We start from the raw sequence: 57,671 nt of genomic DNA, 5'->3' as shown, positions 1-57,671 counted from the left end.
AGTCTTGTTGATTTACCGACAGAACAAGTATTATTCGGTGTATTCGACCAAATGCCACTTGGCTTTATTTTATCGATTGTCGCGATGCTGCTCATCATGAACTTCTTTATTACTTCGGCCGATTCAGCGACATTTGTACTTGGTATGCAAACTACATTCGGATCTATGAATCCATCTTTTAGAATAAAACTGATTTGGGGAATTTTACAGGCTGCGATTGCGGCAAGTTTATTGTTCTCAGGTGGTCTGACCGCACTGCAGAATGCCGCCATTATTGTCGCCTTCCCGTTTTCGTTGATCATTTTGCTGATGATTCTTTCACTCTACAAATCGTTAATGGCTGAGCGTAAGAAATTAGGTCTCTACATCCGCCCCAAAAAACAGCCTCCAGCGAATGGCCAGAAAAAAGATGGTTGACCGATTCCATATGAAAAAGCGTCGCAAATTTACGACGCTTTTTTTATTAGAAAATAATTTTCCTCTTATTAAAATTAATAACTACTTTATTTTCCATTCACTGCAACCTGTTCATCCCTATTGAACTCCACTGTAACATATTTGCGTGGCTTTGCTGATTTGTACCATTGCCAGCAGAAAATAATGATTAGAGCCACTTCAATCCAATCCCCGGCATAGTACATGACCATACTTCCCATTTCCGCTTCTTGCTGTGAAACTCCAGCAGGCGGATTTGCATACATATACTTCGACAAAATATCATGACCGGCAATCGCAATAATTAAAACTGCTGCGCGGAATCGGTAGGAATATTGGTGGTAGACCGGATCGAAATAAATAATGGAAATCGTAAATACATAACCTGCAATAAAAAAATGCAAATGAATAAATAAAGCGAAAAGTGCATTTTCGTGCATAAAAGTATACAAATCCGTTGTATACAGCATCCAAAGTCCGCCTACATTTAAAACTGCGGCAGTGACCGGATGCGAAACAAATTGGAGCAAACCGCTTTTTAAAATAGTCGTCAGCTTACGCGCCACCGACGTGTTTGCTGTTCTGAGCAACAATGTCATCGGTTTGGCAATCGCCATAAATATCGGTGCGACCATGCTTAACAATAAATGGCTCACCATATGTGCCGTAAAATTAGAATGCGCACTGTTTGCCAAAGGACCGACAACTGCAGCAAGTGCAATAATCATACCAATTGTCCAGCAAATTGTACGGAAAATAGGCCATTTTTTATAGCGCCGATTCGTTATGATGACAGCGGTTATATATGCTGCCAATAAAAATATGAAAATGAACCCGAGAATTAATTGAAGGTTTATTGCAGGTACCGAATGACTTACATGTCCATGACTGTGCAGCAAGTATAGACTATTCATTTGCAGTCTTCTCTTTTAAAGTACTGTTTTTTGATGTGCGGAATAATAGATAAATACCGATTAGTAAAATAATCAGAGCACTGACATTCCACACAATATCGTACACAATGACATTGTCCACGTATCGGATTTGGTGGATACGCATCCATTTATGTTGAATGATACCGTCATACAATTGGAATACACCAACCCCTAATAATACGCCGCCAAGCCACCGTTGAAAAATCAGACCATTTCTCCGACGCAGATCTGCAAATAAAAATAAGCCCGCTATCGTAGCAAACCAGCTGAAGGCATGAAAAATACCATCGGAAATTAACCCGATATCCGTTGTCGATTTGTCGTAAAAATGATGCCATCTTAACAGCTGGTGAAAAACAGTTTCATCAATAAAGGCAATCAAACCGATGCCAAACAAGATTCCTGACCACATGTTCCGGCGCGAAACTTCTAAGTCGTTGTTATTTCTCATGTCAATTCAGAGCCCCTTTACGTGTAAATACTTACATCTAATCTCTCCAAATACATCACAACATATTCGATAATAGAAGTTCCCCTCTTACCTTATTGACTAAACCTAATTTCCTGCATATAATCCTTGTTCTTCGAAAGTTTTAATCAATTCGTTTATATAATCGTTCATCTCTTGCTCAGTCGGAACAGTTTCAAGCAGCTCAGGAACCGTATACAGTTTCCCGTCTTTTACTATCCGATCGATTTTCATTGTATTTTCTATATCGCTAAGAGGGTTTTCATTCAATACTAACAGATCCGCTGTATAACCTTCTTTTATATCGCCTAAATCAGCTGTTTTCAAAGCTTTCGCCGCATTTATTGTAGCTTGCTGAAGGGCCTCAAAAGGTGTAAATCCGGCATCAACAAACAGCTGAAGCTCCCGATGTAATGCAAAGCCCGGATATGTAAAGATTCCAGCAGGAGTATCTGTACCTGTCACGACAGTGCCGCCCATCTTATAATAAGTATAGGCAATTTTTTGAATCGTTTTCGTCTGAATACCTATCGTAGCCTGTCCTTGTTTTGCCTGTGCAGCTGATGGCCAATGCTTAAATAAATAGTCACTGTTCTCCATATGATCAATAACTTCATGTTTTGTTGTCCAATATTGGTCTGCTAATCGCATCTGATCATATAATACAATTGTCGGACAAAGCTTTATATCCTTTTCCACTAATTTTTTACATACGCTTTCTATCAACTTTTCATCAGGCTGATCCCACGGAATTGTATCCCAGACCTCTTTTGGCGCATCCATTGTCCAATGTGGATACATTGCCTGAATAATACCAGAGCAATGTTCAAGCCAATCAATCCCTATATGTGCCGCATGAAGTGCATCCACTTTTTTTGAATAAATTAAATCACTGCTTACTTCCAGATTGTATTTACGTGCTTCTTCAACAACTGTTTCCATATATTCAGGAGCAAGCCAGCCGTAAACTTTAATAAAATGTGCCCCAAGCTCTACTTGCCGCGCTACTTCCGTTTTTGCAAGATCTGCATTGTCGACATTGATGTTATAGGCCGTATCATCTCCCCACAAGCCTGGGGGTCCATCAATCATACGATCTGCAGAAATAACGCTCGGCTCCAATTCACTTCCATTCGCATCGATAAATGGTTTGAGTTCAATCATGCTCCCCGCAGTATTTCGAACCGTTGTAATACCTGCTGCTGTGAAGTAATTGGCAAAATGTTTTTTTACATGGACATGCATATCAATCAATCCCGGAATTAACCATTTATCCGTAAAATCCAATACTTCAACGTTATCCATTTGAAGATTAGGAGCCACTTTTACTATTTTATTATTTTCAATATAAACATCCTGTCTAGTAAACTCCCCTGTTTCCATATTGACGACAAACCCGTTTTTTAATAGTTTCATTTTCAGACCCCTTTAAATTTTATCCCTATATTAATTTTAGTTTAATTTAAATATTCTGGAAATTATATAATTTTATTACAATAAGAATGAGGTGAATCGGATGAACACAATCGGCGAAAAAAGTTTAATCAGAAAAGCGAACGAAAGTGATACGTCACAAATACTTGCTGTGATGAAAGATGCGGAACAATCAGGATTTATGCTCTTTGCACCGGATGAAAGAAACATGGCACCAGCTTCTTTAAGCAAGTTAATCAACTCCTTAAATCAGAGACCAACATCCGGTTTCTTTATCGCAGAGCATGAGGATGGAATATTAGGCTACCTCCTATTAAAAGCGGAAACGTTATCCCGTACTTCTCACAGGGCACAAATTGCTGTCGGTGTACATAGTAAAAGTCGCGGTAAAGGAATTGGTACCGCGTTGTTCGACTATATGATTCAGTGGGCAAAACAGGCGCAGCTCCACCGTCTGGAGTTAACGGTCATTGAGCATAATGAACAAGCTATCCATCTTTATAAGAAAATGGGGTTTGAAGTGGAAGGCGTGAAAAGAAATTCTTTACTGGTTGACGGACAATATGTAAATGAACTGTATATGTCGAAATTGCTTTAATCATAAAAGGGGCTACTCAAGTAAAACTGAGTAGCCCCTCACACTCTGTCCAATTTTTGTGTAGATAAATCCAGCACATGCCATAACATGTGCCAGACCGATATCGTCATTTAACGAATTGTTTTTAACGCTTTTGACCATGGAATTACTTGGTCCAGCATTTGGTTTACTGAATCAGCCTGCACATCTTTCGGCTTGAAAGTTGTACCGTTTTCGAAATCAGTAAATAATGATAAGGCTGGGTGTACACGCACATCCGCAACAAGTAATTCACCTAAAATACCTCGTAAATGTTCAGCAGCACGTGCTCCGCCTACAGAACCGTAAGATACGATACCCGCTGCTTTGTTGTTCCACTCATCACGTAAGTAATCTAATGCATTTTTAAGTGCACCTGTGATCGAATGATTGTATTCTTGAACAATGAATACGAATCCGTCTTGTTTTGCGATTGCTTCAGACCAGCCTGCAGCACCTGATGCATCCCCACCCGGTTCTCCTAGTAATGGCAATTTGAAATCCGCAATATCAATGATTGTATAATTTGCATCGCCGCGTTTATCTGCGATTTCTTTTACCCATGTACCGACTTGAGGGCTTACACGGCCTTCACGAGTTGATCCTAAAATAATACCGATGTTTAATTTTTCCACTTTAATTTCCTCCACTTTCTTATTTCCGAATAGTTTACTGATGAATCCCATTTCTTACACTCCTTCAATTATCTTGAATTCGAGATATCTATTGTACTTTTATGCATTCTTATCAGTAACGTAAATCATTATTGCCGTTTTACTGACAATTTATCCTTGCAAGTTCATTCAATATTATTAAGCTGCAGGGTTTAATTCTAACTCTACTTTAATTTTGATATCTTTCCCTACCAATACACCGCCTGTTTCTAAAGCAGCATTCCATGTTAAACCGAAATCTTCACGGTTGATTTTTGTTTCTGCTTCAAAACCATATACTTCTACACCCCATGGGTTCGTACCTTTACCACCGTATTCAACATCAAATGTTACCGGTTTTGTTACATCTTTAATTGTTAAGTCACCAGTCACTTTGTAGTCATCGCCATCTTTTTTAATGTTTGTTGCTGTAAACTTCATTTTTCCAAACTCATCTGTGCTGAAAAAGTCCGCTGATTTCAAGTGGTTATCGCGGTCTTCATTGTTTGTATTAATGCTTGCTACATCCAGTTCAAAGCTAATTGATGCAGTAGTTAAATCCGTTAAGTCTGCCGCTTCGACGTTTGCCGTATAGTTATTGAATTGACCTTTTACTTTTGATACCATCATGTGTTTTACTTCAAAACCGATTGTTGAGTGTGTTTGATCGACTGTAAATGTTGTCATTTTAAATTCTCCTCCAATTTATCTCGATTTCAAGATATATACTCAAAATAAAATTTCGAAATTAAGTATCTCGAACTTGAGATAAATATAACAAAGGTTTTACTTAACGTCAAGAGTATTTTTTTAATTTTTTTGTTTTAATTAATTTGTGTTTTAATGATTGCTATCGCTTATCTCGGCTAGAATACTTTTTTATAAAAAAAAATTCACTCTTTTTAAACTTTCCAACCACATACTGTCGTCTTATAATTGTCGACAGAGTAAAAAAGGAGCTTCAAGGAATGATGGAAGAATTAGAAGATACATTTATTACATTTATCCGTACCCAGCAAAATTCGCTATATAGACTCGCGTATAGCTATACAAAAAACGAGCAGGATGCGCTCGATGTGATGCAGGACAGCATTCAAAAAGGTTGGCTTGCACTTGATAGACTGACAAATCGGGATCAATTGAAAAGCTGGTTTTATACGATTTTAGTGCGAACGGCAATTGATTTATTGCGCAAACAAAAGCAGATCGAGCTCTTTGGAGACGATTCTTTACTGCAATTATCAGAACAAGATACATACTGCAATCTTGATTTACAGCAGGCTTTACATCATTTACCTCTGCAGTTGCGTGAGGTAATCGTGCTGCGCTATTTTGAGGATTTGAAAATCGAAGACGTTGCGCATATTTTGGCGATTCCTCTAAGCACCGCGAAATCCAGGCTTTATAAAGCATTAAAGCTATTAAAAATTGAGCTAGAGACGGAGGAGAATCCGAGTAATGAATGACAAATTAAAAAATTTAAAAGAACAATATAACAATATACCAATTCCTAAGGAACTAGAGTCGTTAATCGAAAAAAATCTGCAGTATTCTCCTAAGAAGAGCAAACGTAAACTGCCCATTTTTTTAACATCAGTTGCTGCGGCGGCAGTACTATTTACAGTAGGCCTAAATACAAATCCAGCAATGGCAAAAAGTTTGGCGGATGTACCAGTTATCGGTCAAGTCGTACAAGTACTTACATTTACTAAATATGAAATGGAAAAAGATGCTTATACTGCAGAAATTCAAGTACCACAAATTTCGGGCTCCTCTGCTGACATCGAGGCATTGAATGAAAAATATGCTGAGGAAGGTAAAACACTTTATGAGCAATTTAAGGCGGATATAGAGGAAATGGAAGCTGGGAATATGTCACTAAGTAGCGGCTATGTTATTGAAACGGATACAGATGAAATACTGTCATTTGGACGCTATGTAGAAGTCATTGTCGCATCATCTTCTACTGTTATGAAATATACGACGATTGATAAAAATGCTGAAACAGTTATTACATTACCCAGTCTTTTTAAAGATGATCGCTACATCGAAATTATTAGTCGCTATATAGAGGAAGAACTGCGCAATAGAATGATTGAAACAGAAGGGTCTGACATGTACTGGATTGGTGGAACAGAGTATCATGATGAATCATTCGGTGTGTTTGAAGGCATTACGCCTGACCAAAACTTCTATATTACCGAAGATGGTAAACTTGTGCTGTCGTTTGATGAATATGAAATAGCTCCAGGATATATGGGACTTGTCACTGTTGAAATTCCAACAAAGCTGCTTCAAGACATGCTTGTAAGCAATATATATATTAAGTAATGAAATAAAGCAGGTGTATCCTTTTAAATGGCTACACCTGCTTTATTTTCTTCTATGGTACGCCAGAATATTGGTGATCCTCGAAATAGATCTTTTTAAAATGTTATAAAATTACATCACACTAATATGATCCATTCTATTAGCTAGACATATATTTCCGATTAGATTTCGTATTCAATAACAACTTCTTTACTATTGCTAATATTCGGTGATGGCTGCGAATTATAAACACGTGAATACGGCGGAACCGAATATGTCAGCCAAATATTACTGCCAAGCACTGTGTCATGGCCAATTGTCGTTTTCCCGCCTAAAATTGTAGCACCGGCGTAGATGACAACATTATCCTCAATATTCGGATGACGTTTTACACCTTTAATCGGGTTTCCGTTCTCATCGAGCGGGAAGCTTAATGCACCTAACGTCACACCTTGATAGATTTTAACATTGTTGCCGATTGTGCACGTCTCTCCAACTACGACACCTGTACCGTGGTCAATGAAAAACGAATGGCCGATCTTCGCTCCTGGATGAATATCGATTCCTGTTAATTGGTGTGCATATTCAGACATGATACGTGGAACGATTGTTACATCCATTTTGTATAATTCGTGTGCGATACGATGGATAAATACTGCACGGATCGACGGGTAGCTTAACATGATTTCTTCTGTTGATGTAGCAGCCGGATCTCCATTATAAGCAGCTTGGATATCTGTTTGAATCGTTTCACGGATTTCCGGGAAACGGTCCATTAACTTCATCACAACATGATCCGCTTTTTCTCGGCATTGGCCATCACAATTATCAAAGTTTTGGTAGACTAACACTTTTTCGATAATATCACGCAAATCCAATGCTGATTGACGAAGGTTATTATTCAATTTCATCAATGTACGTGTTTCATCTACAACACCTTGATTATAAATCGTTGGGAAAAAAATCTCATAAAAACTATCTAATATATGATGAATCTGATCACGGCCTGTGAATCCAATCGATTTTTCAACTTCAATATGTTTTTTGTTATAGTCGATTAACTTATTTGCGATAGTTGATGTTTCTTTATTTAACCAGTCCTCGATTTTCATGTTAAAACTCCTTTTCTATTTAAAATACATAGTAATGAAGATTATACTACACAAATCGCGCAGTTTGGTCCTTCTTTTCAAAATTGTAAAGCAGCCCAGGAGCAATAGCCAGTAAAGAGCTTATACTCTATTTATCACGCAAGACGAATTGCGGAATAAGGCGAATATATATAAGTTCCCCTATAATCTCAACAATTGTCTGGGTTACAATAACCGCCACAACGAGCGAACGGATTTCCTCAGGCATTGCAAGCGCAAACGGTAATACAACAAGTGAATTACGTGTCGATCCGCTAAAGATCAGTGCACGACCTGTCCGGATATCGAGCTTCAGCCATTTCCCGATTCTCTTTGAGATAAATGGCATAATGATCATAAATGCTATGTAAACGGGTATCACTTTCAAAATCCATTCAAATGAACCCGCTAATTTGCCAATTTGTGAAGCAACTATTACAAAAAGAGTTAAAGCCATAAATGGTACCGGAAACCAGGAAGACAACTCATAAACACGACTGCCCTCTTTTTTTGATAGAAGCTGTACGATCAGCGCAAAAACTAATGGTATGACAATAAATGTGACAAACGCTTCAATAAATGGAGCGACCTCTACTGCATTTGCCGCCTGTTCGCCTATAAACAGCCATAAATAAAACGGCAGTAACAACATTTGTGCAACAAACAAAAACGGTGTTGCACTGAGCATCGCTTTTTCATTCCCCTTGCCAAGCGCTGTAAATACAATAACGTAATCAATGCATGGGGTGAGTAAAACAAGATAAACACCCAATAATAGTGGCGGATAATCTGGAATAAAGAACGTCAGCACCCAAACGACAATCGGTACTGCAATAAAATTCACTATACAAAGTGCGTAAAAGAAGCACCGGTTTGAAAAAGATTCTTTCAAAGCAGCAAAAGGAATTAGAACAAACATGCTGTACATTAAGATCCCAAGGAAAATCGGGATTAAATTTTCCAGCTGACTATGGAGCTGTGAAAAATTCAATCCTGTAAATCCTGCCAATAATAAAGTTATGATATATATTGATACTTGGTTCTTTTCCAGTTGATCTCTTGAAATCATGACAAAAACTCCTTTATCCGATCACTTTTAATAGAGAACATGTTATCCTTTTATTTCTTCATTTACAAATTGTCCAATACGTGCTCCAATGGCATCACGAACCTGCTGGAAAACAAGCCATTTTTCATCCGCCGATCCAACTGCTTTTGCAGGATCTTCAAATCCCCAATGCTCACGTCGTACATGTGGTGGAGTGACCGGACATTTATCTGCCGCATCCCCGCAAAGTGTTACAACTAACGTAGCATTGTTTAAGATTTCTTCGTCAATTATATCCGATGTATGATGAGAAATATCGATCCCGATCTCATTCATTGCTTTAATAGCATTTGGATTAACACCATGTGTTTCAATCCCCGCAGAATAGACTTCCCAATCTTCCGGTAAAAGCATCTTCGCCCACCCATCAGCCATTTGTGAACGACATGAGTTTCCCGTACATAAGAAATATAGAATTTTCTTCGTCATCTCGATAACCCCTTTTAATAAAGTAATAATGTTATGTAAAGTCCGATTAATGTGAAGAACAAAATTGGGACCGTCAACACAATACCTGTTTTAAAGTACGTACCCCAAGGAATTTTCACACCTTTTTGTGACAATACATATAACCAAACTAATGTTGCAAGTGATCCAATCGGTGTGATCTTTGGTCCCAAATCAGAACCAATGACATTGGCATAAATAAGCGCTTCCCGTATTGTTCCGCTTGTCGATGTTTCTGCAATCGCCAGTGCGTTCACCATTACTGTCGGCATATTGTTCATAATAGAAGATAAAAACGCCGCAATAAAGCCCATTCCGACTGTTGCAACAAATAGCCCTTGATCTGCTGTCCACTCAATGAAGCTGGCTAATGCCGGAGTTAGTCCAGCATTACCTAAACCATATACGACTACATACATGCCTATAGAGAAAAAGACAATGTTCCACGGTGCACTTTTAATGACTGCTTTCGTATTGACTACTGAACTTTGTTTCGCCATGAACAAGAAAAAAATAGCAATAATACCCGCAACGAGCGACACCGGTATACCGATAAACTCACTTGAGAAATAGCCTCCTACTAAAACTGCCAGTACAACCCAAGACAACTTGAACATCTTCAAATCTTTAATCGCCTTTTTCGGTTCCTTTAGCATCGATTCATCGTACGAACGTGGAATCAATTTATTGAAGTAAACGAGCAGAACAGTAATCGTAGCCACTAAAGAGAAAATGTTCGGGATAACCATCCGTGCTGCATACTCCACAAACCCTATTTGGAAGAAGTCTGCGGATACAATATTAACTAAGTTACTGACAACAAACGGTAAACTTGTCGTATCTGCAATAAAACCGCTCGCCATAATAAACGGGAAAATCATTTTCTCGCTAAACTGTAAATTACGTACCATTGCAAGGACAATAGGCGTTAAAATTAATGCCGCGCCGTCATTCGCAAAAAGTGCTGCAACAACCGCGCCTAGGAGACTGACATAGATAAACATCTTTACTCCACTGCCTTTTGCTGCGCGTGCCATATGAAGTGCTGCCCATTCAAACAGTCCGATTTCATCTAGAACAAGCGAGATCAATATTATTGCCACAAAGGACAATGTGGCATTCCACGTAATATCGACCACTGTACTAACATCGCTAAAATCTACGACACCTGATACTAAAGCAATCACTGCCCCTGCCATTGCCGACCAGCCAATATTCAATCCTTTAGGCTGCCAAATCACTAATATAAGCGTCACGATAAAAATAAGTGCCGCTATAACAAATAAACTCAAAATTTATTCCTCCATACATGTCCCGCCAATTTTACAATTACAAGTCGGCTGCTCTTCAACTGTGGCAAGAATATTATTCATCAATTCTGTTTGTTGTTCATGAATGCGATAATGCTTCCACGTACCGACTTTCCGCTCGGCAATAATGCCCGCCTCTTTTAACTTACGTAAATGTTGGCTGACAGCGGGCTGGGAAATATTCAAAACTTCTGTGAAATCACAAACGCAAACTTCGCCCCTTTTCAAGCACGCCAGGATTTTTAATCGATTTAAATCAGCAACTGCTTTTAACTGTTTTTCCATCAACTCGATTTCCACTTTCCTCTGCCTCCATCACTATATAAGAATATACTTATATTATAGGCAGGATGCTATATAAGCAAGCACTTATTTATAGAATCAATTATATTGCACATATTTTTCAAAAAATAGAATGAATCGGTAGCAAACTATAATATAATTAATTCATTAGTCAAAATAATCTGAAGGTAAAGGGAGAATTATTTATGTCTCAAGCGAAAAGTATTAACTATTATAAGGAATTAACTGATTTGAAAGATGTCGAAGGAATTGAAGCCCAGGTTCAACGTTTACTTGATGTTTCCATTGAATCCATAACTGATCTGGAGAATTGGATTGAGGATGAAAAGAAGTTACGCTTTGAAATTGAAGAAGCGTTGACAGGGCACCTGGTCGACTTTTACCGAAATACAGAAGATCCTGATATTAAATCAACTTACCTTCACGATCAGCAAGTCATTCAGCCTCTGCTAATGAAATACGAGGCAAAGCTAAATGAAAAATGCTGTGAATCACCTTATTTCAAAGAATTAGATGAAAAGCGTTACGGCTTAATGCGACGTTTTAGAGAATCAAAAGTAAAATTGTTTAGAGAAGAAAATATCCCGCTGTTTGTACAGGAACAAGAACTAAGCACAAAGTACAGTGAAATTATGGGCGGACTGACAGTTGAATGGGACGGAGAGGAAAAACCTTTCCCGTTTATCGAATCCAAGCTAGATAATTTGGACAGAAGCGTTCGGGAAAAAGCATATCATTTAATTAGATCCGCCTACCGTCAAATTAAACCTGAAACGGATGCACTCATGGATGAGCTCGTTCAGCTACGCCACCAAATCGCAATCAATGCGGGCTTTGATAATTACCGTGATTATATGTTTGTTGCAAAAAACCGTGAGTACAGTATCGAGGATTGTTATGACTTTCATGAAAATGTTGAAAAGCATATTATTCCTGCTTGGAACAGGCTTGCAGATGTTTTTAAGTCAAAACTTGGTGTCGATACATATCGCCCATGGGATAACACCGCAAAACTGCTGAAAAATCCGCCTTATGATGAAACATCCGCACTTTTGGATGGTGTTGCTGAAATGTTAGGAAAGACTGACCCGTACTTTTCAGACCGTTTGGAGTACATGAGAGCAAATGGATTACTTGATCTTGGAGACCGTAAAGGTAAAAGTCCGGGTGGTTTCTGTGTCCCTTTACCTGTTTCCGGGGATACATTCGTTTTTGCAAACTTTAGTCCTTCCTTTTTCTCGCTCATTGCATTAATTCATGAAATGGGCCATGCAGTGAATGGTTACCTCCAAGCTTCAGAACAAGGTCCTATTGAAGAATTCCAGTGGCGGGCGGAAGTAGCTGAATTGTATTCACACGGAATGGAATTGTTATTATTGGATAAATTTGATCTGTTTTATCCGGAAGAAGAGGAATTTAAAAGCGCGCAACGTGAAGAGTTGAGACGGGCATTTACGATGTTATTCGGGCCATTATCAGGGGACCTTTTCCAGCACTGGATGTATACAAATCCTCAGCATACTGCGCAGGAACGCGATGAAAAGTTCTATGAAATTTCAAAACGTTACGGCTTGAACCCAGTCGATACTACTGGTTTTGAAGAGGAAATTGGCATGAGCTGGATCGGTACGCTGCACTTCATTCAATATCCTTTCTATGATATTGAATACTCGATGTCAATGCTCGGTGCTCTTCAATTACTTGAGAAATATCAAAAGGATCCGCAGCAAGCTGTCGAATTTTATAAAAAAGGTGCTAGTGCGGATTACAATCAATCCATTGCAGCGATTTATAAAGAAACCGGCGTTGATTTTGACTTTTCAGAGTCAACTGTAAAACGAATGGGTGAATTTTTGGAGAAAGTTATTCAGGATATTAATTCATAACCGGTATGAACAACAATCGAGTAGGAGGGAGTGATTAACTCCCGACCTCTCACACCACCGTACGTACGGTTCCGTATACGGCGGTTCAACTAAGATGAATAACGTAAAGTTTCATAACGAACTTGCAGACTTTTCAGCCCTTGGCTCTCCCAATAGGAATTGCCGAGGGTTCTGTGTAATATGGGGCTATTTGAAATGCGCCAGTACCCTTTTCGGGTATTTCCCCATTCATATGCTTTCCCATAAGGTACTTTTAGGCGAATGAGATTTCTGACTCTTGTTCGAGGTTTCTTCCAATTCTTCCACAGACACATACGTAGTCTTCGTTTTATCCAACTATCTAATGTTTTAAAGATAGAGTGTGTATCCGCTAAAGCAAAATATCCACACCATCCTATTAAATATTGGTTTAACTTTTCGATTCGGTATTCCATGGAATATGGCATCTTACGTGAGGTAATTTCTCGTATTTTCTTCTTCATTCGGACGAGACTTGATTTCGCAATGCGAACCTTAGGTTCTTTATGAAATGTGAAACTAAACCCTAAGAATTTGCGTTTCCATGGGCGGTCTACGGCTGATTTCTTTTCATTAACTTTTAAACGAAGTTTTCCTTCGATAAATCGTTGTACGTTCTTCATTACTCGTAATCCTGCACGTTCTGTTCTCACATAAATATTGCAATCATCTGCGTATCGAACAAATTTAAGTCCACGTTTCTCTAATTCTTTATCTAATTCATCTAACACAATGTTTGAAAGTAATGGACTTAAAGGGCCACCTTGTGGTGTTCCTTCTTCTGTACTTGAAACTACTCCATTTATCATGACACCGGCTTGGAGATATTTGCGAATAAGTTTTAATAATGGTTTATCTGAAATTCGTTTCGCTAATGTTGCCATTAAACGGTCATGGTTGACCTTGTCAAAGAATTTCTCTAAGTCCATATCAACGACCCATCGGTGTCCCTCTTTTAGATAGCTTTTCGCTTTTCGGATAGCGTCATGAGCGCTTCGATTTGGGCGAAACCCATAGCTATGATCCGAGAATGTTTGGTCATATTCCTTTGATAAAATCTGCGAGATGGCTTGTTGAATCAAACGGTCTGTTACGGTTGGAATCCCTAATAAACGCACGCCACCGTCTGGTTTCGGGATTTCGGCTCGACGTACTGGTTGCGGTTCATAGGTTCCATCCAAAATCTTCGATTTAATGGTATCCCAATTTTCGAGGATGTGCTGTCGTAAGGTTTGTACGGGCATCATATCTACTCCATGGCTCCCTTTATTCGCTTCAACTCGCTTTAATGCTTGTATCATGTTTTGCCGTTCCAAAATTTGATTCAACATCACCATTTCGTTCCTTTCCGTGAATAGCTGTTCTTCTTTTGCCCAACTGGACTACACCCTCCGCAAATACCCTCGTGGGATTCACCACTACTTTCTAAGCGTGAGGTTTCCTCTGTTTTCTGTGTTCATACATCCAGTTGGAAAGCCAAGGGCTATTCTCTCTTAATCGTTCGGTCCTTCCAAGTAATTCTAGACTTACTTGTACTATGACCTCTGCTGACTTCTGACAGTTCAGCTACTTGTCACCAAGTAGGTTATGAAGGGTACTTCGCATTTCTGTCAGACCTCCCCGGGTAAGCGCATGCACTTTCACACCGTCTATCCGCCTCATTTACTCGATATGACCTTCGACAGAAGGAGCTTTGTTTTGTTCAGCAAACTCGCTCAGCCATACCTAGCCTTATATGAGATTCGTGTTCCTCGGACCGGTGTTTTGCCGCCAGCTTCCTTCAGATTCCGCGTCACCACGGACACCCTTGCTCTTGGCTAACCTCTACTTCTGTCTTCGGGGCTCGGGACTTGCACCCTATAGTTCATGCGCATGCCGGGCACACTGAAAAGAACGAATTCCCTTTACATGGAAATTCGTTCTTCTTTTATTTATAAGCATTTTGTTACCTAATTACTGCCTTTAACTATGTTCTTCACACCGACATATGTTGCATAGAAATACCCGCCATAAATGATGACAAGGATCACTGAACTGATTAGTATGCTTTCATAGTTGAAATGGAACATTCCACTGACCGCCTTGAGTCCGACAATGGAATGAATAACAGCCAGACCTAAAGGGAGTATAAAATAGATGAAACATTGTTTTAATATAGCCCCGTTTATCATTTTATCCGTGACACCGATTTTCTTCAGTGATTTATAGCGTTCCAAGCTGTCACTTGCATCAGATAACTGCTGCAATGCCATAACAGCCGCGCTCGATATAATGAAGATGAGCCCTAAAAACAGGCCAAGGAATATAAATAATGCTGCTTGACCACTTTCCTCCTCTTTAATCTGATCTTCTGTACTTCCGATGACTAATCCCGGATTTATGGTTCTATATTTATCTTCATCAAGGTCATTAAACAGGTTTGAAAATTTCTCTTCTGATTTTTCAATGTAGCGATCTTCATATATTACGTTAAAACTTGTGTATTCTAATTGAAGGTTTCCTGTAAAATTATCAGGAATGATAAGATAAAAGAAGTTACTGCCCTTGTTAATTCTTATATTTTCTTCAATAGGCACATCATTTTTTATTTGTCTGGAACATCGGTGTTTGTATCAGTTATTCTTGGAGGTTTGATTGTATACGCCAATAACTTTTTGATCAAAAAACGGAAAAGAGAACTTGGCTTATACATGACATTTATTTATGCAAAACCTAAAAGTGGCTATTATGTAGTGGATGATCATCAAACATCGGTCCATCAGGAAATTGAGATTGATTTCTTATCTGCTGGTCCGGATAAAAGGATTATGCCGTATGAAGATTTCCAACATTGCATTAACCAGGCAATCGATCATTATAAAGAACAATTATTTACTTATAGTGATCAACAGGGTCTTTTTTCTTTACGTAAGGAGCTTGCGAAGTATTTGCAACATTTACAAGTATTTACGAAACCCGATCGACTGGTCATTACATCCGGTTCACAGCAGGCTCTCCATATTCTTTCAGCCATTCCGTTTCCAAACGGGAAAAAGAATGTATTAATTGAGCAGCCTACATATTTTGGGATGATTGATGCTTTACAGGTAAACGGGATTACAACTTTCGGAATAGAAGTGACGATGGAAGGTATCGATTTTGAAAAACTGGAGAAGTTATTTCACACCGCTAACATTAAATTCTTTTACATCATTCCAAGATGCCACAATCCATTAGGACATCACTACACTAATGCGGAAAAGAAAAAAATCGTTGCTCTAGCAGAAAAATACGATGTATATATCGTAGAAGATGATTTCTTGGCAGAACTTGATACAGATTTAAAGTCCGATCCTTTGTTTGCATATGAACCTAATGAAAGAGTCATTTATGTTAAGAGCTTTTCCAAAGTATTTTTGCCGGGACTGCGAATCGCAACAGTGGTTCTTCCTAAAAAAATGATTTCTTCTTTTGTGCTCAATAAATTCAGTGCAGATTTTAATACATCGCCGCTTTCGCAGGGGGCTTTGGAAATTTATTTAAAAAACGGGATGTTTCAATACCATTTAGAAAAGGTGAAAAAATTATATTCTACTAAAATGAATCTACTATTAGAGGCTTGTTCATTGTATTTACCTAAATATGTACAATTTACAAAGCCCGAAAGCGGTTTTTATCTCACCATCTTCCTGCCTTCCGGTATTGATGTCGATAAATTGATATACATGCTGCATGAAAAACATATTTATGTAGATAATGCTTCGAGAATGTTCTTAAGCGAAAACAGACAGAAAGCAATTCGCCTAAGTATTTCACAAGTAGATGAAAACAAAATCCATCTCGGTATTCAGCAATTAGCCTCTCTGATAATCGACCTGTATGAAAGACGGAATTATAATCCGCTCTCGTTTAAAGCGTATCTTTAAATTCAATAACACTGTTCAAAATAAAAATGCCCGGTTCAATTTAGAACCGAGCATTTCCTAAATGAATTTATTTTACTTCTTCCACTTGATCAGCACTTGCTTTCACGCGGTCAAAGCCTACTTTAATCGCATTCACATATTCTTTAATCACTTTCCGAGCAAGCTCTGACTGAGGATTCAATGATTCAAAACCATGGTATGCACCAGGATATAAGTGGAATTCCACATCAACACCTGCCTGTGCCAGTTTAGATACATACGTAATTGTTTCGTCACGGAAAGGATCCAATTGACCAACACATGTATACGTATATGGAAGATTACGATAATCCTCTGCTCTTGCCGGTGCAGCATAAATCGGTACTTCATCATGTCCGTGCAACTCGCCTAAATAGCATTTCCAGCCAAAATCATTCGTTTTTTGGTTCCAAATCATGCCTTCCGTGATTTCGTTCGCAGAAGGTGTATCGTTGCTGTCATTAATCATCGGATAAAGCGGCATTTGGAAACAAATTGAAGGATACTCACGGTCACGCGCCAGCAATGTTAAACCAGCTGTCAAACCACCGCCGGCACTTTGTCCAGCTACGCCAATCCGGTTCTTGTCGATTTGCAGTTCTGCTGCATTGTCCGCAATCCATGTAAGCGCACTGTAGCAATCTTCAAGCGGTGCAGGATACGGATATTCCGGTGCTAAACGGTAATCAACGGAAACGACTACACAGTTAGCAGTTTCTACAACTTGTACACAAAGATGATCATTATCGTCAATGCTGCCTAATACATACCCCCCGCCATGAATCCACAGTAAAACCGGTAATTCTTGATCTTGATGGGCTGGTTTATAAATACGTACGCGAATTTCATTATCATCAATGCCAGTAATTGTTTTATTAATAATATCCACTGTTTCAGTGCTCGTTAAAGGCTGTACTGCTTGTGCCATACCTTCACGCATTGCTTCCAAGTGTTCTACTTTAAAATCAAAGTCAGTAAATGATTCTAACCCGGCTAAAAATTCTGGATTTACTCGTTTGATCATCTTCATTCCTCCATGTCACAAAAATTAAACTCACCCTACTAATCTATTCATTCACTTGAATGTTTAGAACATAATCAAAAATACTTCCGGAAATGTAATATGTACTTAATAACTCATAATGGTTTTTTTGATTACTCTTCGAAACCCTACTTTCAGTTACCTGTCAGATGGTAAGCGATATAGGAATAGTCATATACTGTATTTTAAAATACAGAAAGAAAAACGAGGTGATTTTATTTTAGAAAAACTCAGGAAAATTAATATGAGAACTGCTTTATTTATGGGTATTATTTTTTACTCTTTGACTATCTTAATCCAATTTCTTATTATAAACAAAATTATTCCATTCACATGGGTTAATGGGGGAAGGTCTGAAACATTAGCTGAACAGCTACCAATATCTTTTATAAATATCGGTATTTCTATTATTGGAGTAGTTTTTATGTTGATTGCTAGTAGATTTAAACTAGATAAATACAAAAGAGGAATAACCGTTATATATTGGTTTTTTGTTGTACTTTGGTCTTTTGGATTTATACAACAATTGTTTGGAACACCTTTTGAAAAAATGGTTTGTTCGGTAGTATTGCTTATCGGAGTTATCTCGAACTTGCGTATGGCGATTGAAAAAAACAAAAAGGGCCGTTAGTTCAATCAGGCTAATAGGACCTTACGCTAAAAAGCGCTCAAATTCTTGAGCGCCACATTGAATAACCTGTTATGCAAAACAGATATATTTTTTTGACAAATTAGAATTCTTTGCCCGATTGTTGAAGGTTGATTATTAAACCGCACTTATTTATGATAAGGTACTCCATAATGAAACTAAGCGCGGTTTTATTATCATTCAAATCTTACATCATTTGAATATTGTTTCATCTTTTCCCAATTTAAAATTTGAAGCGTATCACCATTTCGAATAATGGCTTCTTCTTCACTCCATTTTTTCAATATACGATTTAAATGTCTTTTTGTTGTGCCAATCAATGAAGCCACTTCATCTATACTGATACTTATAAAAAATAGCCAATCAACTTGGTGCTGGATATTTCTATATTTTTCTGTGTCCTTGTATAACTACATTATTTCCTCATATGCATCGATAATGAACTGGATTTCTCTTGTAACTTTCAAATCTTTCACACCATCCATTGCATATAAAATATCGCGTTTGGCGTTTTCTTTGTCCCCTAGTTTGAAATAACATAATGCCCTTACAGCAAACGCCATATACATCATGGACAAATCAAGCGGGTGCTGATTGTATTCTATTATTTCGATACCTTTTAAAGTTTGCAATGCTTCTTCATAACGCTCAAGCATGTAGTAGGCATAGCCATATTGGCCACTAAAGAAAATATCTGCGTTGTATGAATAGCCTTCTAAAACAAAATTATTTTCAAATCGGGTCGAAACCGTTTTCTCGTAATCTTTTTCGATTTGATTTGTATAAAGAAGCGTTACAAGCTGCTCCATGAGCGTTTCATTCGGGTCTTCCATAATTTCTGCAAATGCCCGGATTTTCTTTAAATAATATGCAGCCTTTTCCCCTTCTTCTTTTGAACAGTGAATGAAAAACAAAAAGCGGTAAAAATCATTTAACCGATAAACGATTTTCTTTTCTTTTGCTAATTTTAATGCTCTTTCCAAGTAATTCTCCATTTGCAGATCATCATTCAGCGCTGCATACGAAACCGTAATATTATAGTATAAATCGAGTTTTTCAAGGTCGTCTATCAAATCACCGTATTTCTCGATGTACTTTTCCCCTTCATGTAAATAACGTAGACCTTCCACATAATTATTTTCCAGAAACTTAATGTTCCCCATACGGGCATAAATCTTCAATATTTTTGAGTAGCCATGTACTTGCTCATACATTTTGATTAACTTGGCAAAAGGTTTTTCAGATAAATCCATTTTCGCAAAGTAGCGCATTGTTAAATACACTTCATAAATGCGTACTTCCTCAAAAGTTGCCCCTTTAAGACTGCCGTTTTTATAAAATGGATGGATGAGATTATACAGTTCGAGAACTTTTTCGTTTATTTTTTTATCATCATGCTCCTTATTAAGAGCTAAACGTTTTATTTCAACATCCCGGTATAATTCTTTCATTTGCTGATGATTTTCAGTTTGCATGAGCTCTGATACATCTATATCGAGCTGTTTTGCAATATGCTGAAGGCTTTCCATAGATGGCTGTGCCTTCCCGTTTTCAATCAGACTGAGCATCCCTTTTGTAATTCGGTCCCCCGCTACTTGGGCAAGCGTCATTTTACGCTCTTTTCTTAGTTCTTTTATTTTGGCACCAATATTTAACACGTCGTCACCTCATTAAATACAGTTTACCAAAAATCATATAAAAGGCGAATATTTTAACCTGATTAAATAATTTAATAAAATACCGCATTAATTCCCTTAATTAATTTTAATTAAATTAAACTTTTGTATTGCATTTTAAAACACCCCGCCATATAATAAGTTTAATTAAATTAAACAAAGGGGTTTTGTTTATGAATGAACAGCAGAAATTAAAAAAAGCAACGTATCATTTATACACGTTTCTAATAAGCAAAATGATTGGTGCGCTTGGATCACATGTTTACAGCTTTGGAATCAGTATGTATATTTTATCGATGACAGGCTCTTCGCTTAGCTTTGCGACAAATATTATTTTAAGCTACTTGCCGCGAACAATTATGTCACCGATAGCAGGTCTCTTAGGGGATCGTTTACCAAGAAAGTGGCTTGTTCTCAGCGGGCAGGCAGGAGTTATCCTGACAGTAGGCAGCTTATTGCTTTACACGCATGAATTTGGATTATCTTTAATCGCCATATATATCGCAACAGTGTTCAATAGTATTTTCAGTACATTTTCAGGTGTGGCATTTTCCGCTTCGATTGCCAATCTTGTCGATGAAGCTCGACTTCAAAAGGCAATGAGCTTTAATCAATTGTCCTATTCTATTTCAGGAATTGGCGGACCGATTTTCGGCGGGATGTTATTTGGTTTTGTATCGATGGAAATGTTCCTTATAATCTTCATCTGCGCTGCTGTAATAACACTTATGTTGGAATCTACGATGAATTTTGTTCTTTATAAGAAAGAAACAGTTAATGAGAATGCTGAAAAAGAATCGATGTTTGAAAGTTTCAAAGCCGGCTTTCGTTATGTCAATTCAAAACCGATTATAAAAGCAATTTTATGGACTGCACTTTGGATAAACTTATTTTTCACAGCAATCAATGTTGGCGGTGATTATATATTATTGACGATTTTGGAGTTAGATCCAAAATACATCGGATTTACAGAGGCTGGTGGTGCAATCGGGGTTTTAATTACATCTGTTTATTTTGCATCAAGAGCAAACGTCAAATTTCCTTTACTTACAGTTAAACGATCCGTGTTTGGCTCTTCTGTTGTTGTCATTTTATCGGCACTGCCGCTCATGATAACATTTTCTGCAATGATGAATTTCGTCTATTATTTAATCATTATGTTTTTATTCGGAGTATTGGGTGTTATTACAAATACCCCTCTTGGCGTATTGATGCAAACTTCCATTGAAGAAGAATACAGGGGTCGTGTTTTTGGGATAATCGAAATGATGGCAATGAGTGCTATGCCTGTCGGGACACTAGTTTTTGGGATTTTATATGAATTCATTCCGGCACAATATATTTTAATCGTAAGCGGGCTGATTTTAATTGGTATTGTACTATTATTACTTCGCCCTTCAATATTAGAAATGGCTCATCCTGAACTTAAAAACGTTAAGCTAGAAGCAGAACCAGTAACTGAATAATTTGTTATCTCTCGAATTAGAGCTAATATTCTATGTTAGCTCTTTTTTTATTTCATTAAAGCCTATATAAGTTTGATATACTGGCAAAGTTTCTGTACAATTTATATTGTAATAATTTTCATATTAGAGAGGCTGATATTTTATTGAATTTCCACAACTATTATTTTGTTCCAGAAGGTAAATATCTAGAATTTCAGCAGCTTCTGTCAAATAACCCGTCACTTAACGTCCAATTAGAAGATTATAATCAAGGTTATAATTTTTATTATCAATTTGTTTATAATCTGTATACATATTTAACTACGGATGATTTCGAATTAATAATGGATGATAACATTCGTTTTTACTATCCTTTTCAGTCGTATCTTCATGAAATAATCATTAAGCAATATGAGCTACAGAGATTTAAAATGAGAAAAAGCAATGATCCTTTAATTTGTTTACTATTTTCTATTCTTCTAAAAAATAAATTAAAGCAGACAATACAAAAATTTGTTGAGGAAACCGGTTTCGAATCGGAATTGCCGTTAGAGTTGATAAACTTTTACGACAACAATCTCATTACATCCCCATCCAGTCAGACCATCAATCATATTCATATTCAGTTTCTTCAACGATTAAAAGAACAAGTTTTTGTCGGCACTTACTTCAGTCAGTTGATAACAGATACTATTGATCGTACAAATCGGTATTATTTAATACATCAAAAGGAGTTTTAATATGCATACTCGTTCCGATACATCATTACAACATAGTTTGAACAATGATTTGCGATTGATCGAACGCTCGTTAACACTGAGCTTAAAGCAATTTAAAAGTTTTTATGCCAACAAACAGTTTGATGAAGCATTTGAGCAGCTTCAATTTATATTGGCAGTCATTGAAAGATCTAACAACCCGAAACATGTGACAGAAGCGCTGGTTTGCTGTGTTAATTTTGCTTCCATCGTTTCTTCCATTCCACAAAACGATATGCTGATCAACTCAATCATTCACACAATTGATACAGATTCTTTTCCTCAAAATTTATCTATGTGCCACTATTTATTAAGCATCCATGCACTTGAAAACAATAAAAATCTGGAAGCGGTTCAATATGCAAAAAGTGCATACTTTTATGCTTTGGAAATGAAAGAGGATCGATTATTTTATGAATGTAATGCCCAGTTACAGCTCGTTACCGCTCTATTGGAAACCGGGAGTTTTGAAGAAGCTAAGAAATATATTGACCAGTTCAACTGGTATATTGAACATTGTAAAAACGATGCGGAAGTTGTTTTTGTCCATTCTATTCAGGCAAGTACAAACTTCTTAAAGCAAAATTACGAAATGGCCGTTTTTGCAATGTCTTCGTTATTAAAAAGATTTAATGAATCGAACGAAATTATGTATACTTCTTTTTTAGCACGGCATTTTTATCGTATTATCAAGAAACATCCTGAGGCGAACTTACTATATAGCGATTTACTGACATTTTGCGAGCAAATAATCGAACGCCATAAGTCATATATTCCCGCTGAACTGAATATGACTCAAAATGTTTTGATTTATAACTCTAGGCAGTTTTATCAGCTTGCCAACACTTTTTTTAAAGAGCATCTTAAAGAAAATAACCTTATTTCAATGTATAAATTAGAGCTTAAAAGTCATATGAATTTCAGGAAATTATTTAATTTGATTGACAGTGAATCTGCCAACAATCAGCTCATTATAAACCCTTACAGTGAACAGAAGTTTTTACTGATCACAACAGAAAAATATAAAAATGTACTGACGAATAATAGGCACTTTAAAAATAGTGTAATTTATATCGGTTCTGCAGAAAATACCGAACAAAGAAGTTTTTACGAACTATATAGTGAACTGAATTTATCAATCGTCGATCATAAATAAAGCCGCTTCAATTAAAACGCTGTCTAGCAATAAACTAGACAGCGTTTTGACGTTACATACAAATCGATTATTCGATTAGCGTGATTCTTTCGGTGGCTGGCACACTTCGCATTTTTGCTGCTTGTTTTCTTTGAACTTTTTCCAAGGTTTTTGGAATGTGTTCCCACAAGCACATTGAAAGTCTAATTTTTGTGAAAAACCTTTAAATTCTGTTGATAATAATTTTGTATCTGTATTCTTTTCTACATATTCGCCAATCGAATGGATTGTCCATTTTTTTGACATTAACTACACCTCCACAAGCTATTTATTATAGCACGAAAGTTTATTATTTCCTTAATTAAATAACCAATCTACCACAAAATCGAAACCTTGAAACGCAAAATAAAGTAAAAGGACACCAACAACGATAAATCCTAAGCAGCCAAATAATCCGGAAAACATAAATAGTTTAATATTCGGTCCTTTCCGATTGCCCCACTCCTCTTTTTTATCGCTCGTGACAGAGTTGACAGTATGGCAATTCGGGCACTCCTTAATATATGTTCTTTTCTGTTGTTTTTTCCCGTTCAATATTTGTATTTGCGATGAAAAACTATCTGTAGAAAAATCTATTGTCATTCGTTCATGACAATTTCTACATTCAATTTCTACCTTTTTGCCATCCATGACTAACCAACTCCTTTTATTTCGTTACTAAACGCAGTGAAACCTGTAATGAAAATTTTTCAAGCGTATATACATAATGTAAGGGATCTGCCTAAGAATAGGAGGAATGCAATTGAAAAATGATATGGATGCTACATCGTCTTTGGAAGTAATCTCCGCCAGGCTTGCATATGCAGGCGCTGCAGTTACGACGATTGGCGATGTACTGTCTATGATTTCTGCCGGTATTGCGCTAAAGCTGATTGAGGAACAAAACGGCCAGCAAACATCCAATGGTAACGGTAATGAATCTAATTTTAAGCAAATGTAAAATGAAATTGATAAATTAATTCGCGAACTTCGGCAAATAAGAAAAATGATGGGTACACCCTAATCACGATTAAACAAATACTTTCTTGAATCTGCTTCAATCCGTCGTTCACAATCATCACAACTTATGCTCGCTTGTCGATTCACCTTAAATTGCTGATATTTTTTAGTGCCTTCCATTAATTTGAATGGCTTCCGGCAATATCGGCAAGTTGTCTCATAAAAAAACATTTTTGATTCATTCCTTCCGCAAAATCTTTTTTTATTATAACTTAAAATGAAAAAAACCTATTGCGAGAAGTAAAAGATTCTTCGCAATAGGCTTGTTTATGATTTTAAAATTTTAACAGTGACTGTTTTTCTTCCCCAATTTTTAGCTGTTGATTTTTTACTCATAAAGAGATCGATTTTCTTTCCTTTAATGGCACTGCCAATATCACCTGCAACTGCAATTCCATAGCCTTCCACCCAAACTTTAGAGCCAAGTGGAATGATTTTCGGGTCAACTGCAATGACCTTCAAACTAGGGTTTTTACGTAAGTTTAAACCTGTTTTCGTAATTCCTGAACAGCCTTTGCAACTAGCAGTGTAGGCTGTTGCTGACATTTTAATTGTCTTTTTTACATTAGATGGATGTGTAGCAGATTTTTTTGTTGTTGTTTTCTTTACAGCAGGTTTATTTTTAATATGGCTTGGTAATTTAAGGACTTGTTTAATTTTTACTTTTGTTGTCTTTAAATCATTCAATGCCATGAGTTCTTTTACTGATGTATCATATTTCTTCGCAAGCATTGTTAAATTCTCGCCTTTTTTAATTGTATGTGAAGCTGCTTCTGACGTTCCTACAAAAATAAATGTGCTTGCGACCATAACCGCAATAAATGCTACTACTTTCTTGATCATACTTGAATATTTCCCTCCAGAAAAAGTGTCGTGAAAAATCTTTTTGATTCAACATGAACTAGCATAACCTTTCAATATTTCAGTAAGATGACAACTTCATTCCGGCTATATTACAATTCGATAACAAAAAGTCGAATTATGTCGAGAACATATTACAAATATCTGAATTAAATTAATAGTCCAACTAAATATGCCCTATTTTTTTACAATTCACTCATGACTTTTTATCCTTTTTAAACCTATGAGTAAAAAACTATCCTACAGTAACAATTTATGCTAATATATTTTTTGTTTTGATTTAAACAATAGAAAGAGTGAACTGATTGGAAAAAAGCACGAAGGAATTAAGTTTATTTAAGTTAACTTGGCCATTATTTTTAGAATTGTTCCTATTTATGCTGATGGGGTTAGCGGATACATTTATGTTAAGTGCTGTATCGGATGATGCAGTAGCAGGCGTAGGAACGGCCAATCAATATATACAAATAGCAATTTTAATTTTGGGGGTAATCGGTACAGGTGCTTCCATTGTTGTTTCGCAATATTTAGGATCTCGCCTAATTGCAGAAGCATCACAAATCGCAGCATTATCGGTAACACTCAATCTACTCGTCGGGTTAGCTATCAGCGGGTTATTTATTTTGTTTTCCGATTTTTTAATGAAGATGATGAATTTGCAAGGTGCTGTATTGGAAGCAGCGCAAAGCTATTTAGTCATAGTCGGAGGATTTATATTCGTTCAGGCTTTAATTACTTCCATGTCTTCAATTATTCGTGTGCAAGGCTGGACGAAACAAACGATGTATGTGTCGCTTGCAATGAATATTGTGCACGTTGTTTTAAACTATATTTTAATCTTTGGTAAATTCGGAATGCCGGAACTTGGTGTGGAAGGTGCAGCGATATCTTCTGTTATTAGTCGTGTGCTCGCTGCCGCTGTATTTTTCTGGCTTTTATACCAGGCGTTAGAAGTTCGTATCGAATGGGCAGATTATTATAGATTGTCCAAAAACTATATTTCCAAAATATTGAAAATCGGGATTCCATCTGCGCTTGAGCAGGTGCTCTACCAGACAAATCAAATCGTCCTTCTCTATTATGTAACATTTATAGGAGCTGAGGCATTGTCAGCCCGTCAGTATGCTGTGAATATCTCGATGTTTACTTATCTTTTCGCAATGGCTATCGGGATGGCAACAGCTATTTTGGTCGGCCGGTATGTCGGGGCAGGCGAGAAAGAACTTGCCTATAATAAAGTATGGTTTGGTGTGAAATCGGCGTTAATTTTTACATTGTCAATGGTCGTCATCATCATCCTCTTCAGAGAACCGTTCATGGGCCTCTTTACTGATAACGAAGAAATTATTAAAATCGGGGCAAGTGTACTGTTATTAAGTATTTTCCTGGAGACAGGACGTACGATTAACATTACAATCATTAACTCATTGCGTGCTTCTGGGGATGCCGCTTACCCAGTCCGTATTGGATTTGTTTCCATGATTGTCATCGGTTTATCGCTAGGTTATTTATTCGTCTTCGTTCTGGACTTAGGACTTGTCGGTGTATGGCTGGCTATTGCATGTGATGAATGGATCCGTGCAGTGCTCGTTATTTTCCGCTGGCGCAGTCGAAAATGGGAACGCTATGCGATTGTTAGTTCAGATAAATAGGCATGAAAAAAACATCCAGTTCTTCCGAATAAGGAGCTGGATGTTTTTTTGTTGTCGGTAACTATTAGCTTGCACTGCATAATCGAAAAAACGCCTTCCGCAATATTTTGCGAAGGCGTTTCCCATTATTATTTAGATGATTCTTCAGTTGAAGCTTCTTCTGCTACAGCTTCATCAAGCTCTGCATTTTCTTCTGCAAGCAATGCTTCTTCAGCTGCACGACGTTTTGCTTCTTCAGCTGCTTTTTTTGCCGCTTCTTCAAGTGGTTTGTTGACAACACCTAAGCACCAAATAAATTCTTCCCATGCCATGTTCCAACCTTTGAAAACTTCTTCAGAGTCGTCCCATTTCACCGAATAAGCGATCCCATCTTCAGTTTTTACAATAGAAAGTGATAAGTCCGCTCCAGCACGGTCACTTAACAATTTAATTTTTCCCTCTTCATCAAAGCGTTCTTCGATATTATCCTTTTCTGTGAATGAACGGCTTTGCGCAATTTCAAAAAGAACATTACTATGAATTCGGTATTTATTTTTTTGCATTCTTTTCCCAACTTCCATTATTGATTCGTTACTTGTACTATCTTACAACGTTTCAAAAAAATTTTCGCGATTTTTTTCAGTTTAGCACTTTAAATTATTTTATCACAAGTCGGTACAGTTAAACCACTAACTATTGCATAAAACAGAACATATATTCCTTATTTTTTGAAAAAAATATAAAAAACCCGTGAAGTCTTTAAAACTTCACGAGTTTAAAAATTATAAAAGGGCTTAGTAGTAATACGAACCACTATTTCGCTTTTCTGCAATTTCGTAAGCAAGTTCAATAATAGATTTAGCCAGCTGTGCATATGTTACTTCCTTTTTTGGTAAGAACATCGATTGTTCCGCACCTTGTAGTCCTAACACATGGGAAATCGCCACATATCCGATTTTTTCCGGATCGACATCAGCCGCATCTTTAATCGTTAACTGATAAATATCCCGATGCTTTGCTGCTTGTTCAAGTCCAAGTGCACGGATGTACCAAACGGCTAATTGCTCATTTGTCACTTTTTGGTCGATGTTCAATTCATCTTCGAGAGGATTTAAAATACCTAAACGTGTGGCTGTTTCCACTACATTATAGTATGGGTGATCTGGATTGATTTCTTCGAACGATACTGGCGGCTGCTCCTGGCGATATGCATAATAATCCTCATAGAAATAAGTGATCGATTTAATAATAGTTTGCAGCGCCTGACCTTGCGAAATGGCCGTATCCGCATTGAAAGTTTTCGGATCCTTTACTTCAATTGCGCCTGCCTGGATTAAATAGTTCAGTTCCTTTTCAGCAGTCGGATGAGTAACTTTCGCTTTTTCAGTTCGTGCATATGGGCTGACAATCTCGCCACTGTTGGCATCAATCTGGTAGTACTCTTGCCCATTAACTGTTGGCACATAAACAAGCTCATATTTCCCATCTTCATTTTGCAGTCTATGGTAAACAAGCTTAACATCCAGTGCATCAGCAAACAGTTTCTTCGCCTCTTCGCTTGAAACTGATGCAGAAGCATCCGGCCATTCCTCAATATCTAATGGATAGCGGTAGAATGATTTTAATTTCCCTTCATCATCAATTGTCACCGATAGACTGTCACCATTTACAATCAGTCCATTTTTAATTCGAGGGAAATTCACATAGTGCACTTTCGATTCTTTATCATAAACCGGATCTGTATTTGCCTTTGCATATTCATGTACGGATGTAGGAGCAAGTTCCTTCACATACTTTTCCGCTGCTGCTAGGACTTTATCTTTATCCAGTCTCGGTACTGTGTTTTCCGTTTCATCATCTTCAAACGGCATTGGACTATAGAAGTCAGAGTAAGAGATAAGTTCCCCTGTATTTTTATTGAATTCGATCGAAGAACCGAATGAGCCGTTTCGGTAACGGTACGAATAAGAAACACTGATTACGGCTTGGTCGTTCATTTCATGTTCATAAGCATGGTCGATCGTGAATTTAGTTGTGTTTCCCTGGCTTTCTACTAACTGTTTTGCAATATCCTTTGCATCGTCAATTGTAATTGGTGATGGGGCTTTTAATTGCTTAGGAGCAAGCGGTTGTAGAGCTAACTTGTTATTTAAAGAATCCATTTTACCCGTTGTTGTAGCCCATTTATTCGATGTTGCATGCAATCCAACTACATTTGGCGCTGGCAAGTATACAAGTTTTACAGAAGGTTTAGAAGATGTTGACAAATAATCAATCGAATATTGCAATGTTAAATTTAATTGATCCTTCATCTTTTCTAAAGCGTCTTCTTTTGAAACAACATTTGTCGCCTCTTCAAATGACATCCGTTTTTGATCTGGACTTATCTGTGTGAAATACTGGATTTTCCCATCGCCAAGTACACTCACTACAATCGACTGATCCTGGATCGGAATATTTTTTTCAGTTGAGCTGAAGCTGTATGTGTACGTAATCGGTTCCGTAATTAAGCCGCTAAAGTAACTAGGTGTTTCATTAGATAATACGTAATTGGATGATGAAGCAACCTTTTTAACGAAATCCTCCGCAATTTTAAGTCCTTGTTCTTCCGTTATTTTTCCAGGGAATAAAGCATCCTTCAAATTAGCAGGAGTGAAATATAAATGCTCTATTTCAAGGTTGTCCGATCTAAAGGAGACACTGCCGCCTTCCATTTGTTTATTTACTTTTTTCTGGAATGTTAACTCGTAGCGCGTTGTCAAATCATCGGCATAATGATAACTCATCGATGTCATTTGGAAATCACTGTTGGAGTATCCAGCAAACATCTCCGGTAATTTCGTCTTTAAAATTTGAATCAGCTGTTCTTTTGTTACACTTTCATCTGTCATCGCCACATAGATGGGTACCCTTTCTTCTTTCGGGTTAACAGATGCCTCTGCAAGAGCAGGACTGGCAAGCAATCCTAGAGAAACAATCGACATGCCTAAAGCGGTTGTCCATTTTTTCATTTCAATTCCTCCTTTTATGTTCTCCTTATTATACGCCTAATTATTGGCAATAGTTTCAATATATTGTTTATTTAATTAAATTATTCCTTTTTACCCAACAATCGATGGAGAGATTGTGTTCGATTGTGAGTCATGATAGAATCTTTCAGAGGTGAAGTTCGTGAATATTGTAACAGCAGGAATGTTTGTATCATTTTCCGGCATTATAGTCGTTTGTTTAGGTTTGTTTGGCATCCTACCTAACACTAACCAAACATTGAATTATGTATTTATCGGCATCGGATGGATATTTATCCTAATCGGCATCGTCATCCGTATTATCGGTATGAAACTTGAACGGAAAAATAAATAGGAAATCCCGAGTACCACTTTAAGTACTCGGGATTTTTCCATTCACATATTTATTATTTAAATAAGTTCCTCTTCAAGCAAATAATATTTTGCTCCGTAAATATCCACTTCATAGGTAATGATTCCAGCTGTACTTATATGGATGTTCGTAATTTCCCCTACTTTATTGATAATATGGGCTTCATAAAATTTGCGATAATGATAGGTTTCACTATCCAGTTGTTCATCGATTAAGATTACCTTCACAGTATCCATCAATTGAAACTTCGGCTGTTGCTGTTCAAATTCCAGATCAAATAAATTTAGCTGCCGCAAAAAAATTCACCTGCCAACATGTATTCAACAATTACATTCGACAAGTGAATTTAATTTCCTTTATTTAGGTAAACCGTATATATAATTGATGCAAATTAGCTACGTTAATCCTGCATTTTTGGTAATGGCAAAATCGTTTCATTATTTTTCTGCTCTGGCTTTAAATAAATGACAAGCTCTTGCTGGTATGTACCATTTTCCAGTAAATAATGATCCAATGTGTGGCTGTCATACTGATAGCTGCCAAACGGGAACGAAACACTTTCTCCTTTTACAGCAGCGAGCAGTCCCGCAACATCGTTACTGACCATTTGCAATACTTCTTCAGCCGTTTCTGTTAATACAAATACAACATTCATCTTATTACTCTCCTATACCCCTATAAATAGTGTCGCCTGCGCAATGGCAATGTAAAACGCCGGGTCCTGTACCGGTGCTTCATCCCAAACAACTAGCTTAACTGAAAACATATCCGATTGTTCATTATAAACAGCAAGCCACCTTGCGATAACCTCGTCATCTATTATAAAGTTGGACCAGTCTTCCATTTCTTTATCAATTTTCATTTTAAATTTGTCGCTTGAAATAAAAAGTTCAGGAACGCCTATACGCCAGTTTTCATAATTAATGATATATTTTTCGTTTAGAACAAGATCTTTCCCTTCAAACCACACTTTCCCGCGTCTGAAAATCTTTTTCACTTCGAACAATGATTGTCCATCATTACGAAGCACCGCGTATTTCAAAAAATAGCGGTGATCGAAATAGCCGTCCAGCAGTTTTTTCAATCCGTTATCATAAATACGTTGAACCTTCAGGATCTGCTCCCCCGCTTCATTGTAAACTGGCTGCTGTTCCGTGGATTTTATATTCCCTAATACTTCGTACGTATAAGTCTGCATTGATTTCCCCTTAATAAATAATCTTAATTTTATTGAGTATCCGTTGTAAAAAATTTTGCTTTTCATCAAATTTTTCACGTTTAGAAAGTGCCTCATCCGGATGGTCAGTAATGACGCCATTTACATTTTTCTCATAAAATTTCTGCATATCCGACTCATCATTAATCGTCCAGACAAACAACTCCATATCGCGCTCTTCAACCTGCTTCTGAATATTCTTCGTCGCAAAGGACTGCTCTACCGAAATAAAGTCGGCGTTTGATTCAGGTAACTTACCATATGCGATAGAATATACATGACCGGTATGAATCCGGGGTTCCAGTTCTTCCAGCAATTCCATTGTCGGTAAATCAGGTGATTGAACATAATGATAATCCAAGGCATCATATTCATCAAGCTGATCAACAAAGCGCTGTAGAAAGTCTTCTGTTTCAAAACCATGTGTTTTCAGCTCAATAAGCAATTTTATATTTAAATCACGACTCATTTCAAGCACTTCCTCAAATGAAGCGATTGTGTCGCTGAACCCATCCGCCAAAACAGTTGTTGTGACTAATTCATTCAGCGTTAAATCATAGACAATATCATCTTCGCCTGCCAAACGTGATAAAGTTTTATCATGATAAACAACAAACTCCCCATCCTTCGTTTGCTGAATATCGATTTCCACTAAATCCGCTTCTGCTTCTTTTGCCGCTTCAATCGCCTTCACTGTGTTTTCCACACCACCATCCATAAATCCTCGATGGGATACGATGTTTGTTTCCGGCTCGTAAATCGTTTTTTCCAAATTGATCAAATTAAAACCGCTCATAAGGAAAAACGCGAATACGACAATAATAAAGGTCCATTGACGTATTGTTTCTCTAAATGGTTCTTCCTGAACAATTAACGGTTTATGGCGTGTTAACTGAAATGCTACCATTACGAGTAACTGAGTAAAGAAAACTTGCAATATTGTAAAAAACAGAATGATGACGCCCTGTGCAAGTGTCAACGTAAAGCTTGCGGTTACAAGTCCCCAGCTCGGTTTGAAACTTTCAATGATAAATAGCGGTGTCAATATTATGAATAAGGCGAACAATAAAAGCGTTAAATTGACGATAACAATAAGTCCGATCATTCCGACCGTCTCAAGTAGTTTTCTTTTCGAAAACTGCCAGCTCATCTTTAATGCTTTAAATATTGTAACTTCTTGGTAAACCGTAAAAAATGGCCAAGTAAAAATAAAGCGTAAGCCTATAAAACTCAATATAATTATTAGCACAACATATAAAATCGTGCCATTACGAGAGTTTAAAAGTTCATCTATAATAAAGCTTGGTACATTTATATTTTGGATCAATGAAACTGGTAATAATGATGAAATAAGCGGGATTAATAATAGTAGGTATACGACAATCAGTAAGGTCTGCAAACTGATAAAATAAACAACCTTCTGATTTAATCGTTTTAAGAGCTCTTTCCATGTATATGGAATGGCACGCTGCTGATAGTATGCAAGTAGTATTAAAAATCCTAATTCATAATAGATGAATACTATTCCGATAAATAGAATGATCCCTATTCCAAATAAAGCAAACGGATGTGTCAGTAAATAAAGGATACTGTCTTGCGTAATTACCTGCACCCCTGTGATATCCATGACAATCGCTGTTATCAGCCAAATGAGCGGCAATAGAATAAATGCCTGCACAATCCGTAGTATCGCAAACGTCCGTATATAATCGACCCGATAATAATATAGATTTCTGAAAATCAGTTTAATAACTCGTTTAATTCTATCCACAAGACTTCCTCCGACTAGTAAATTCTATCTCTATTTTTGGTTTTTCTTTATATATTCCTTTGTTTGAAGCAATGTAGCTGTAAATACTTCTATTGGCTCCACCCCTCTGATTCCGTAATGGTCTTCAAAAATGAAAAAAGGTACACTCGATATTTGCAGCTGCCGTGCATCATATCGATCCAGCAATAACTCTTCAGTGAATTGTTGTTCGTTTATTATTTTCTGTGCCATGTTCCCGTCAATGCCAATCTGTTCGCAAATGCCTAACAGTGCCTCCGTGTCATTTAAATTAAGACCTTCTGAAAAAAAATATTCCATTACACTATCTACAAACTCCAGTTCTTTTTCATAGAGCTTTGCGAGCTTAGATAAACGATGAGCATTTTTTGTATTGGCCAGCACTACCTTATCCAAGTTGAATTTGACTCCTGCTTCCTGTGCATGCATCTCCAACGCTTCCATAAATTCTTCCGTTTTACGAAGATCATTGTTTTTCTTTTTAAAGATTGTGTCGACATAAGATATCGTTTCCGACTTTGAAGCTGCAGGATTTAGTTCAAATGCCCTGTAAACGACTTCTGTTTCCTCGCCTAAATTTAACTGGTTAATTGCTTGGAATAATTTCGTTTTCGCGATATAACAAAACGGACAAGCGAAATCGGAAAAAATTTCTATTTTCATATTGTCTCCCCCTTATATTTATGTACTTATCCCTCTATTCTATGGCTTTTTTATTACATTACCCAAAATTCCAAAGAAAAAAGCCGAACCCAACATGGATTCGACTAAATATTATCTAAAACGAAGTAATTGTTGCAAAAAACTCTTCATAAAGTCCCTTTAAGATTTGATCTTCAAATTCCGAACGAACACCAAACACAAGGCTAACTTCCGATGAACCTTGATTAATCATTTCAATATTCGCACCTGTTGCAGAAATAGCAGTTGCAGCACGTGCTGCCAGACCAGTATTATGGCGCATGCCTTCTCCTACGATGACAATCATTGAAAAGTTATGGCTGAATTGAACGTCATCTGCACATAATTCTGTCTTTACACGTTTTACGATACGCTCTTCAATTTCAGGTGTCAGCTGGCTTGAACGCATAATTACTGAAATATCGTCTAAACCAGATGGTGTATGCTCATAAGAAATGTTTTCTTCTTCAATAATTTGAAGAAGCTTGCGGCCAAAGCCAACTTCTCGATTCATTAAATATTTTGATACATATAGAATTGAAAAACCACTATCCGCCGAGATCCCTGTAACCGGACGATTTGTTGCCGGACGAGTTGGTAAAATTAACGTCCCGGATGCAGAAGGGTTATTTGTGTTTTTAATATTGACCGGAATACCTTGTTTATAAACCGGCATTAGCGCTTCATCATGGAATACGGAAAAACCGGCATACGATAATTCACGCATTTCGCGATACGTAATTTCTTTAATATCTACTGGATCATTAACGACTTTAGGATTTGCAGCGAACACACAGTCCACATCCGTAAAGTTCTCATAAAGCTTTGCCCCAACGGCAGATGCTAAAATTGAACCTGTAATATCCGATCCACCACGGTCAAATGTACGTAATACGCCTGCTTTTGTATAACCGAAGAATCCAGGGAAAATAATAATCTCCTCTGTATTTTTCAATACACTTAAGTTTACGTATGCTTCTGGAAGTGCATACGTACGTTCCGGGAAGTCATTTAAAATTAACTTATCTTTTGGACTTACATATTTTGCCGGCATGCCAATTGCATTAAAATAACACGCAATCAGTTTTGCGTTGTTATCTTCACCGCTAGCTTTTATATTATCTAAGAATAAGTCTTTGTCTGACCAATTTTCTGTCACACGCCCGCGTATATCCTGTTCAATAATATCTGAAATTGTATTGTCTAAACCAAGATCTTCAGCGATATTTCGGTAACGATTTACTACAGCCTTAATTTTTGATTCAACATCGCCTTTATTAATCACGGTGTTTGCTAAATCTATTAATAAATCCGTCACTTTAATATCATCACTTGAACGCTTACCAGGCGCAGAAACAGCGACAATCTTTCTTTCAGGATTAGACTTCACAATGCTTGCTACTTTTTTGATTTGTTCTGCACTCGCGACAGATGTGCCGCCAAATTTACATACTATCATCTCATCATATCCTTACTCTCAAAATTGATATTTGTACTCACCGAAAAAACATTTGACTTTACACAGTGTACAAATTTATCCTATTTCAGTCAAGACTATTCAGTAAATTCATTAATCTATTTAGTCAAAATACGAATAATTCGTCATTTTGTCAATATATTATATGAGATTTTTATAAAAAATGATATTTATTTGTTCAATTTTATAGCATTTTTACAATAAAAAAATAATTGTACCGTGTTAGGCAAATGAAGTGACAAAATAGTTAAACAACCTTCCCGACAATCCATTGTAATGAATAAATGTTTGTTCCCCCATTCGGCTGTAAATTAATCTATAATTATTACAATAGGAGTTGTAATTATTATTAGTAGGAGAAGGATATATGAAAATAGTAATTGCAGAAAAACCAGATCAGGCAGCAAAGTTGGCTGCCCCATTTTCATTCACTAAAAAGGCTGGTTATTTTGAAGTTAAGCCAAACACATACTTTCCGGAAGGAGCTCTTATTACATGGGCAATCGGTCACCTTTGTGAATTGAAAGCCCCGGAAGAATACAACGCTTCATGGAAGAAATGGACGTTGGAAACATTGCCGATCATTCCAGATCGTTTTGAATATAAAGTAACAAAAACAAAATATAAGCAGTTCAATATTATAAAAACACTCGTGAAAAGGCCGGATATTCGGGAAGTTATAATTGGCGGGGATGCTGGGCGCGAAGGCGAACTCATTATACGTACTATTTTAAAAGTTTGCGGTGTGAATAAACCGATGAAACGATTATGGATATCTTCCTTAACTGAAAATGCGGTGAAAAACGGATTTGCAAACTTATTGCCGGAAGAAAAAACGAGGAATATTTATTTTGAAGCATTAAGCCGCTCTTGTGCAGATTGGCTAATCGGAATTAATACATCCAGATTGTACACGGTGCTCCTTAAACGTAATGGGGTAAAAGATGTTTTCTCCATTGGGAGAGTACAAACACCGACATTAGCGCTCATCGTAAAACGGGAGCATGAAATTGCGAACTTTAAACCTGAACCATTTTGGGAAGTGGAAGCAGAATTTAATTTTAACGGCAAAATATTAAAAGCAAAATGGCATAAAAACAACGTAACAAGGCTTCTCGAGGAACGCCAGGCAATTGCTGCAGCCAATTTTTGCATCAATAAAAATGTGGAAATTACAAATATCAAAAAAGAAAAGAAGGAATATGCACCGCCCCTTTTGTTCAATTTGTCTGCACTACAGGCAACAGCCAACAAAGCTTTTAAATTTTCACCGCAAATGACGCTCGATATTTTGCAGAAGCTTTATTTGAAAGGTGTCGTTTCCTACCCAAGATCGGATTCACAATTTTTGACGAACGAGGAAGCGAAAACTTTACCGGCGATTCTTGGACAGTTAAGCAAGTTGGAGCAATATAAAAATCTGTTACCGCCGCCTTCAACTTCACTTATGAACAACAGAAGATTTGTAAATGAAAAAAAGGTAACCGACCACCATGCCATTATTATTACTGAGCAAGTACCGAATATGTCAAAGCTCAGTGCCGAGGAAGCAAAAATTTATGATTTAGTAGCAAGGCAAGTTATTGCGGCCCATTATAATAATGCCGTATTCTCCTATACAACAATTCACTCGCTTGTCGATAAACGCGCGGAATTCATTTCCAAAGGGAAAGTGCTGCTGGAGGAAGGTTGGCGCAAAGTGATACATCATTCAAAAGATAGTGCTGACAAAGATGAACTGCTCCCCCTTCTTCAGGAAAATGAGCAAGGGACCGTTGTAAAAACGAATGTGAAGAAAGGTGAAACCCAGCCGCCTAACCGCTATTCGGAAGGTAATTTAATTACAGTCATGAAAACTGCAGGCAAACATTTGGAAGATGCGGAACTGGAAAAGGTTTTATCGAAAACAGAAGGATTAGGTACGGAAGCTACACGCGCCGGAATTATCGGGACATTGAAAGACCGGAATTATATCGAAGTGAGGAAAAACCAAGTGTTTGCAACGACGAAAGGAATGCTGCTCATTGAGGCACTAGGTGAAAGCATTTTAACGTCCGCATCAATGACAGCTAAATGGGAGCAACGCCTTTCTGAAATTGGTGAAGGGAACGCTTCTCCACAAGTATTTATGGAACAGGTAAAAAAACTGGCAGATAAATTGATAGTAGATGCCGGCGAGCGGGAAAAAGAATGGGCATTCAATCAAAACGATGTGGAGAAAATCACCGAAAACAATCCCTATACTAAAAAGTATAAGAAAGAAAAAACAGTTGTCGGGAAATGCATTCTTTGTGATGGTTCCATCGTCGATCACGGTACTTTTTACGGCTGTTCGAATTATAAAAAAGCCAGCTGTAAATTTTCGGTTTCCAAAAAAATACTCGGAAAAACAATTACGCAAACGAATCTGAAGAAATTATTAGCAGACGGTGAAACAGACTTAATTAAAGGATTTAAAAAAGGCGGTAAGGTGTTCAACGCCCACCTCATTTGGGATGAGAAGGAGCGAAAGACAAGCTTCAAGTTTACAAATACAAAGTAATCAACTCCATTTAAAAGATAACACCCCGAAAGTTAGCATCGAACATTTAACTTTCGGGGTGGTTTTACTTTTCTCTTCTTAAAACTCATCATTCTTTAATCATAATTTAACTTGTTATCATTTCTGTATTTTAACCATGCATCTATTTCTGTTTTAATGAATCTTTTCTGATTATCGAGCAAAAGGTACGGGATAAACTGATAAGTGTCATAGCTGCTCAATCCCTCCCTTTGCCAATCATCATGCGAAATAATAATTTCAATTGATTGTTCGCTTATTTGAAAATATTCAGCAAGCTGGGTTATTGTCATTAAATCAGGTATTGAACTGATGGCACTTTCTGAACCTTCACCGATATTAGTTGTGTTCGAAGCTGTATTACTTACTATAAAAGCAGCTATTATGATGGATAAACCCAACAGTACTATCCCAATTAAATATGTTGATTGTCTCAAATCAGTGCCTCCTACTTAAATACAATGTTAAAACGCTATTTCTCTACTTGATAAGGCATTTATTATAACAATCATTTTAAAGGTAATTGGATTGTTTCCGATTGAGTATCCCACTTTATAGTCGCTTTAAGCTCTGATCCTTCTGTTGCATTCGAACAGCCATAAGGCAGAAAAAACATGCCATTTTCATCTAAAGAAATGGAGGCCCCTTCTATCTTATCAACATTAAACTCCAACTGCTCTGGCATCGGATCGTTACCTAGGTATTTTATATAGCCTTTAGTAGAATTGCAGCCACTATCATCTGTCACTGTATATTGGACTCTCCAATTTTCACTTTCACCAAAAAACACATAGTCTTTTTGTATGCAGGCAGATAAAAGAGCAACACTAAACAAAATTAATATTCCAATTTTCGAACTAACGAGTTTCAATACAGCACCTCCACAATGAGATTTCAGTATGGCTTACTCCTTGATGAAACCAATTACCTGATCTATGTATTTCTCTAAAGGTTCTTTAGTATCTACAACGATATATGAACCTTCTTTTGGTTTCTTACTATTTTCAATGGTAAATTTAAATATTTCTTCAGAGCTGGCCGCTTCAATTTGACTAACCATTCTATTTCGGCTTTTTAATCTATTATTAATTTCCTGAAAATCATTCAGATAACACTCTACATACTTGTACGTGGCATTATACTTTTTTGACAACCATATGCCTCGATCCACCATTTCCTGATAAAGGCAAGGACTGTCTAAAACGACATTTTGTCCTTGTGATAAATGAAATTCCACTAAAGACCAATCCATATTATAAGCAACCTTACCAACAAGTTTTTTCTCTATTGATATTTCCTCAAATGACGTTAATAACGAAGATTTTACAATGTCATGATCTATTATAACTGCCCCTGTTCTCTTGGCAATTTGTCGAGAAAGCGTCGACTTGCCGGATCCCGGGAATCCGGACATTTGTACGAAAAACATGTTTAACAACTCACTTTTCCGAAATTTTATTGACTGGTCTACATTAAACTATTACGTCCCCAAATATTGTGCTGGGAGTTCCCTCTCAATTATATCCTTTTCCAAAAACACACTGTACGCCTTAGCATCAGGTCTGGAACTTACAATTTTATGAATTTCCTTCCCTTTATAATGAATCGCAACACCATCATCAACAGCAATTCCTGATTGTATTTTATTGGACTCAATCAGTTTATGATATGCAGGCCTTCTTTCCGTTTCTCCATCGTAATGCGGGCAATTACTCCCATCTAACAATCCCAAACAGGTTATTGGTTCAAGTCCATCCCCAAAGGAGTCTGTCACTCCCTGTTCAAACCAACAGATTGCCCCTGCACTTAACCCGGCTAAAATAACCCCCTCCTCCCAAGTTTTTCTTAAAATACTGTCTAATTCCCAATCCTTCCACAAAGCTAAAAGGTTTTTCGTGTTCCCCCCACCAACATATAAAATGTCTTTCTCTAGAATAAATTTTTCCAAATCCCGAGATGGCGGGTTAAATAGAGATAAGTGTGATGGGTCGCAATTTTGTTTATTAAAAAAATTATAGAACCTGGATATATATTGTTCAGAATCTCCGCTAGCTGTAGGAAGAAAACAGATTTTCGGCTTTTCCGTTCCCGCCTGTTTTAAAATATAACGATCCAATAACGGATTATCAGGTTCCATTGAAAAGCCCCCGCCGCCCATCGCAATTATTTGTCTCATTTTCATTTGTGTACTCCTTTCAGTTTATGAAGAGTATTTATTATTGCCAGCAAGTTTTCTATTTATTTATTAATATTCTATAAAGTTTGCGATAATCCTTGGATTAACTGTCAGATTTACTTATATTCATATTAGACTGATCGTAATTGCTTCCGCGAGCTGCATGTTAACACTATCCCTCTTTCGAGATAATTATTATCCCAATGTAGAAAATATTAACATTCCAATGTTATACTAATGATACAAAAAGGGGGATTTATTTCATGGAGAAAAGAAAGCGGACGATATTATGGATCATACCAATCGGGGTAATTGGTGTATTTTTTTACTTTTTCGGTCCACAAAAAGCCGTAACAGATAATGACTACATTACATATGTTCATGCTACACCCGTCATGGAAAATAGCGATATTACAATAGAAGAAGCCCTCAAAAACTATTGTGAAGAAAGCCGCTGGGAATATTTCCAAACAAAAATGATGGAGCATGTTGTGGAATTTAAAGGTAAATGTAAAATCGATAACAAAGTACAGCCTGTTAATTTACAGTATGTTGTCGAAAAAGAACAAACAGATTACCGTATTGGGGCAATGCTTGTTAATGGCGAACAGCAATCCGAAGAGCAGCGAACAGAGTTTTTGAATACAATTCAATAAGATATTACAAAGTGGAAACTTAATAAGCTTCCACTTTTTTTATCCCAAAAAATCTATATTAACAAACCCCTTAACTTAGTCAGTAATCGTTGATGTCTTTTCTTTATTGTTTCATAACTCAGCTTATACTTGTCAGCAATCTCCTTTAACGAAAGCTCTTTTTCATACAAACCGATTAACAGAAATTGCTCATCTTTATTTAATTCCTCAAACCATTCCGGCCATTCCAAACTTGATGTAACCATATTGTGTTGCTGCGAATTAACGATAATTACGTCTTCTTCCACCGCTAGTTCATGCTCCGTGACGTGATTCGCTTTGGATAGTGCTCGAATGATAGCATATTTTACAGTCATGTAAGCAAACATCGTAAAATCCCCTTTAGTATCATCGAATTTCTGCAATGCCTGCCATAAAGCTATCCTCCCTACTTGCATGTATTCATCCAAATCTCGATAAATTTTCAGTTTATAGATGACTTTTTTTATTAATGTTTCATTGTCAAAAATAATCTGTTCTACATCCTGCATTTTTCCAAATCCTTTAAGCTGTGCACAACTGATTATTCCTAGGTACTACAAATTTAAAAAATAGCTGAGAAAGAAACAAAGTACGGATTTATCATGAAAAATCACATTTACATAGAAAATAGTCGTAAAATTCACACTTTTATAAGGGTAAATAGGTCCAAAAAGAAGTTTTTCGCATAGTTTTCAAATAAATCAGACTTAACGATATTGACAAAAAACGTGCTATCATGCATGCTATTAGAAAATATAAAGGCATATTGAAGACGAGTACGTAGCAATTGGCTATACAAGAGAGCACATTCCACAGGCTGAAAGAATGGCATAGCAAAACCTGCCGAACCTACTTCAACAGCTCCTACAAAAATAGGCGCAGACTCAGCGTTATGAGATGAAGTGGAATGCAAGTATTGGCATTCAATTTAGGTGGTACCACGGAAACAGCACATTTCGTCCTAATCGATAGGATTGAATTGTGCTTTTTTATGTATTTAAGTCGATCAATAGTTTATATACATTCCTTACTGATTGGGAAAACAAAAGTTAAAACCGTCAATATCCTGTAACAGCACTTGTATGAGCAACATTGTATAGCGGGATTATTCAATATTTTTATCGAGGAGGATTTTGGGTGGAAAGAAAACGTGTTGTAGTAAAAATCGGAAGCAGTTCATTAACCAATAATAAAGGGGAGCTTGATCATGAAAAATTTCATGATCATGTTGCTGCCATTGCTACATTGAAACAAGCAGGTCATGAAGTTATTTTAGTCTCTTCAGGCGCAGTAGCAGCAGGTTTCAAAAAGCTTGGCTACCCTTCTCGACCAATTACGCTAAAAGGAAAACAAGCGGCCGCTGCAGTTGGTCAAAGCATATTAATACAAGCGTATGCAGATGAATTTGCCACATATAATGAGACGTCCGCCCAAATATTACTGACTCGCTCTGATTTTAACGATAAGCAACGTTACAGAAATGCTTATGAAACATTAACAGAGTTATTGGAGCGTTCAATCATCCCGATAATAAATGAAAATGATACTGTATCTGTTGCTGAATTGACTTTTGGCGATAATGATATGCTCTCAGCTTTAGTAAGTGGTCTTGTTCATGCAGATCAGCTGATTATATTAACGGATGTCAACGGGCTTTATACGGCAAACCCATTAACAAACGCAAATGCCATTCGAATTGATCACATAGAAAAAATTACAGAAGAAATGCTTCTATTTGCGACAGGATCAGGTTCAAAAGTCGGTACAGGCGGCATGCAGTCAAAGCTGGCTGCAGCCAATTATGCGATTAATACAGGTGTTGAAGTTTTTATCGGCACAGGGTCCGGCCATACAAAACTAACTGAAATCCTTGAAAACAATGGTGACGGTACGTATTTTGAACGCAATGAAAAGTATGTTCCTACAAATAAACAGTGGGTCCAGCTCTCAAAATCTTCCGGAAAGATTTTTATTGATGAGGGTGCGGTCCAAGCATTGCAGTATGGAGGAAAAAGTTTACTGCCAGCCGGTGTGTATGCCTATGAAGGACAATTTGAAAAAGGCGATGTTGTAGAAGTTTTTGACCGACATACATGTATCGGTCGCGGAGAAATTCTTTATTCTTCAGCTGAATTGGAGCAAGCGATGGGTAAACGGACGACAGAGCTCATGCATTACCCGATTGAAGTTATTCACCGTAATCAATGGGTCAAAATTTAAGGAGGTTATAGTATGACAAAAACAATTGCAAATGAAGTAGTTGAAAAAGGCAAGCGTGCAAAAAAGGCAAGCTATTTAACGAATATCAAATCGACAGAAGAAAAAAATGAAGCATTAAGAAGTATTGCCCACCAACTCCTTGCCGATATGGACATATTACTGACGGAGAACAATAAAGATATTACTGATGGAAAAACAAACGCACTCGATCAAGCGACACTGGACCGCATTTTACTGAATGAAAACCGCATCCAAGCGATGAGCGATGCCATCATGCAGCTAATCGAATTAGAGGATCCTGTCGGTGAAGTAGTCGAAAAAATTCCGAAAGAAAATGGCCTTCAAATTACTAAAAAGCGTGTACCATTAGGAGTAATTGGCATGATCTATGAAGCACGCCCGAATGTTACGATTGATGCAGCAACACTTTCAATTAAAACCGGTAATTCGGTACTTTTACGTGGCAGCTCATCTGCAAAATACTCAAATATTGCACTCGTTGCATCGATTCACCGTGCCTTAGAAGCTGTCGACTACCCGAAAGATTCCGTTTTGCTTATCGAAGATACAAGCCGTGAAACAGCGAAATCTTTATTTACGTTGACGGAATACTTGGATGTGCTAATTCCGCGCGGAGGGAAAAAACTGATTGATTTAGTCGTACGTGAATCGACGGTTCCTGTACTTGAAACCGGTGCCGGGAATTGCCATATTTATTTGGACGAATTCGCTAATTTTGAGATGGCAAAATCCATTGTAAAAAATGCGAAAACACAGCGTTTATCCGTATGCAATGCTGCGGAAAGTTTATTAATTCATCAGGAATTTTTCCAAAGTCATGGTGCAGAATTTTTGCATTACTTACAGAATGAACTTGAAATAAAAATCTATGGAGACGAAAATGTGTGTGCTGTATTGCCAGAAGCAATTGAGGCAACAGAAGAGCATTACGCTGAAGAATTTTTGGCTCTGACATTAAGCATAAAAGTTGTTGAAGATGTATTGGAAGCGGTGCATCACATTAATCAGTTCGGGACCAATCATTCGGAAGCTATAATTACCGACAATGTGCAAAACGCTGAAATCTTTTTAAATTCGGTTGATGCGGCAGCTGTGTATCATAATGCATCGACACGCTTTACGGATGGCTTTGAATTCGGATATGGTGCTGAAATCGGTATTTCAACTCAAAAGCTTCATGCTCGCGGACCGATGGGTTTACCAGCATTAACATCAACGAAATACTATATTCACGGCAACGGTCAAATTCGTGAATAGTACCCACCTTCTCTAAAGTGAAATGAATCGGGCTTTTACGGATAGTTAATCTCCCGCCTATCCTATGCGCCCTGCTACAGTCTGAATGCGGGAGTTTTGCCTCTGCCGATTTGCATTCAAGGCAGATAAATTACTACCCGTTACTGCGGGATAAAGAAAGCAGGTTCACCAAATGAATGCACGCTCAATGCTTAAACTTACTCTTTCCATGGCTATTTTCGGCTCTATCGGTTTCTTTACAACACAAACCGGCTTGCCTGCAGTAGAGCTCGTTTTTGTTCGCTGTATTTGTGCGACACTCTTTTTAGGCGGATTATGGTTTATTACAGGCGGTCACAAAACTGAAGTTTGGAATAAAAGCGAAGTGATGAAAACAGTTGTATGCGGTGTATTTCTTGTATTGAACTGGGTGTTTTTATTTAAAGCGTTCGAAGTTATGTCGATTTCAATCGCCATTTCAATTTACAATTTGGCCCCGATTTTTGTCTTAATATTAGGTTCGGTTTTCTTGGCTGAAAAAATGGGGATACGCGCAATTTGTGCAACCGTTATTTGCTTTTTCGGTAGTATTCTCATTATCGGAATTGAAAGCTTTACAAGCGTCTCCCAATTTATGAATTCAGGTTTTATATGGGCATTACTTTCGGCCATTTGCTATGCACTGACAATGTTCACGAGTAAAACGATTCACGGTATGTCATCCTATGTATTAACATATATCCAAACGATTACCGGGATAATAATGTTGCTCCCATTTTGCGATTTTGCAGCATTTGAAGGTTTAACGAATACAAACTGGCTATACATACTTGGTACAGGCTTAATTCATACCGGATTTGTCTACTATTTATTTTTTGACAGTGTCCGAGATCTTCCTACTGTCATCGTTTCGGTACTCGTATTTGTAGATCCTGTAGTAGCGATATTATTGGATGCTGTATTGCTTTCATTCCGACCAAGTTTATTCCAAATGCTCGGAATTGTCCTGATTTTCGGAAGTATTTTGTACACCATTTTCGCTCCTGAGCAAACCGTGAAGAAGCTAAAAACAAGTAGTTCACAATAAACCGAAATAAACTCTAAATAGGTGCGATATGAATCCGCACTATTTAGAGTTTATTTTTTCTATTTAAACTGAGCCAGCTGTTTTGGTATCAGTATTTTATCTGCGAACCATATTTGCTGAAGTTTTGTTTTATCGCCCATATAGATGACGACAATTTCAATCTTTTTCAGCTTTTTGTAATGTGTAACAGCTGATATCCAATCTTCTTCATTAGGAAAATCGTCAAATAGTAATTCATTGCAGATTAAATAGATTTTACCGCTATTGCTATGAGATAATTCTAACTTTAACATCGTAAAGGCATAATTGATAACGCCTTTATAATTAATCGGTTCCGTTTTGAGTCCGAATGATTTATCGAGCTCGAAGTAATGATTAAAATCTATCGTCTCTTTATGGGAAATCATTTCCTGATCGATTGCTTTTATGAATGATAAAAAAACAAAATTGTGTTCATGTTTTTGTGAAAATTCAGAAACGGCCAATGCCAATCCATTTTGTAAAGTAAGGCTACGTTTCATCGATATATCTTTTTGAACACAAAATACATATGTACTGTTCGGATCGAGTCCAACTTTTAAAAATTGTTCTGTCTGAAATTTGGATTTCCAAAACAAAACTTCGGAAAAGTGCCTCGATTCAATATAACTCATAAATTTCCTTAAATTATCATTGCTGATTGTTTCCCATATGTTGTCACCGAAAAGCAGCTCTACCGCTTTCGTTTCTTCCAGGACTTCTTCGAGAATCCTGTCATAAATGGAATTGAATTTAAATAAATTCATATACCAATAGCTTTGAATTTTTAAATGGATTTCATGATAAATATCCCTAGTATCTTGACTATCAGCAAATTCCTTTTCATATTCATTTTTTAATTTTTCGATCTTCAAAACTTTACGCATATCATAAAAATAATCTTTTTTAATTTTTTTCCATATGTATAGTGCTACAAAAAATTTTTTTACAGAGGAATTCGTTAAGTACTCAAAGTGCAATTTTTCTAAATTTCGAGCTGAGAAAAATTCCAACAGGAAAATTCGCCATTCTTTCAGCCTAATATCTTCTTCTACAATTTCGCTTTCGTACTTTTCCCCAATTTCAAAAAGTGACCAAATATCATGAAAAAATAAATAAAAATCATCACTTTTTAATAGTATGGAGTCATTACAATGTTCGGAGTAAAGTAAATCTAACAGTGCCTCTTTACGCTCATCACTTAATGAGCTGGGATTTTTCAACAATAGCTCCTCCATTATGGACCCACCTTTCTTTAGTATATTCCTAATATATACCATTTCATCGAATTATACCATTCGATAAAAAAATAATGTAATAATGTGTAATATTGTTTAACTAAAATAAAAAACTGCTAACGATTATTTTCGTTAGCAGCATAAAATTTAAGCTTTACGGCTTTCTGTCATTTGTTTCCACACAGAACCTTTTGCCTCTTCCCCGCCTTCAATACGGGCAAGTGCCATTTTTGCCTGCAGCTTTACTTCGAATTCTTTATCTTCACTCGCTGTTTTTAATGCGTCAATTGCCTGCTCCGTACCCACTTCATACAAGTACATTGCCGCACGCCAGCGGACAAGTTTATTTTTGTCACCTAATGCAGCGATCATCGCAGGCTCAAATTCAGGTAACCCTAAATCACTCATACAGTCGCCCGCTGTACGGCGAACCGCTGCACTTTTATCATTCAATGCCTTCGTTAAAGCCGGTACAACCGCAACATCTTCAATCATTCCTAAATAAACGGTTGCTAGGCGACGGATGGACATTTGCTCGTCTTCCAGCGCTTTTTCGAACAATGGAATATCCTTCACTTCCGGATCCGGTAATTGATCTAGCAACTGGAAGCGTTGTTGCCAATCATCAACTTGCTCATATTGCTCTAACGTCACTTCTTTACGCTCTTGAGCTGCTGTGACAACTTGCTCATTTGCCGACTGAACAATTGTTTCAACACGGTCTTGAGGATATAATGCATCCACCTCTTTTAGCACTTCTTGTACAACTTGTTCTTTATCGCCATAGCGAACACCGAAATCGACCCATTTTCGTTCAAAAATATAGTTTTCATCAGTTACACTGAATTGCAGACGTTTAAAAGCTGTCGTGAAACGGTCTCCTGCGCTTATTCGCACTTCCCCTTCACCGTCAAATGCTTTGATCTGCAATGGTATCGCTTTGTACATTTGAACATGAACATTTACTTCCCCATAATGTTCGTTCATCTCGTATTCCGTGCTTTCAGTCGCCTCTCCGCCAATTGCGCGGCGAATATCCGCTAAAATATTCTCCCATGCAAATTTTGCGTTTCGTTCAATAGCCAGGAAATTCGATACATGATAAATGCCCTTTACCCCTTCTACCGCAAAGATGGCCTGCAGTTCCGGTGAAGCTTCACCAATATTGTCTTTCGTATAATTAAAACTTTTACCAAATGGTAAATCCTGATCGATAATTACTTTCATTGAATTTGGACTTGGTGTTGGTTCAATTGATAAAATTTTCATTGTTATGCTCCTATCCGTTTGCAATTTCGTCTAAATAGCTCCAGCGCTCGATTAATTGTTCATATTCCTGGTTTAGCTTTTCTAAATCGGATGTTAGTTGCTGAAGTTTTGTAAAGTCCGAACCGGCTGAAGAAATTTCGTCTTCTGCCGTCATAATTTTTTCTTCAACTTGAGCAATTGTGTCAGCAATAGTTTCCCATTCTTTCTGCTCTTTAAATGATAGTTTTTTCTTTTCTGATTTTTGCTTTTCAACTTTTGGCTTTTCCTGCTTCATTTCTTTCGCTTCCTGCTGCAGTTCCGACTCGCGTTTTGCTAAATAATCAGTATAGATATCCAAGCTTTCCGAAACGCCGCCTTTTCCATCCAATATCCATAGCTTTTTCGCAATACGATCCAGGAAGAAACGATCGTGACTGATTGTAATGACAACACCAGGGAAGTTTTCGATAAAATCTTCAAGAACGCCTAATGTTTCGATATCCAAATCATTCGTCGGCTCATCTAAAAGCAAAACGTTTGGCTGTTCCATTAATAGTCGAAGCAAGTGAAGTCTTTTGCGTTCCCCGCCTGATAACTTGCTGATCGGTGTACCGTGTGTATTAAGCGGGAATAAAAAACGTTCGAGCATTTGTGATGCAGAGTAACGAACCCCATCAGAATCGGTAATATCATTTGAAGCTTCACGAATATAATCGATCATTCGTGCATTTTCATTCATTGCTGGCAGTGCCTGCTTGAAATGAAGACGTTTTACTGTTGAGCCGACAATTACCTCGCCTTTATCCGGTTCAATTTCACCTGCGAGCATGTTAAGGAGTGTTGATTTTCCATACCCATTTGCTCCGATTATGCCAATACGGTCCCCGTGCTGCAGTAAAAATTCAAAATCCCGAATAATGATCCGGTCTCCGTATGCTTTGGAAATTCCATCTGATTCCAACACTTTTTTTCCTAAACGTGTTGTTGCCAGACCCAGTTCAAGATCAGACTGATCATTCGAACGATCGATAGACTCATCCAATGTTTCGAAACGCTGAATACGTGCCTTTTGTTTTGTAGTTCGCGCTTTTGCCCCGCGACGAATCCATTTTAGTTCTGAACGATAACGATTTCGTAATTTGGCCTGTGATGCTGCATTCATTTCTTCACGAATTGCCCGTGCTTCAAGAAAATCACCATAAGATCCTGTATGGCGGTACAACGTCTTATCTGCCAATTCATATATATGTGTCGCGGTTTCATCAAGGAAATAACGATCATGGGTAATAAAGATAACCGCCCCTTTTAGGCGTGACACCATTTCCTGCAGCCATTCTGTCGATGTAACATCCAAATGGTTCGTTGGCTCGTCCAGTAAATACAGATCTGCCGGTTCGATTAATACTTTTGCCAATGCAACACGTTTTTGCTGTCCACCCGAAAGACTTGTTACTTGCTGGTCAAACATATCGATCCCAAGCTTCGTTAACGCTTGCTTTGCCAATGCATTGACATCCCAGGCGTTTTCCGTATCCATTTGCTGCTGTAAACGAAATAGTTCGTTTTGCAGCTTTTCAGATTGCGGATTTTGAGATAATGCTGCTACCGCCTCTTCATAGGCACGGTTTAACTGTAATATCGGTGAATCTCCGCTAAATACCGCTTGTAAAACTGTTAAATCTTGCGGAAATTGCGGGTCTTGTTCCAAATAGGCAATGCGGTATTTATTCGGATGGTCAAATTCCACTGTATCCGCATCTTGTTTTTTTGCGATAATCGATAATAAAGTTGATTTTCCTGTTCCGTTTATCCCGATTAAGCCTGCACGTTCACCTTCATAAATGGTAAATTCAATATTTTGAAATAGCGTTTTATCGCCTACTGTTTTTGTTAAATCTGATACGATTAAATGACTCATGAAATCCCGTCTCTTTCTTTTTTTAACTGCTCTAAAAATTGTACCATAAAGGCATGACGTTCTTCAGCCATTTCGCGTCCTTTTGCGGTTACCATTAAATCTTTCAATAATAAAAGCTTCTCATAAAAATGAGTAACAGACGCTGTGGATTGACTACGATATTGTTCTTTCGTCATATTTACACGCACTTCTTCTGCATCATCATACAACTTACGCCCTTTCGCACCACCGTATGCAAACGTACGTGCAATCCCTACCGCACCAATTGCATCCAAACGGTCTGCATCCCGAACGATTTTTGATTCTACTGTTGTAATATCCCGTTCATTGCCCCCATTAAATGAAACCTCTGCAATGACTGTTCGGATATGCTGTTTTTCCTCTTCCGTTAAATCAAGTTCATCCAATATCCGTTGTTCCTGCTGTTTATCCGCAGCATATTTTTCATCACTGACATCATGCAGCAACACAGCTAAACTTACGATTTTTTCATCTGCTAAAGGCTCGGACTTAAGTATTGTCATAGCGTTTTGATAGACACGCTCAATATGTTGAAAATCATGGCTTGCATCCATCGTTTCATAAATTTCTTTTACTAATTGTTCACATCGTACGATTATTTCGGACATGTTACATTCACCATTTTCTTTTTAGAGTTTACATAATTATATTACCACGAGAAGTAGGATGACTTCAGTTATTTGACATGTTTATTGCTAAAAAATTCCGTCTTCCCTACTCTTGCCCTAACCCCCTCCCTAGCAACTTTTACACGAAAAATCAAGTATCCTTCATTATGCGGAGATAATTTTTGTCTAAAATGTGAACTAAATGCTTGTATTTTACAAATTTACATCATATAATAGCAATAAGAAAACATAAAACAGAAAAAAGGAGTGTTAATTATGCAAAGAATGATGCAAGCTGTAGCACCAAATATGAACGATAGCCAACGTAAAGGTCTAATTGTTATTTCACCAATTTTAATTGGATCGGTTGCATACGGACTAAGTGCAACTTTTATGATTGCGACTAACCTTCTACAAATCATGTTTTAATGAACGAACGTAAATTTCAACAAATTTTCCAATGCAAATAAAAGAAACGTATTCGAATGAATTATCAAACGAATACGTTTCTTTTACTTTTACTAATCGCTCCGGCGTTTTTGTCCTCAGTCAAAAATATTGTCGGTTGCTATATGCTGTTCATATTAAAATAATCCGAGTGCACTTCCGTCTTCGGCTACATCCATATTTAGTGCTGCAGGCTGTTTCGGCAAGCCCGGCATCGTCATAATATCCCCTGTTAAGCATACGAGGAATCCCGCACCTAACTTCGGAAGAATTTCACGAATTGTCACAACGAAATCGGTTGGTCGGCCTACTAAGCTTGGCTGATCCGATAATGAATATTGTGTTTTCGCCATACAAATCGGTAAAGTGTCCCAACCATTTTTTTCGATGACTGCTAACTGTTTTCTCGCAGCATCCGTTAATTGTACACCTGCACCGCCATAAACCTGCTGTACAATCTTCGTTAATTTTTGTTCCACTGTTTCTTGCAGATCATATAAATGATGGAAAGTATTTGGCTGTTCAATTACTTCGAGAACCTTTTCAGCAAGTTCAATACCGCCTTTACCGCCTTCTTCCCATACATTCGTACGGGCAATCCGAACTTCATTCGCTTCCGCCCATTGTAAAACAGCTTTCAGTTCCTGTTCCGTATCCGTAATAAATCGGTTCAAAGCAATTACCGGCTCCAGTCCAAAGTTCCGGACATTGGCTACATGCTGAGCTAAATTGGAAATACCTTGTTTTAAAGCTTCCACATTTTCTTCCACTAAGTTAGCTTTTGCTACACCGCCATGCATTTTCAGTGCGCGGATTGTCGCAACAATAACGACAGCGTTCGGTTTAAATCCTGCTTCACGTGCTTTAATATTTAAAAACTTCTCCGCACCTAAATCAGAACCGAACCCTGCTTCTGTTACAACGATATCCGCAAGTTTACGGGCTGTTTGAGTTGCAGTAATCGAGTTGCATCCATGGGCAATATTAGCAAATGGACCACCATGAATTAATGCGGGTGTACCTTCAATTGTTTGAACCAAGTTAGGATTCATCGCTTCCTTTAAAATAAGAGCGAGTGCTCCTTCTACTTGTAAGTCACCAACTGTCACCGGGTTCCGGTCGTACGTATAACCGATTACAATACGTGCCAAACGCTGTTTCAAATCTTTCATGCCTGTTGCTAAACAAAAAATGGCCATAATTTCAGAAGCGACTGTAATATCGAACCCGTCCTCACGAGGTACACCTTGCATCGGACCACCTAAACCAACTGTTACATGGCGCAGTGCACGGTCATTTAAGTCCAGTACACGTTTCCAGACAATTCGTCTCGGATCAATATTCAATGCATTTCCTTGATGGATATGATTGTCAATCAATGCAGATAATGCATTGTTTGCTGTCGTAATCGCATGGAAATCGCCATTGAAATGCAAATTGATTTGCTCCATCGGCAATACTTGTGCATATCCGCCGCCAGTAGCGCCGCCTTTCACACCCATTACCGGTCCTAATGAAGGCTCCCGTAAAGCAACCATTACTCGCTTATCCAATTGGTGCAATGCATCCGCCAAACCGATTGTTACCGTTGATTTTCCTTCTCCTGCTGGTGTAGGGCTAATCGCTGTTACAAGCACCACGTTTGCCGTTGCTTCACCACTAATTTTACTTGTATCAATTTTTGCTTTATAGCGACCGTATTGTTCAACTGCATCTAACGGAATGTTTGCATTCTCAGCAATTTCCAAAATCGGCTTCATTGTCGCTTGATTGGCTATTTCAATATCTGTTAATGGTTTCTTCGTAGTAGTTGTCATGCTTCGCCCTGCTTTCTTATATGTAATCACTTTATTATAGTCTGTTTTATCTGAATTAATAAATATAAAAAGTGAGTTAAATCGACAAATTATTGACAGTTATCATATGTATAGTATATAGTTTATTCGTAATATTCTGGAATCTTTATGTTTCATCAATTGATTTTGACAGTATCGGAGGAGAAAGCGGATGCACCAAGGCACTGTAAAATGGTTTGATAATGAAAAAGGTTATGGATTTATAGAATCTGCGAATGGTGAAGATGTTTTTGTACACTTTACTGGCATACAAGAGGAAGGATTTCGTTCACTGGATGAGGGACAAGTGGTTGAATTCGATTTAGTCGATGGCATCCGGGGTCCACAGGCAGCGAATGTTATAAAAAAATAGACAAAGCTGTAAACGAAATGTTTTAGTCGTTTACAGCCTTTTTTTATTTCTTATTTATTTCGTATTGTGCGCCATCAATTGTAAAATGCTTTTGCTCCGTCGCACCTGAAATGACGACCTTTTTTATGCCATAGCCATGTTCGAGCATATAATTCCAAGCCATTCCTTCACCAACTGGCTTGACAAAAATAAGTTTTACTTCATCGAGTAGAATAATCGAATACTCCACGTTCTCTTCCTGATTTTCCTTTTTTAAAATGGTCGCACCACATAATTGGGCAATTTGCTCCACGGCATCAAAATTCGGTACAACAAAATGGACAGCTTGGAGCGTTAAATCCCCTAAAGGATGTTTTGCTATAATACCACGGTCCGTTAGTTCTTTACGCCGAATTGTATCTGCTTCATCCCATTGAATGAAAAATGGGAATTCAATTTTCGATTTCGGGTGACCAATATAAAGCAGTTGCCAGCTTACTTCAGAGCCATCTTCCCGTTTTCTGGAAAAGCGTTCAGGTCCAACTACTTCCAACCCGGCTTTAGCAAATAACTTCGCATCTTCTTCGATTGTCGTTGTACGAACCGCAAAACGCGTCAATCCGTCACGTCGGTGATTTTCTTTATAACTCGCATGTAATGAATACTTCTTTTTGGCTGCTTCCTGAAACTTTTCCTCATTTTCAACGCCGATCAATTCAATATAAGCTAAATCAAAATAGCTTAGTGTATTATATGTACCCCACGCTTCATGACTTCCTCCCGGGACAACATGGAGACCTTCTTCTTGGAGTTTTAACAATGTCTGTTCTGGATATGGGACAAAATGGACGAGATGATCGAACTGGTACATGCTTCAACCTCTTTTCAATATTAAATAGATTAAATATTCTAAATTATAACATATACAGGCAATTGAAAAATGAACAAACTATATTTAGGATAGAACATTAATTAATGCAGTTGCAGCTGCCATTTTTCCGTCGACTTTAACTGTCTTCCCAGATTTATGAATAATATAATGGGGCTCCATTGCACCGTACAAAGATTTGGAGCTATTTGCGACCATATAATCCGCTTTTGCCGTTTCCATTCTTGCAGAAGCTCTTTCCAATAAAAACGATTCATCTTCTGTCGCTTCCAGTTTAAAGCCGATTAATGTTGTTTCCGGCGACCAGTTTTTAATTTGTGCCAAAATTTTCGGCGCTTTTTTAAAATGGATAATTGGAGGTTCATCAGATGGCATTTTCCCTTTTTCAGTCAGCTCATTACCATGCTGATCAAACACTTTGTCAATAAGCCAGTCAGAGCCGGCCACAGCCATAATGACATAATCGATTTCCTCGGACTCAAGAATAGTTTTTAGCTTATCGCCTAAATCCTCGATACCTTCAAATTTAATAAGCTGCATCTCATTTTGATGTTCCGGCAGCTGTGTAAATACACCATGCATATAAATGACGTTCGCACCTTTTTCAAGTGCCGCTTCTGCTAAATAGCACCCCATTGTTCCTTTTGATAAATTCGTATGGCCGCGAACATTATCCCATTTCTCGAATGTTCCGCCACTCGTTATTAAAACTTTTTTTCCTGTTAGCATAGTTGGTTCCCCTTTTACTGTTCTTCGTTTTCCAGCCACTGTTTTAATATTTCCACAAATTTTTGCGATGCCGGTGAAAGCTTCTGCTTTGTCGACAGCCCGAGGATTCGGTAACTTTCCTGTACAAGAGGCAGGGCTTTTACAGTATCCGGCAGCATCGAAATCGCCATTTCAGGCAGTATGCTAATGCCTAGATTATGTTCCACCATTGATACGATGGCCTTTTCGTCATAAAGTTCAAAACGGATATTTGGAAATACACCATATTTTTCAAATGTCGTCATCACATCATTTGTCCCTTTATAAGAAGGCATGATAATCGGCGTTTCTTCAATTTCAAATAAATCGATCTCTGCTCTATCATATAGCGGACTATGCGACGACACAATACATAACAGAGGATCCCTTTTTAGCGGTATAAATTCGAACTGTTTGGAGCTTGTCCGGTTTAAAAATCCGCAGTCCACTTCACCTTGTAATAGCCACTGTTCAATTTCATAGTAATCCCCTTCACGCAATTCAATGCGAATGCCCGGATATTCTGAATCCATAATATGAATGATGTTCGGCATCCAATGTGTAGAAATCGTCGATATTAGCCCAATTCGCACTGTCCCCTGACTTACCCCTAAAATATTTGACGCGGTCTGCTGCAGATGTTCTTCCGCCAATAACACTTTGCGCATTTCATAAAGCATTTTTGTACCGTCTTCTGTCAATGTTACTCCTGTACGGTTACGATGGATTAAATTAAATCCAAATTCCTTTTCCAAACTTGAAACTGCATGACTTACAGCTGATTGTGTAAGTCCTAAAACCGAGGCGGCTTTTGTAAAGCTATGTACTTCCGCCACTTTATTTAAAATTTCATACTTGACTAAACTCATGATAATTCACTCCACCAATCAATTTTAAACATGAATTATTTTCATATCATTCATTATAAACATTCGTTTTACTAATCACAACTTCCTGTTTATACTGTTTTATAACAGATCGGATTTGTAGATGATAATATATTTTAAGTCTATTAATCCTATAGTTAAATTTGTCTTCTATTACATATTTTTACTGACTATTTAAAACTTACTTTTTAGAAATGTGGTGACATCTTTGAGTTTACAGGGTAAAGCAAATATTTTAATGGTGATTGTTACAATGTTTTGGGGGCTATCCTATACGTTTATGGTCATGGGCCTGGAAAGTCTGGAAGCTTTTAATGTTGTAGCACTTCGATGCTTAATCGCATTTATCATTGCAGGGCTAATCTTTTTACCAAAGATGTTGCGTGTGAATATCAAAACGATTTTATATGCATCGGTTCAAGGTTTTTTATTGTTTACGATTTTTGCCTTATCACTGTTAGGTCTGAAAACGACTTCAGCTGGTAATGCAGGCTTTATACTTAGTTTAACAGTTGTATTAGTACCGATCATGACGAGCTTTATTGAAAAACGCCTTCCTTCACGAGCAGTGAGCTTTGCCGTTGTTGCTACAATGATTGGAATTACCGTTTTAACAATGAAAGATTCTATGACGTTCCAGACTGGAGATCTTTTAGTTGCGATCGCAGCAGTTTGCTATTCAATCTATTTAATATTAAATAGTAAGTTCACTAAAAACGTTGAGTCCATTTCTTATGGAGTCTATCAGCTAGGTATTGCCGGCTTGTTTGGAGCAGTGTTCACTATGATGTTCGAATCTCCCATGTTCCCGTCGAATTCTTCTAGTTGGATTGCTGTACTTGGATTGGGTATTATTTGTACCGCGTTTTGCTTTATCGCGCAAGCTGTTGTACAACAATACACTTCCCCTACCCATACAGGACTGATCTTTTCTCTTGAACCTATTTTTGCAGCCATATTCGCGATGCTTTTCCTAGGGGAAGGTTTAACTGCACAACTTGTGATTGGTGGTGCGTTTATTTTAATCGGGAATACTGTTGCTCAACTCGAACAATTTATAGCAATGAAAAAAATCCCAGCACCTACTCACTCTGAAACTACGTTATAATAGGAAGAGACATCGCATCGAAGCGTGCCATGTCTCTTTTTTTATAGATTATTGATAGAATTAACTCTATTATTGTTCTATTTTTATGTAAAGTTTAATATAATGTAAAATGCAACGATTTTTCTGATAGTTCTAAAAACATAATCAGTTTTCATAATAACAATCTGACGTTATTATTATTAGTAGCAATACTGCGACATTAGTATTTAAAAGTTGTATTAAAGGAAGTGTTACAATGATTGGACGTAATGACCCATGTCTATGCGGTAGTGGAAAAAAATACAAAAAATGTTGTGAAGGAAAAAATCAAGTAACTTCACAAAACGTTTTCCAGGAAGAGATTGAAAACGTATTACAAACTTTCTATAGTAATTACCCAGAACGAAAAGATATCCGTGAATTTATGGAATTGGTTCGTAATTGGGCACCGAAATTAGAAAAGAAATTACACAAGGAATTAGTGGAAGCCGTTGCTTTGGACGAATATTTCTTCCATCAACGACCTGATATTTGGCAGAACTTTTTAGCGAAAACAGCGAAAAAAGTGCTTCGCCCATCTATGATCGAATTATTGAAATCATGGGAACAGCCGATTTTCTTC

General features: G+C 37.5%; 61 protein-coding genes (2 of these 61 cut by a window edge). 22 read left to right on the top strand and 39 right to left on the bottom strand.

Annotation, left to right across the window (positions count from 1 at the left end; genetic code table 11):
* On the top strand, positions 1-417 hold the 3' portion of the coding sequence (locus tag B5473_RS13960) for a glycine betaine uptake BCCT transporter (protein WP_079526168.1). 1,122 nt of this gene lie to the left of the window's left edge; 417 of the gene's 1,539 nt are visible here — the last part of the coding sequence; its start codon lies beyond the left edge, outside the window; the stop codon is at positions 415-417.
* 86 nt (positions 418-503) lie between these two features.
* On the opposite strand, the gene B5473_RS13955 is transcribed toward B5473_RS13960, so the two are convergent.
* The 3 genes from B5473_RS13955 to B5473_RS13945 all read right to left on the bottom strand — a co-directional run bounded on the left by B5473_RS13955 (position 504) and on the right by B5473_RS13945 (position 3,255).
* On the bottom strand, positions 504-1,349 hold the full coding sequence (locus tag B5473_RS13955; protein ID WP_079526166.1) for a cytochrome c oxidase assembly protein: 846 nt from the start codon (positions 1,347-1,349) through the stop codon (positions 504-506).
* Positions 1,342-1,821, bottom strand: a complete 480-nt coding sequence (locus tag B5473_RS13950; protein ID WP_079526164.1) for a DUF2243 domain-containing protein — start codon at positions 1,819-1,821, stop codon at positions 1,342-1,344. The genes B5473_RS13955 and B5473_RS13950 overlap by 8 nt, the downstream gene beginning before the upstream one ends.
* Positions 1,822-1,926: 105 nt before the next feature.
* A complete protein-coding gene (locus B5473_RS13945; protein WP_079526162.1) occupies positions 1,927-3,255 on the bottom strand; it encodes an amidohydrolase family protein in 1,329 nt (442 codons plus the stop codon).
* A gap of 100 nt (positions 3,256-3,355) precedes the next feature.
* On the opposite strand from B5473_RS13945, the gene B5473_RS13940 reads away from it, so the two are divergent.
* Positions 3,356-3,871, top strand: a complete 516-nt coding sequence (locus B5473_RS13940; protein ID WP_079526160.1) for a GNAT family N-acetyltransferase — start codon at positions 3,356-3,358, stop codon at positions 3,869-3,871.
* A gap of 110 nt (positions 3,872-3,981) precedes the next feature.
* On the opposite strand, the gene B5473_RS13935 is transcribed toward B5473_RS13940, so the two are convergent.
* Together B5473_RS13935 and B5473_RS13930 are read right to left on the bottom strand one after the other, a co-directional pair.
* Entirely contained in the window at positions 3,982-4,575 is a 594-nt protein-coding gene (locus tag B5473_RS13935; protein WP_079526158.1) for an NADPH-dependent FMN reductase, read from the bottom strand.
* A gap of 126 nt (positions 4,576-4,701) precedes the next feature.
* Positions 4,702-5,229, bottom strand: a complete 528-nt coding sequence (locus B5473_RS13930; RefSeq protein WP_079526156.1) for a YceI family protein — start codon at positions 5,227-5,229, stop codon at positions 4,702-4,704.
* A 281-nt stretch (positions 5,230-5,510) separates the two neighbouring features.
* Here B5473_RS13930 and B5473_RS13925 point away from each other — a divergent pair, with 281 nt between their 5' ends.
* Both B5473_RS13925 and B5473_RS13920 read left to right on the top strand, forming a co-directional pair.
* The gene (locus B5473_RS13925; RefSeq protein ID WP_079526154.1) at positions 5,511-6,008 is read left to right on the top strand and encodes a sigma-70 family RNA polymerase sigma factor; all 498 of its coding nucleotides are present in this window, start codon (positions 5,511-5,513) and stop codon (positions 6,006-6,008) included.
* On the top strand, positions 6,001-6,873 hold the full coding sequence (locus tag B5473_RS13920) for a DUF3298 domain-containing protein (protein WP_079526152.1): 873 nt from the start codon (positions 6,001-6,003) through the stop codon (positions 6,871-6,873). Before B5473_RS13925 ends, B5473_RS13920 begins: the two co-directional genes overlap by 8 nt.
* 161 nt (positions 6,874-7,034) lie before the next feature.
* On the opposite strand, the gene epsC is transcribed toward B5473_RS13920, so the two are convergent.
* The 5 genes from epsC to B5473_RS13895 form a co-directional block, all read right to left on the bottom strand.
* Complete coding sequence (epsC, locus tag B5473_RS13915; RefSeq protein ID WP_079526150.1) at positions 7,035-7,964, bottom strand: serine O-acetyltransferase EpsC; 930 nt, start codon at positions 7,962-7,964, stop codon at positions 7,035-7,037.
* A gap of 127 nt (positions 7,965-8,091) precedes the next feature.
* The gene (locus B5473_RS13910; protein WP_079526148.1) at positions 8,092-9,051 is read right to left on the bottom strand and encodes an arsenic resistance protein; all 960 of its coding nucleotides are present in this window, start codon (positions 9,049-9,051) and stop codon (positions 8,092-8,094) included.
* A gap of 42 nt (positions 9,052-9,093) precedes the next feature.
* Positions 9,094-9,519, bottom strand: a complete 426-nt coding sequence (arsC, locus tag B5473_RS13905; protein WP_079526146.1) for an arsenate reductase (thioredoxin) — start codon at positions 9,517-9,519, stop codon at positions 9,094-9,096.
* A gap of 14 nt (positions 9,520-9,533) precedes the next feature.
* The gene (locus tag B5473_RS13900; protein WP_079526144.1) at positions 9,534-10,829 is read right to left on the bottom strand and encodes an arsenic transporter; all 1,296 of its coding nucleotides are present in this window, start codon (positions 10,827-10,829) and stop codon (positions 9,534-9,536) included.
* Between the two features lie 3 nt (positions 10,830-10,832).
* Positions 10,833-11,147: an ArsR/SmtB family transcription factor gene (locus tag B5473_RS13895; protein ID WP_079526142.1), complete on the bottom strand. Its 315-nt coding sequence runs from the start codon at positions 11,145-11,147 to the stop codon at positions 10,833-10,835.
* Between the two features lie 188 nt (positions 11,148-11,335).
* On the opposite strand from B5473_RS13895, the gene B5473_RS13890 reads away from it, so the two are divergent.
* Positions 11,336-13,036, top strand: coding sequence for a M3 family oligoendopeptidase (locus tag B5473_RS13890; RefSeq protein ID WP_079526140.1), 1,701 nt, complete (start codon positions 11,336-11,338; stop codon positions 13,034-13,036).
* A gap of 89 nt (positions 13,037-13,125) precedes the next feature.
* Here B5473_RS13890 and ltrA read toward each other — a convergent pair whose 3' ends face one another.
* Positions 13,126-14,388, bottom strand: a complete 1,263-nt coding sequence (gene ltrA, locus B5473_RS13885; protein WP_079526138.1) for a group II intron reverse transcriptase/maturase — start codon at positions 14,386-14,388, stop codon at positions 13,126-13,128.
* A gap of 615 nt (positions 14,389-15,003) precedes the next feature.
* The gene (locus B5473_RS13875) at positions 15,004-15,630 is read right to left on the bottom strand and encodes an FtsX-like permease family protein (RefSeq protein ID WP_254865320.1); all 627 of its coding nucleotides are present in this window, start codon (positions 15,628-15,630) and stop codon (positions 15,004-15,006) included.
* 114 nt (positions 15,631-15,744) lie between these two features.
* Here B5473_RS13875 and B5473_RS13870 point away from each other — a divergent pair, with 114 nt between their 5' ends.
* Positions 15,745-16,959: an aminotransferase-like domain-containing protein gene (locus B5473_RS13870; protein WP_254865395.1), complete on the top strand. Its 1,215-nt coding sequence runs from the start codon at positions 15,745-15,747 to the stop codon at positions 16,957-16,959.
* 67 nt (positions 16,960-17,026) lie between these two features.
* On the opposite strand, the gene B5473_RS13865 is transcribed toward B5473_RS13870, so the two are convergent.
* Positions 17,027-18,001 carry an alpha/beta hydrolase gene (locus B5473_RS13865; protein WP_079526136.1) on the bottom strand — a complete coding sequence of 325 codons (975 nt, stop codon included), beginning with the start codon at positions 17,999-18,001 and terminating at the stop codon, positions 17,027-17,029.
* Positions 18,002-18,119: 118 nt separating this feature from the next.
* Between B5473_RS13865 and B5473_RS13860 the strand changes: the two genes are divergently transcribed.
* Positions 18,120-18,650 carry a hypothetical protein gene (locus B5473_RS13860; RefSeq protein ID WP_176142078.1) on the top strand — a complete coding sequence of 177 codons (531 nt, stop codon included), beginning with the start codon at positions 18,120-18,122 and terminating at the stop codon, positions 18,648-18,650.
* 194 nt (positions 18,651-18,844) lie between these two features.
* On the opposite strand, the gene B5473_RS13855 is transcribed toward B5473_RS13860, so the two are convergent.
* Both B5473_RS13855 and B5473_RS13850 read right to left on the bottom strand, forming a co-directional pair.
* Positions 18,845-19,012, bottom strand: a complete 168-nt coding sequence (locus tag B5473_RS13855) for a helix-turn-helix domain-containing protein (protein WP_368483389.1) — start codon at positions 19,010-19,012, stop codon at positions 18,845-18,847.
* 66 nt (positions 19,013-19,078) lie between these two features.
* On the bottom strand, positions 19,079-20,326 hold the full coding sequence (locus tag B5473_RS13850) for a helix-turn-helix domain-containing protein (protein ID WP_079526130.1): 1,248 nt from the start codon (positions 20,324-20,326) through the stop codon (positions 19,079-19,081).
* A 191-nt stretch (positions 20,327-20,517) separates the two neighbouring features.
* Between B5473_RS13850 and B5473_RS13845 the strand changes: the two genes are divergently transcribed.
* The 3 genes from B5473_RS13845 to B5473_RS13835 all read left to right on the top strand — a co-directional run bounded on the left by B5473_RS13845 (position 20,518) and on the right by B5473_RS13835 (position 23,703).
* Positions 20,518-21,810 carry an MFS transporter gene (locus B5473_RS13845; RefSeq protein ID WP_079526128.1) on the top strand — a complete coding sequence of 431 codons (1,293 nt, stop codon included), beginning with the start codon at positions 20,518-20,520 and terminating at the stop codon, positions 21,808-21,810.
* Positions 21,811-22,343: 533 nt separating this feature from the next.
* Positions 22,344-22,529, top strand: coding sequence for a hypothetical protein (locus tag B5473_RS20505; protein ID WP_139377740.1), 186 nt, complete (start codon positions 22,344-22,346; stop codon positions 22,527-22,529).
* 1 nt (position 22,530) lies between these two features.
* Positions 22,531-23,703 (top strand): hypothetical protein, encoded by a 1,173-nt coding sequence (locus tag B5473_RS13835; RefSeq protein ID WP_079526126.1) that lies wholly within the window; start codon positions 22,531-22,533, stop codon positions 23,701-23,703.
* Positions 23,704-23,778: 75 nt separating this feature from the next.
* Here B5473_RS13835 and B5473_RS13830 read toward each other — a convergent pair whose 3' ends face one another.
* Together B5473_RS13830 and B5473_RS13825 are read right to left on the bottom strand one after the other, a co-directional pair.
* Positions 23,779-23,988 carry a hypothetical protein gene (locus tag B5473_RS13830; protein ID WP_079526124.1) on the bottom strand — a complete coding sequence of 70 codons (210 nt, stop codon included), beginning with the start codon at positions 23,986-23,988 and terminating at the stop codon, positions 23,779-23,781.
* 51 nt (positions 23,989-24,039) lie between these two features.
* Positions 24,040-24,372 (bottom strand): redox protein, encoded by a 333-nt coding sequence (locus B5473_RS13825; RefSeq protein ID WP_079526122.1) that lies wholly within the window; start codon positions 24,370-24,372, stop codon positions 24,040-24,042.
* A gap of 124 nt (positions 24,373-24,496) precedes the next feature.
* Between B5473_RS13825 and B5473_RS13820 the strand changes: the two genes are divergently transcribed.
* Positions 24,497-24,682, top strand: a complete 186-nt coding sequence (locus B5473_RS13820; protein WP_254865318.1) for a hypothetical protein — start codon at positions 24,497-24,499, stop codon at positions 24,680-24,682.
* A gap of 326 nt (positions 24,683-25,008) precedes the next feature.
* On the opposite strand, the gene B5473_RS13815 is transcribed toward B5473_RS13820, so the two are convergent.
* Entirely contained in the window at positions 25,009-25,584 is a 576-nt protein-coding gene (locus tag B5473_RS13815) for a 3D domain-containing protein (protein WP_079526120.1), read from the bottom strand.
* A 323-nt stretch (positions 25,585-25,907) separates the two neighbouring features.
* Between B5473_RS13815 and B5473_RS13810 the strand changes: the two genes are divergently transcribed.
* Entirely contained in the window at positions 25,908-27,254 is a 1,347-nt protein-coding gene (locus B5473_RS13810) for an MATE family efflux transporter (protein ID WP_079526118.1), read from the top strand.
* 128 nt (positions 27,255-27,382) lie between these two features.
* Here the strand turns inward: B5473_RS13810 and B5473_RS13805 are convergent, their stop codons facing one another.
* On the bottom strand, positions 27,383-27,796 hold the full coding sequence (locus B5473_RS13805) for a homoserine dehydrogenase (protein ID WP_079526116.1): 414 nt from the start codon (positions 27,794-27,796) through the stop codon (positions 27,383-27,385).
* Positions 27,797-28,027: 231 nt separating this feature from the next.
* On the bottom strand, positions 28,028-30,244 hold the full coding sequence (locus B5473_RS13800) for a YcdB/YcdC domain-containing protein (RefSeq protein WP_079526114.1): 2,217 nt from the start codon (positions 30,242-30,244) through the stop codon (positions 28,028-28,030).
* Between the two features lie 160 nt (positions 30,245-30,404).
* Here B5473_RS13800 and B5473_RS13795 point away from each other — a divergent pair, with 160 nt between their 5' ends.
* Positions 30,405-30,596: a hypothetical protein gene (locus tag B5473_RS13795; RefSeq protein ID WP_079526112.1), complete on the top strand. Its 192-nt coding sequence runs from the start codon at positions 30,405-30,407 to the stop codon at positions 30,594-30,596.
* A gap of 56 nt (positions 30,597-30,652) precedes the next feature.
* Here the strand turns inward: B5473_RS13795 and B5473_RS13790 are convergent, their stop codons facing one another.
* From B5473_RS13790 to B5473_RS13765, 6 genes are all read right to left on the bottom strand, one after another.
* Complete coding sequence (locus B5473_RS13790) at positions 30,653-30,910, bottom strand: hypothetical protein (protein WP_079526110.1); 258 nt, start codon at positions 30,908-30,910, stop codon at positions 30,653-30,655.
* A gap of 104 nt (positions 30,911-31,014) precedes the next feature.
* On the bottom strand, positions 31,015-31,269 hold the full coding sequence (locus tag B5473_RS13785; protein WP_079526108.1) for a thymidylate synthase: 255 nt from the start codon (positions 31,267-31,269) through the stop codon (positions 31,015-31,017).
* 12 nt (positions 31,270-31,281) lie between these two features.
* A complete protein-coding gene (locus tag B5473_RS13780) occupies positions 31,282-31,812 on the bottom strand; it encodes a tubby C-terminal domain-like protein (RefSeq protein ID WP_079526105.1) in 531 nt (176 codons plus the stop codon).
* A 10-nt stretch (positions 31,813-31,822) separates the two neighbouring features.
* Positions 31,823-33,601, bottom strand: coding sequence for a glycerophosphoryl diester phosphodiesterase membrane domain-containing protein (locus B5473_RS13775; RefSeq protein ID WP_079526104.1), 1,779 nt, complete (start codon positions 33,599-33,601; stop codon positions 31,823-31,825).
* Between the two features lie 30 nt (positions 33,602-33,631).
* Positions 33,632-34,282 (bottom strand): DsbA family oxidoreductase, encoded by a 651-nt coding sequence (locus tag B5473_RS13770; protein ID WP_079526102.1) that lies wholly within the window; start codon positions 34,280-34,282, stop codon positions 33,632-33,634.
* 115 nt (positions 34,283-34,397) lie between these two features.
* Entirely contained in the window at positions 34,398-35,759 is a 1,362-nt protein-coding gene (locus B5473_RS13765) for an aspartate kinase (protein ID WP_079526100.1), read from the bottom strand.
* Positions 35,760-36,144: 385 nt separating this feature from the next.
* On the opposite strand from B5473_RS13765, the gene B5473_RS13760 reads away from it, so the two are divergent.
* Positions 36,145-38,319, top strand: coding sequence for a DNA topoisomerase III (locus B5473_RS13760; protein WP_079526097.1), 2,175 nt, complete (start codon positions 36,145-36,147; stop codon positions 38,317-38,319).
* A 95-nt stretch (positions 38,320-38,414) separates the two neighbouring features.
* On the opposite strand, the gene B5473_RS13755 is transcribed toward B5473_RS13760, so the two are convergent.
* The 4 genes from B5473_RS13755 to B5473_RS13740 all read right to left on the bottom strand — a co-directional run bounded on the left by B5473_RS13755 (position 38,415) and on the right by B5473_RS13740 (position 40,513).
* Positions 38,415-38,774, bottom strand: coding sequence for a Clp protease ClpB (locus tag B5473_RS13755; protein ID WP_079526095.1), 360 nt, complete (start codon positions 38,772-38,774; stop codon positions 38,415-38,417).
* A gap of 71 nt (positions 38,775-38,845) precedes the next feature.
* Complete coding sequence (locus B5473_RS13750; RefSeq protein ID WP_079526092.1) at positions 38,846-39,208, bottom strand: hypothetical protein; 363 nt, start codon at positions 39,206-39,208, stop codon at positions 38,846-38,848.
* A 33-nt stretch (positions 39,209-39,241) separates the two neighbouring features.
* Positions 39,242-39,766: an AAA family ATPase gene (locus tag B5473_RS13745; RefSeq protein WP_079526089.1), complete on the bottom strand. Its 525-nt coding sequence runs from the start codon at positions 39,764-39,766 to the stop codon at positions 39,242-39,244.
* 51 nt (positions 39,767-39,817) lie between these two features.
* Complete coding sequence (locus B5473_RS13740; RefSeq protein WP_079528720.1) at positions 39,818-40,513, bottom strand: Type 1 glutamine amidotransferase-like domain-containing protein; 696 nt, start codon at positions 40,511-40,513, stop codon at positions 39,818-39,820.
* Between the two features lie 263 nt (positions 40,514-40,776).
* Between B5473_RS13740 and B5473_RS13735 the strand changes: the two genes are divergently transcribed.
* Positions 40,777-41,169: a glucosamine 6-phosphate synthetase gene (locus tag B5473_RS13735; protein ID WP_079526087.1), complete on the top strand. Its 393-nt coding sequence runs from the start codon at positions 40,777-40,779 to the stop codon at positions 41,167-41,169.
* Positions 41,170-41,222: 53 nt separating this feature from the next.
* On the opposite strand, the gene B5473_RS13730 is transcribed toward B5473_RS13735, so the two are convergent.
* A complete protein-coding gene (locus B5473_RS13730) occupies positions 41,223-41,699 on the bottom strand; it encodes a sigma-70 family RNA polymerase sigma factor (protein ID WP_079526085.1) in 477 nt (158 codons plus the stop codon).
* 628 nt (positions 41,700-42,327) lie between these two features.
* On the opposite strand from B5473_RS13730, the gene proB reads away from it, so the two are divergent.
* The 3 genes from proB (at position 42,328) to B5473_RS13715 (ending at position 45,754) form a co-directional block, all read left to right on the top strand.
* Positions 42,328-43,410: a glutamate 5-kinase gene (gene proB / locus B5473_RS13725; protein WP_079526083.1), complete on the top strand. Its 1,083-nt coding sequence runs from the start codon at positions 42,328-42,330 to the stop codon at positions 43,408-43,410.
* Between the two features lie 12 nt (positions 43,411-43,422).
* Positions 43,423-44,688, top strand: coding sequence for a glutamate-5-semialdehyde dehydrogenase (locus B5473_RS13720; protein ID WP_176142077.1), 1,266 nt, complete (start codon positions 43,423-43,425; stop codon positions 44,686-44,688).
* Positions 44,689-44,860: 172 nt separating this feature from the next.
* Entirely contained in the window at positions 44,861-45,754 is an 894-nt protein-coding gene (locus B5473_RS13715) for a DMT family transporter (protein ID WP_079526081.1), read from the top strand.
* 59 nt (positions 45,755-45,813) lie between these two features.
* On the opposite strand, the gene B5473_RS13710 is transcribed toward B5473_RS13715, so the two are convergent.
* The 4 genes from B5473_RS13710 to B5473_RS13695 all read right to left on the bottom strand — a co-directional run bounded on the left by B5473_RS13710 (position 45,814) and on the right by B5473_RS13695 (position 50,805).
* Positions 45,814-47,010, bottom strand: coding sequence for an aldehyde dehydrogenase (locus B5473_RS13710; RefSeq protein ID WP_079526078.1), 1,197 nt, complete (start codon positions 47,008-47,010; stop codon positions 45,814-45,816).
* Positions 47,011-47,157: 147 nt separating this feature from the next.
* Complete coding sequence (locus B5473_RS13705; RefSeq protein WP_079526076.1) at positions 47,158-48,279, bottom strand: virulence factor; 1,122 nt, start codon at positions 48,277-48,279, stop codon at positions 47,158-47,160.
* 10 nt (positions 48,280-48,289) lie between these two features.
* Positions 48,290-50,176, bottom strand: coding sequence for an ABC-F family ATP-binding cassette domain-containing protein (locus B5473_RS13700; protein WP_079526074.1), 1,887 nt, complete (start codon positions 50,174-50,176; stop codon positions 48,290-48,292).
* Complete coding sequence (locus B5473_RS13695; protein WP_079526072.1) at positions 50,173-50,805, bottom strand: HD domain-containing protein; 633 nt, start codon at positions 50,803-50,805, stop codon at positions 50,173-50,175. Before B5473_RS13695 ends, B5473_RS13700 begins: the two co-directional genes overlap by 4 nt.
* 276 nt (positions 50,806-51,081) lie before the next feature.
* Between B5473_RS13695 and B5473_RS20695 the strand changes: the two genes are divergently transcribed.
* The gene (locus B5473_RS20695; RefSeq protein ID WP_176142076.1) at positions 51,082-51,234 is read left to right on the top strand and encodes a hypothetical protein; all 153 of its coding nucleotides are present in this window, start codon (positions 51,082-51,084) and stop codon (positions 51,232-51,234) included.
* 155 nt (positions 51,235-51,389) lie between these two features.
* Here B5473_RS20695 and B5473_RS13690 read toward each other — a convergent pair whose 3' ends face one another.
* Positions 51,390-53,069, bottom strand: coding sequence for a formate--tetrahydrofolate ligase (locus tag B5473_RS13690; RefSeq protein WP_079526070.1), 1,680 nt, complete (start codon positions 53,067-53,069; stop codon positions 51,390-51,392).
* A gap of 190 nt (positions 53,070-53,259) precedes the next feature.
* Here B5473_RS13690 and B5473_RS13685 point away from each other — a divergent pair, with 190 nt between their 5' ends.
* Positions 53,260-53,460: a cold-shock protein gene (locus tag B5473_RS13685; RefSeq protein WP_079526068.1), complete on the top strand. Its 201-nt coding sequence runs from the start codon at positions 53,260-53,262 to the stop codon at positions 53,458-53,460.
* Between the two features lie 43 nt (positions 53,461-53,503).
* Here B5473_RS13685 and B5473_RS13680 read toward each other — a convergent pair whose 3' ends face one another.
* The 3 genes from B5473_RS13680 to B5473_RS13670 all read right to left on the bottom strand — a co-directional run bounded on the left by B5473_RS13680 (position 53,504) and on the right by B5473_RS13670 (position 55,944).
* Entirely contained in the window at positions 53,504-54,310 is an 807-nt protein-coding gene (locus B5473_RS13680) for a VOC family protein (protein WP_079526066.1), read from the bottom strand.
* A gap of 84 nt (positions 54,311-54,394) precedes the next feature.
* Entirely contained in the window at positions 54,395-55,057 is a 663-nt protein-coding gene (locus B5473_RS13675; protein ID WP_079526064.1) for a phosphopantothenoylcysteine decarboxylase domain-containing protein, read from the bottom strand.
* Positions 55,058-55,071: 14 nt separating this feature from the next.
* Positions 55,072-55,944: a LysR family transcriptional regulator gene (locus tag B5473_RS13670; protein WP_079526062.1), complete on the bottom strand. Its 873-nt coding sequence runs from the start codon at positions 55,942-55,944 to the stop codon at positions 55,072-55,074.
* A gap of 226 nt (positions 55,945-56,170) precedes the next feature.
* Between B5473_RS13670 and B5473_RS13665 the strand changes: the two genes are divergently transcribed.
* A complete protein-coding gene (locus tag B5473_RS13665; RefSeq protein ID WP_079526060.1) occupies positions 56,171-57,070 on the top strand; it encodes a DMT family transporter in 900 nt (299 codons plus the stop codon).
* Positions 57,071-57,305: 235 nt separating this feature from the next.
* Positions 57,306-57,671 carry the beginning of a YecA family protein gene (locus tag B5473_RS13660; RefSeq protein ID WP_079526058.1) on the top strand. 630 nt of this gene lie beyond the right edge of the window, so 366 of the gene's 996 nt are visible here — the first part of the coding sequence; the start codon lies at positions 57,306-57,308; its stop codon lies off the right edge, out of view.

The sequence above is a fragment of the Solibacillus isronensis genome (assembly GCF_900168685.1).
Lineage (GTDB): Bacteria > Bacillota > Bacilli > Bacillales_A > Planococcaceae > Solibacillus > Solibacillus isronensis_A.
Note: the sequence above shows the minus strand (reverse complement) of the source record. Positions and strands in the feature narration are given on the sequence as shown.

Bases quoted from the DNA above. Each gene is read 5' to 3' on its own strand.
- B5473_RS13955 (WP_079526166.1), bottom strand. From the start codon at position 1,349: ATGAATAGTCTATACTTGCTGCACAGTCATGGACATGTAAGTCATTCG.
- B5473_RS13950 (WP_079526164.1), bottom strand. From the start codon at position 1,821: ATGAGAAATAACAACGACTTAGAAGTTTCGCGCCGGAACATGTGGTCA.
- B5473_RS13945 (WP_079526162.1), bottom strand. From the start codon at position 3,255: ATGAAACTATTAAAAAACGGGTTTGTCGTCAATATGGAAACAGGGGAG.
- B5473_RS13940 (WP_079526160.1), top strand. From the start codon at position 3,356: ATGAACACAATCGGCGAAAAAAGTTTAATCAGAAAAGCGAACGAAAGT.
- B5473_RS13935 (WP_079526158.1), bottom strand. From the start codon at position 4,575: ATGGGATTCATCAGTAAACTATTCGGAAATAAGAAAGTGGAGGAAATT.
- B5473_RS13930 (WP_079526156.1), bottom strand. From the start codon at position 5,229: ATGACAACATTTACAGTCGATCAAACACACTCAACAATCGGTTTTGAA.
- B5473_RS13925 (WP_079526154.1), top strand. From the start codon at position 5,511: ATGATGGAAGAATTAGAAGATACATTTATTACATTTATCCGTACCCAG.
- B5473_RS13920 (WP_079526152.1), top strand. From the start codon at position 6,001: ATGAATGACAAATTAAAAAATTTAAAAGAACAATATAACAATATACCA.
- epsC (WP_079526150.1), bottom strand. From the start codon at position 7,964: ATGAAAATCGAGGACTGGTTAAATAAAGAAACATCAACTATCGCAAAT.
- B5473_RS13910 (WP_079526148.1), bottom strand. From the start codon at position 9,051: ATGATTTCAAGAGATCAACTGGAAAAGAACCAAGTATCAATATATATC.
- arsC (WP_079526146.1), bottom strand. From the start codon at position 9,519: ATGACGAAGAAAATTCTATATTTCTTATGTACGGGAAACTCATGTCGT.
- B5473_RS13890 (WP_079526140.1), top strand. From the start codon at position 11,336: ATGTCTCAAGCGAAAAGTATTAACTATTATAAGGAATTAACTGATTTG.
- B5473_RS13870 (WP_254865395.1), top strand. From the start codon at position 15,745: ATGACATTTATTTATGCAAAACCTAAAAGTGGCTATTATGTAGTGGAT.
- B5473_RS13865 (WP_079526136.1), bottom strand. From the start codon at position 18,001: ATGATCAAACGAGTAAATCCAGAATTTTTAGCCGGGTTAGAATCATTT.
- B5473_RS13860 (WP_176142078.1), top strand. From the start codon at position 18,120: ATGGTTTTTTTGATTACTCTTCGAAACCCTACTTTCAGTTACCTGTCA.
- B5473_RS13845 (WP_079526128.1), top strand. From the start codon at position 20,518: ATGAATGAACAGCAGAAATTAAAAAAAGCAACGTATCATTTATACACG.
- B5473_RS13835 (WP_079526126.1), top strand. From the start codon at position 22,531: ATGCATACTCGTTCCGATACATCATTACAACATAGTTTGAACAATGAT.
- B5473_RS13830 (WP_079526124.1), bottom strand. From the start codon at position 23,988: ATGTCAAAAAAATGGACAATCCATTCGATTGGCGAATATGTAGAAAAG.
- B5473_RS13825 (WP_079526122.1), bottom strand. From the start codon at position 24,372: ATGGATGGCAAAAAGGTAGAAATTGAATGTAGAAATTGTCATGAACGA.
- B5473_RS13820 (WP_254865318.1), top strand. From the start codon at position 24,497: ATGGATGCTACATCGTCTTTGGAAGTAATCTCCGCCAGGCTTGCATAT.
- B5473_RS13815 (WP_079526120.1), bottom strand. From the start codon at position 25,584: ATGATCAAGAAAGTAGTAGCATTTATTGCGGTTATGGTCGCAAGCACA.
- B5473_RS13805 (WP_079526116.1), bottom strand. From the start codon at position 27,796: ATGCAAAAAAATAAATACCGAATTCATAGTAATGTTCTTTTTGAAATT.
- B5473_RS13800 (WP_079526114.1), bottom strand. From the start codon at position 30,244: ATGAAAAAATGGACAACCGCTTTAGGCATGTCGATTGTTTCTCTAGGA.
- B5473_RS13785 (WP_079526108.1), bottom strand. From the start codon at position 31,269: ATGAATGTTGTATTTGTATTAACAGAAACGGCTGAAGAAGTATTGCAA.
- B5473_RS13780 (WP_079526105.1), bottom strand. From the start codon at position 31,812: ATGCAGACTTATACGTACGAAGTATTAGGGAATATAAAATCCACGGAA.
- B5473_RS13770 (WP_079526102.1), bottom strand. From the start codon at position 34,282: ATGAAAATAGAAATTTTTTCCGATTTCGCTTGTCCGTTTTGTTATATC.
- B5473_RS13765 (WP_079526100.1), bottom strand. From the start codon at position 35,759: ATGATAGTATGTAAATTTGGCGGCACATCTGTCGCGAGTGCAGAACAA.
- B5473_RS13760 (WP_079526097.1), top strand. From the start codon at position 36,145: ATGAAAATAGTAATTGCAGAAAAACCAGATCAGGCAGCAAAGTTGGCT.
- B5473_RS13745 (WP_079526089.1), bottom strand. From the start codon at position 39,766: ATGTTTTTCGTACAAATGTCCGGATTCCCGGGATCCGGCAAGTCGACG.
- B5473_RS13740 (WP_079528720.1), bottom strand. From the start codon at position 40,513: ATGAGACAAATAATTGCGATGGGCGGCGGGGGCTTTTCAATGGAACCT.
- B5473_RS13735 (WP_079526087.1), top strand. From the start codon at position 40,777: ATGGAGAAAAGAAAGCGGACGATATTATGGATCATACCAATCGGGGTA.
- B5473_RS13730 (WP_079526085.1), bottom strand. From the start codon at position 41,699: ATGCAGGATGTAGAACAGATTATTTTTGACAATGAAACATTAATAAAA.
- B5473_RS13720 (WP_176142077.1), top strand. From the start codon at position 43,423: ATGACAAAAACAATTGCAAATGAAGTAGTTGAAAAAGGCAAGCGTGCA.
- B5473_RS13715 (WP_079526081.1), top strand. From the start codon at position 44,861: ATGAATGCACGCTCAATGCTTAAACTTACTCTTTCCATGGCTATTTTC.
- B5473_RS13710 (WP_079526078.1), bottom strand. From the start codon at position 47,010: ATGGAGGAGCTATTGTTGAAAAATCCCAGCTCATTAAGTGATGAGCGT.
- B5473_RS13705 (WP_079526076.1), bottom strand. From the start codon at position 48,279: ATGAAAATTTTATCAATTGAACCAACACCAAGTCCAAATTCAATGAAA.
- B5473_RS13700 (WP_079526074.1), bottom strand. From the start codon at position 50,176: ATGAGTCATTTAATCGTATCAGATTTAACAAAAACAGTAGGCGATAAA.
- B5473_RS13695 (WP_079526072.1), bottom strand. From the start codon at position 50,805: ATGTCCGAAATAATCGTACGATGTGAACAATTAGTAAAAGAAATTTAT.
- B5473_RS20695 (WP_176142076.1), top strand. From the start codon at position 51,082: ATGCAAAGAATGATGCAAGCTGTAGCACCAAATATGAACGATAGCCAA.
- B5473_RS13690 (WP_079526070.1), bottom strand. From the start codon at position 53,069: ATGACAACTACTACGAAGAAACCATTAACAGATATTGAAATAGCCAAT.
- B5473_RS13685 (WP_079526068.1), top strand. From the start codon at position 53,260: ATGCACCAAGGCACTGTAAAATGGTTTGATAATGAAAAAGGTTATGGA.
- B5473_RS13680 (WP_079526066.1), bottom strand. From the start codon at position 54,310: ATGTACCAGTTCGATCATCTCGTCCATTTTGTCCCATATCCAGAACAG.
- B5473_RS13675 (WP_079526064.1), bottom strand. From the start codon at position 55,057: ATGCTAACAGGAAAAAAAGTTTTAATAACGAGTGGCGGAACATTCGAG.
- B5473_RS13670 (WP_079526062.1), bottom strand. From the start codon at position 55,944: ATGAGTTTAGTCAAGTATGAAATTTTAAATAAAGTGGCGGAAGTACAT.